Origin of the sequence: Rhizobium halophilum, from assembly GCF_021648825.1 — a bacterium.
GTDB lineage: Bacteria > Pseudomonadota > Alphaproteobacteria > Rhizobiales > Rhizobiaceae > Neorhizobium > Neorhizobium halophilum.
On record NZ_JAKJHS010000010.1, the window covers coordinates 1 to 54,801 of the forward strand.

General features: G+C 61.6%; 59 protein-coding genes and 2 pseudogenes. 36 read left to right on the forward strand and 25 right to left on the reverse strand.

Annotated features, from left to right (window positions below):
- Positions 1 to 163: 163 nt before the first annotated feature.
- A complete protein-coding gene (locus LXM96_RS21880; protein WP_394801985.1) occupies positions 164 to 382 on the reverse strand; it encodes a cupin domain-containing protein in 219 nt (72 codons plus the stop codon).
- A 924-nt stretch (positions 383 to 1,306) separates the two neighbouring features.
- Here LXM96_RS21880 and LXM96_RS16955 point away from each other — a divergent pair.
- Both LXM96_RS16955 and LXM96_RS16960 read left to right on the forward strand, forming a co-directional pair.
- On the forward strand, positions 1,307 to 2,287 hold the full coding sequence (locus LXM96_RS16955; protein WP_239999741.1) for a TerC family protein: 981 nt from the start codon (positions 1,307 to 1,309) through the stop codon (positions 2,285 to 2,287).
- Positions 2,288 to 2,934: 647 nt separating this feature from the next.
- A complete protein-coding gene (locus LXM96_RS16960) occupies positions 2,935 to 3,246 on the forward strand; it encodes a putative quinol monooxygenase (RefSeq protein WP_239999742.1) in 312 nt (103 codons plus the stop codon).
- Positions 3,247 to 3,348: 102 nt separating this feature from the next.
- On the opposite strand, the gene LXM96_RS16965 is transcribed toward LXM96_RS16960, so the two are convergent.
- The 7 genes from LXM96_RS16965 to LXM96_RS16995 all read right to left on the reverse strand — a co-directional run bounded on the left by LXM96_RS16965 (position 3,349) and on the right by LXM96_RS16995 (position 9,572).
- Positions 3,349 to 3,813 carry a group III truncated hemoglobin gene (locus LXM96_RS16965; protein ID WP_239999743.1) on the reverse strand — a complete coding sequence of 155 codons (465 nt, stop codon included), beginning with the start codon at positions 3,811 to 3,813 and terminating at the stop codon, positions 3,349 to 3,351.
- 180 nt (positions 3,814 to 3,993) lie between these two features.
- A complete protein-coding gene (locus LXM96_RS16970; protein WP_239999744.1) occupies positions 3,994 to 4,467 on the reverse strand; it encodes a VOC family protein in 474 nt (157 codons plus the stop codon).
- Positions 4,468 to 4,593: 126 nt separating this feature from the next.
- A complete protein-coding gene (locus LXM96_RS16975; RefSeq protein WP_239999745.1) occupies positions 4,594 to 5,202 on the reverse strand; it encodes a riboflavin synthase in 609 nt (202 codons plus the stop codon).
- Positions 5,202 to 6,293, reverse strand: a complete 1,092-nt coding sequence (gene ribD / locus LXM96_RS16980) for a bifunctional diaminohydroxyphosphoribosylaminopyrimidine deaminase/5-amino-6-(5-phosphoribosylamino)uracil reductase RibD (RefSeq protein ID WP_317208269.1) — start codon at positions 6,291 to 6,293, stop codon at positions 5,202 to 5,204. Before ribD ends, LXM96_RS16975 begins: the two co-directional genes overlap by 1 nt.
- Positions 6,294 to 6,295: 2 nt before the next feature.
- A complete protein-coding gene (gene nrdR / locus LXM96_RS16985) occupies positions 6,296 to 6,775 on the reverse strand; it encodes a transcriptional regulator NrdR (protein ID WP_239999746.1) in 480 nt (159 codons plus the stop codon).
- Between the two features lie 9 nt (positions 6,776 to 6,784).
- Complete coding sequence (gene glyA / locus LXM96_RS16990) at positions 6,785 to 8,074, reverse strand: serine hydroxymethyltransferase (protein WP_239999747.1); 1,290 nt, start codon at positions 8,072 to 8,074, stop codon at positions 6,785 to 6,787.
- A 166-nt stretch (positions 8,075 to 8,240) separates the two neighbouring features.
- Positions 8,241 to 9,572, reverse strand: a complete 1,332-nt coding sequence (locus tag LXM96_RS16995) for a L,D-transpeptidase family protein (RefSeq protein WP_239999748.1) — start codon at positions 9,570 to 9,572, stop codon at positions 8,241 to 8,243.
- 228 nt (positions 9,573 to 9,800) lie between these two features.
- On the opposite strand from LXM96_RS16995, the gene LXM96_RS17000 reads away from it, so the two are divergent.
- Positions 9,801 to 10,550 carry a YrbL family protein gene (locus LXM96_RS17000; RefSeq protein WP_239999749.1) on the forward strand — a complete coding sequence of 250 codons (750 nt, stop codon included), beginning with the start codon at positions 9,801 to 9,803 and terminating at the stop codon, positions 10,548 to 10,550.
- A 60-nt stretch (positions 10,551 to 10,610) separates the two neighbouring features.
- On the opposite strand, the gene ldtR is transcribed toward LXM96_RS17000, so the two are convergent.
- A complete protein-coding gene (gene ldtR, locus LXM96_RS17005; protein WP_239999751.1) occupies positions 10,611 to 11,123 on the reverse strand; it encodes a transcriptional regulator LdtR in 513 nt (170 codons plus the stop codon).
- 231 nt (positions 11,124 to 11,354) lie between these two features.
- Positions 11,355 to 11,792, reverse strand: coding sequence for a DUF6163 family protein (locus tag LXM96_RS17010; RefSeq protein WP_239999752.1), 438 nt, complete (start codon positions 11,790 to 11,792; stop codon positions 11,355 to 11,357).
- 119 nt (positions 11,793 to 11,911) lie between these two features.
- On the opposite strand from LXM96_RS17010, the gene hemB reads away from it, so the two are divergent.
- From hemB to LXM96_RS17040, 6 genes are all read left to right on the forward strand, one after another.
- Positions 11,912 to 12,925 carry a porphobilinogen synthase gene (gene hemB, locus LXM96_RS17015; RefSeq protein ID WP_239999753.1) on the forward strand — a complete coding sequence of 338 codons (1,014 nt, stop codon included), beginning with the start codon at positions 11,912 to 11,914 and terminating at the stop codon, positions 12,923 to 12,925.
- Positions 12,926 to 12,992: 67 nt separating this feature from the next.
- Positions 12,993 to 13,451 (forward strand): RDD family protein, encoded by a 459-nt coding sequence (locus tag LXM96_RS17020; protein ID WP_239999754.1) that lies wholly within the window; start codon positions 12,993 to 12,995, stop codon positions 13,449 to 13,451.
- Between the two features lie 128 nt (positions 13,452 to 13,579).
- The gene (locus LXM96_RS17025) at positions 13,580 to 14,341 is read left to right on the forward strand and encodes an arginyltransferase (protein ID WP_239999755.1); all 762 of its coding nucleotides are present in this window, start codon (positions 13,580 to 13,582) and stop codon (positions 14,339 to 14,341) included.
- 13 nt (positions 14,342 to 14,354) lie between these two features.
- A complete protein-coding gene (locus LXM96_RS17030; protein ID WP_239999756.1) occupies positions 14,355 to 15,224 on the forward strand; it encodes a DMT family transporter in 870 nt (289 codons plus the stop codon).
- Between the two features lie 53 nt (positions 15,225 to 15,277).
- Entirely contained in the window at positions 15,278 to 15,499 is a 222-nt protein-coding gene (locus LXM96_RS17035) for an AbrB/MazE/SpoVT family DNA-binding domain-containing protein (protein WP_239999757.1), read from the forward strand.
- Complete coding sequence (locus LXM96_RS17040; RefSeq protein WP_239999758.1) at positions 15,496 to 15,873, forward strand: type II toxin-antitoxin system death-on-curing family toxin; 378 nt, start codon at positions 15,496 to 15,498, stop codon at positions 15,871 to 15,873. The genes LXM96_RS17035 and LXM96_RS17040 overlap by 4 nt, the downstream gene beginning before the upstream one ends.
- Here LXM96_RS17040 and parC read toward each other — a convergent pair whose 3' ends face one another.
- Both parC and LXM96_RS21885 read right to left on the reverse strand, forming a co-directional pair.
- On the reverse strand, positions 15,874 to 18,132 hold the full coding sequence (gene parC, locus LXM96_RS17045; RefSeq protein ID WP_239999760.1) for a DNA topoisomerase IV subunit A: 2,259 nt from the start codon (positions 18,130 to 18,132) through the stop codon (positions 15,874 to 15,876).
- Positions 18,133 to 18,330: 198 nt separating this feature from the next.
- Positions 18,331 to 18,465, reverse strand: a pseudogene (locus LXM96_RS21885) (hypothetical protein); the annotation flags it as partial.
- On the opposite strand from LXM96_RS21885, the gene LXM96_RS17050 reads away from it, so the two are divergent.
- The 7 genes from LXM96_RS17050 (at position 18,411) to LXM96_RS17080 (ending at position 24,309) form a co-directional block, all read left to right on the forward strand.
- Positions 18,411 to 19,529, forward strand: coding sequence for a hypothetical protein (locus LXM96_RS17050; RefSeq protein WP_449619159.1), 1,119 nt, complete (start codon positions 18,411 to 18,413; stop codon positions 19,527 to 19,529). The pseudogene LXM96_RS21885 and the gene LXM96_RS17050 sit on opposite strands and share 55 nt — an antisense overlap.
- A 94-nt stretch (positions 19,530 to 19,623) precedes the next feature.
- A complete protein-coding gene (locus LXM96_RS17055; RefSeq protein ID WP_239999762.1) occupies positions 19,624 to 19,887 on the forward strand; it encodes a hypothetical protein in 264 nt (87 codons plus the stop codon).
- Between the two features lie 59 nt (positions 19,888 to 19,946).
- Positions 19,947 to 20,321, forward strand: a complete 375-nt coding sequence (locus tag LXM96_RS17060) for a VOC family protein (RefSeq protein ID WP_239999763.1) — start codon at positions 19,947 to 19,949, stop codon at positions 20,319 to 20,321.
- A gap of 100 nt (positions 20,322 to 20,421) precedes the next feature.
- The gene (locus LXM96_RS17065; protein WP_239999764.1) at positions 20,422 to 21,006 is read left to right on the forward strand and encodes a class I SAM-dependent methyltransferase; all 585 of its coding nucleotides are present in this window, start codon (positions 20,422 to 20,424) and stop codon (positions 21,004 to 21,006) included.
- Positions 21,007 to 21,267: 261 nt separating this feature from the next.
- On the forward strand, positions 21,268 to 21,831 hold the full coding sequence (locus tag LXM96_RS17070) for a hypothetical protein (RefSeq protein ID WP_239999765.1): 564 nt from the start codon (positions 21,268 to 21,270) through the stop codon (positions 21,829 to 21,831).
- 222 nt (positions 21,832 to 22,053) lie between these two features.
- Entirely contained in the window at positions 22,054 to 23,037 is a 984-nt protein-coding gene (locus LXM96_RS17075; protein WP_239999766.1) for an AraC family transcriptional regulator, read from the forward strand.
- Positions 23,038 to 23,097: 60 nt separating this feature from the next.
- Positions 23,098 to 24,309, forward strand: coding sequence for an MFS transporter (locus LXM96_RS17080; RefSeq protein ID WP_239999767.1), 1,212 nt, complete (start codon positions 23,098 to 23,100; stop codon positions 24,307 to 24,309).
- Between the two features lie 186 nt (positions 24,310 to 24,495).
- Here the strand turns inward: LXM96_RS17080 and aspS are convergent, their stop codons facing one another.
- The gene (gene aspS / locus LXM96_RS17085) at positions 24,496 to 26,286 is read right to left on the reverse strand and encodes an aspartate--tRNA ligase (RefSeq protein ID WP_239999768.1); all 1,791 of its coding nucleotides are present in this window, start codon (positions 26,284 to 26,286) and stop codon (positions 24,496 to 24,498) included.
- 283 nt (positions 26,287 to 26,569) lie between these two features.
- On the opposite strand from aspS, the gene LXM96_RS17090 reads away from it, so the two are divergent.
- From LXM96_RS17090 to rnd, 5 genes are all read left to right on the forward strand, one after another.
- Positions 26,570 to 26,770, forward strand: a complete 201-nt coding sequence (locus tag LXM96_RS17090) for a hypothetical protein (RefSeq protein WP_239999770.1) — start codon at positions 26,570 to 26,572, stop codon at positions 26,768 to 26,770.
- A gap of 297 nt (positions 26,771 to 27,067) precedes the next feature.
- Positions 27,068 to 27,193, forward strand: coding sequence for a hypothetical protein (locus LXM96_RS21660; RefSeq protein WP_262913740.1), 126 nt, complete (start codon positions 27,068 to 27,070; stop codon positions 27,191 to 27,193).
- Positions 27,194 to 27,302: 109 nt separating this feature from the next.
- Positions 27,303 to 27,698: an SH3 domain-containing protein gene (locus LXM96_RS17095; protein ID WP_239999772.1), complete on the forward strand. Its 396-nt coding sequence runs from the start codon at positions 27,303 to 27,305 to the stop codon at positions 27,696 to 27,698.
- Positions 27,699 to 27,808: 110 nt separating this feature from the next.
- Entirely contained in the window at positions 27,809 to 29,047 is a 1,239-nt protein-coding gene (locus tag LXM96_RS17100) for an MFS transporter (protein ID WP_239999773.1), read from the forward strand.
- Between the two features lie 77 nt (positions 29,048 to 29,124).
- Positions 29,125 to 30,303, forward strand: coding sequence for a ribonuclease D (gene rnd / locus LXM96_RS17105; RefSeq protein WP_239999774.1), 1,179 nt, complete (start codon positions 29,125 to 29,127; stop codon positions 30,301 to 30,303).
- A gap of 82 nt (positions 30,304 to 30,385) precedes the next feature.
- On the opposite strand, the gene LXM96_RS17110 is transcribed toward rnd, so the two are convergent.
- The 5 genes from LXM96_RS17110 to LXM96_RS17130 form a co-directional block, all read right to left on the reverse strand.
- Positions 30,386 to 30,631: a hypothetical protein gene (locus tag LXM96_RS17110; RefSeq protein ID WP_239999775.1), complete on the reverse strand. Its 246-nt coding sequence runs from the start codon at positions 30,629 to 30,631 to the stop codon at positions 30,386 to 30,388.
- 263 nt (positions 30,632 to 30,894) lie between these two features.
- On the reverse strand, positions 30,895 to 32,412 hold the full coding sequence (gene ppx / locus LXM96_RS17115; RefSeq protein WP_239999776.1) for an exopolyphosphatase: 1,518 nt from the start codon (positions 32,410 to 32,412) through the stop codon (positions 30,895 to 30,897).
- 16 nt (positions 32,413 to 32,428) lie between these two features.
- Positions 32,429 to 34,615, reverse strand: a complete 2,187-nt coding sequence (locus LXM96_RS17120; RefSeq protein ID WP_239999777.1) for an RNA degradosome polyphosphate kinase — start codon at positions 34,613 to 34,615, stop codon at positions 32,429 to 32,431.
- Positions 34,616 to 34,674: 59 nt separating this feature from the next.
- Complete coding sequence (gene hdaA / locus LXM96_RS17125) at positions 34,675 to 35,376, reverse strand: DnaA regulatory inactivator HdaA (RefSeq protein WP_239999779.1); 702 nt, start codon at positions 35,374 to 35,376, stop codon at positions 34,675 to 34,677.
- Positions 35,373 to 36,515: an AI-2E family transporter gene (locus tag LXM96_RS17130; protein WP_239999781.1), complete on the reverse strand. Its 1,143-nt coding sequence runs from the start codon at positions 36,513 to 36,515 to the stop codon at positions 35,373 to 35,375. The genes hdaA and LXM96_RS17130 overlap by 4 nt, the downstream gene beginning before the upstream one ends.
- 173 nt (positions 36,516 to 36,688) lie before the next feature.
- Here LXM96_RS17130 and purM point away from each other — a divergent pair, with 173 nt between their 5' ends.
- The 3 genes from purM (at position 36,689) to LXM96_RS17145 (ending at position 38,715) form a co-directional block, all read left to right on the forward strand.
- Positions 36,689 to 37,762 (forward strand): phosphoribosylformylglycinamidine cyclo-ligase, encoded by a 1,074-nt coding sequence (gene purM / locus LXM96_RS17135; RefSeq protein WP_239999783.1) that lies wholly within the window; start codon positions 36,689 to 36,691, stop codon positions 37,760 to 37,762.
- Entirely contained in the window at positions 37,759 to 38,439 is a 681-nt protein-coding gene (gene purN, locus LXM96_RS17140; protein ID WP_239999784.1) for a phosphoribosylglycinamide formyltransferase, read from the forward strand. Before purM ends, purN begins: the two co-directional genes overlap by 4 nt.
- 63 nt (positions 38,440 to 38,502) lie before the next feature.
- A complete protein-coding gene (locus LXM96_RS17145) occupies positions 38,503 to 38,715 on the forward strand; it encodes a PIN domain-containing protein (protein ID WP_239999785.1) in 213 nt (70 codons plus the stop codon).
- 24 nt (positions 38,716 to 38,739) lie between these two features.
- On the opposite strand, the gene LXM96_RS17150 is transcribed toward LXM96_RS17145, so the two are convergent.
- Together LXM96_RS17150 and LXM96_RS17155 are read right to left on the reverse strand one after the other, a co-directional pair.
- On the reverse strand, positions 38,740 to 39,330 hold the full coding sequence (locus LXM96_RS17150) for an NUDIX domain-containing protein (RefSeq protein WP_239999786.1): 591 nt from the start codon (positions 39,328 to 39,330) through the stop codon (positions 38,740 to 38,742).
- Positions 39,327 to 41,465, reverse strand: coding sequence for a molybdopterin-containing oxidoreductase family protein (locus LXM96_RS17155; protein ID WP_239999787.1), 2,139 nt, complete (start codon positions 41,463 to 41,465; stop codon positions 39,327 to 39,329). The genes LXM96_RS17150 and LXM96_RS17155 overlap by 4 nt, the downstream gene beginning before the upstream one ends.
- Before the next feature lie 83 nt (positions 41,466 to 41,548).
- Here LXM96_RS17155 and LXM96_RS17160 point away from each other — a divergent pair, with 83 nt between their 5' ends.
- Entirely contained in the window at positions 41,549 to 42,424 is an 876-nt protein-coding gene (locus LXM96_RS17160; RefSeq protein ID WP_239999788.1) for a 23S rRNA (adenine(2030)-N(6))-methyltransferase RlmJ, read from the forward strand.
- Here the strand turns inward: LXM96_RS17160 and LXM96_RS17165 are convergent.
- Positions 42,403 to 43,347 (reverse strand): lysylphosphatidylglycerol synthase domain-containing protein, encoded by a 945-nt coding sequence (locus LXM96_RS17165; RefSeq protein ID WP_239999789.1) that lies wholly within the window; start codon positions 43,345 to 43,347, stop codon positions 42,403 to 42,405. The two genes, LXM96_RS17160 and LXM96_RS17165, sit on opposite strands and share 22 nt — an antisense overlap.
- A gap of 122 nt (positions 43,348 to 43,469) precedes the next feature.
- On the opposite strand from LXM96_RS17165, the gene LXM96_RS17170 reads away from it, so the two are divergent.
- Both LXM96_RS17170 and LXM96_RS17175 read left to right on the forward strand, forming a co-directional pair.
- Positions 43,470 to 44,078, forward strand: coding sequence for a ribonuclease T2 family protein (locus tag LXM96_RS17170; protein ID WP_239999790.1), 609 nt, complete (start codon positions 43,470 to 43,472; stop codon positions 44,076 to 44,078).
- A 29-nt stretch (positions 44,079 to 44,107) separates the two neighbouring features.
- Positions 44,108 to 44,707, forward strand: a complete 600-nt coding sequence (locus tag LXM96_RS17175; protein ID WP_239999792.1) for a glutathione S-transferase — start codon at positions 44,108 to 44,110, stop codon at positions 44,705 to 44,707.
- A 54-nt stretch (positions 44,708 to 44,761) separates the two neighbouring features.
- On the opposite strand, the gene LXM96_RS17180 is transcribed toward LXM96_RS17175, so the two are convergent.
- Positions 44,762 to 45,397 (reverse strand): outer membrane protein, encoded by a 636-nt coding sequence (locus LXM96_RS17180; RefSeq protein WP_239999793.1) that lies wholly within the window; start codon positions 45,395 to 45,397, stop codon positions 44,762 to 44,764.
- A gap of 444 nt (positions 45,398 to 45,841) precedes the next feature.
- Here LXM96_RS17180 and uvrC point away from each other — a divergent pair, with 444 nt between their 5' ends.
- The 4 genes from uvrC (at position 45,842) to LXM96_RS17200 (ending at position 49,262) form a co-directional block, all read left to right on the forward strand.
- Positions 45,842 to 47,872, forward strand: coding sequence for an excinuclease ABC subunit UvrC (uvrC, locus tag LXM96_RS17185; RefSeq protein WP_239999794.1), 2,031 nt, complete (start codon positions 45,842 to 45,844; stop codon positions 47,870 to 47,872).
- A gap of 90 nt (positions 47,873 to 47,962) precedes the next feature.
- Positions 47,963 to 48,544 carry a CDP-diacylglycerol--glycerol-3-phosphate 3-phosphatidyltransferase gene (pgsA, locus tag LXM96_RS17190; RefSeq protein ID WP_239999795.1) on the forward strand — a complete coding sequence of 194 codons (582 nt, stop codon included), beginning with the start codon at positions 47,963 to 47,965 and terminating at the stop codon, positions 48,542 to 48,544.
- A 1-nt stretch (position 48,545) separates the two neighbouring features.
- Entirely contained in the window at positions 48,546 to 48,800 is a 255-nt protein-coding gene (moaD, locus tag LXM96_RS17195; RefSeq protein ID WP_239999796.1) for a molybdopterin converting factor subunit 1, read from the forward strand.
- A 3-nt stretch (positions 48,801 to 48,803) separates the two neighbouring features.
- Positions 48,804 to 49,262 carry a molybdenum cofactor biosynthesis protein MoaE gene (locus tag LXM96_RS17200; protein ID WP_239999797.1) on the forward strand — a complete coding sequence of 153 codons (459 nt, stop codon included), beginning with the start codon at positions 48,804 to 48,806 and terminating at the stop codon, positions 49,260 to 49,262.
- A gap of 48 nt (positions 49,263 to 49,310) precedes the next feature.
- On the opposite strand, the gene LXM96_RS17205 is transcribed toward LXM96_RS17200, so the two are convergent.
- From LXM96_RS17205 to LXM96_RS17215, 3 genes are all read right to left on the reverse strand, one after another.
- Complete coding sequence (locus tag LXM96_RS17205) at positions 49,311 to 49,799, reverse strand: RICIN domain-containing protein (protein WP_239999798.1); 489 nt, start codon at positions 49,797 to 49,799, stop codon at positions 49,311 to 49,313.
- A gap of 268 nt (positions 49,800 to 50,067) precedes the next feature.
- The gene (gene ndk / locus LXM96_RS17210) at positions 50,068 to 50,490 is read right to left on the reverse strand and encodes a nucleoside-diphosphate kinase (RefSeq protein ID WP_239999799.1); all 423 of its coding nucleotides are present in this window, start codon (positions 50,488 to 50,490) and stop codon (positions 50,068 to 50,070) included.
- Positions 50,491 to 50,568: 78 nt separating this feature from the next.
- Entirely contained in the window at positions 50,569 to 51,258 is a 690-nt protein-coding gene (locus LXM96_RS17215) for a glutathione S-transferase family protein (RefSeq protein WP_239999800.1), read from the reverse strand.
- Between the two features lie 135 nt (positions 51,259 to 51,393).
- Between LXM96_RS17215 and LXM96_RS17220 the strand changes: the two genes are divergently transcribed.
- The 5 genes and pseudogenes from LXM96_RS17220 (at position 51,394) to abc-f (ending at position 54,799) form a co-directional block, all read left to right on the forward strand.
- The gene (locus tag LXM96_RS17220) at positions 51,394 to 51,903 is read left to right on the forward strand and encodes a DinB family protein (RefSeq protein WP_239999801.1); all 510 of its coding nucleotides are present in this window, start codon (positions 51,394 to 51,396) and stop codon (positions 51,901 to 51,903) included.
- A 153-nt stretch (positions 51,904 to 52,056) separates the two neighbouring features.
- On the forward strand, positions 52,057 to 52,416 hold the full coding sequence (locus LXM96_RS17225; RefSeq protein WP_239999802.1) for a ZIP family metal transporter: 360 nt from the start codon (positions 52,057 to 52,059) through the stop codon (positions 52,414 to 52,416).
- 42 nt (positions 52,417 to 52,458) lie between these two features.
- Positions 52,459 to 52,614, forward strand: a pseudogene (locus LXM96_RS21765) (ZIP family metal transporter); the annotation flags it as partial.
- 101 nt (positions 52,615 to 52,715) lie between these two features.
- On the forward strand, positions 52,716 to 52,841 hold the full coding sequence (locus LXM96_RS21665) for a hypothetical protein (protein ID WP_262913743.1): 126 nt from the start codon (positions 52,716 to 52,718) through the stop codon (positions 52,839 to 52,841).
- A gap of 71 nt (positions 52,842 to 52,912) precedes the next feature.
- A complete protein-coding gene (gene abc-f / locus LXM96_RS17235) occupies positions 52,913 to 54,799 on the forward strand; it encodes a ribosomal protection-like ABC-F family protein (RefSeq protein WP_239999803.1) in 1,887 nt (628 codons plus the stop codon).
- Positions 54,800 to 54,801: the final 2 nt, after the last annotated feature.

Genomic DNA, 54,801 nt, shown 5'->3' on the forward strand with positions numbered 1-54,801 from the left:
AAGGGGAATACGTCTCCGCACGTCCAAACGACGGAAACGTCGGAGCAAGATTACAGCGCGCCTTTTTCAACAGTATCCGCCATAAGCGGTCACCGAACGAGGGAACCAGCCCCCGATTGCCGCCTCCCGCGATTGCGCCGAGGAAACCTGCGCAACAGCTCGTCTAATCCATCTGGCTTTCAATAGACTTCGTTAGCGGCGTCATGACATCGCCCGTGTGTTTGGTCGTGACTGTCTCGATCAACACAATCCAGCATTCTTCATCTGCCACGGGATTGTGCAGCGTGCCTCTTGGCACCACACAAAAGTCGCCCTCGCTGAGGCTCGTTTCCGCTGCGCCCTCGAATTGAAGTCTCAATTTGCCTTTTACGACCAGGAACAACTCATCTTCGTCATCGTGTTTATGCCAGGCAATCTCACCCTTGATCTAGGCCACTTTCACGAACTGATCGTTGACGCGACCAACTACCTTAGGAGACCAGAACTCGGTCACATCACTGAATGCATGAATGAAATTTGTGGCACGGATCACGAAGCTTCTCCTTCACGTGGGAAGCCTCCTTATAACCCGCTGCACCGCGATGTGGTAAATGTTGTGCGCGACCTGAGGGACCCGACGACATTCCTGATGACGTCAACACTCAAGCCTCAGCCACGAGGCTCGACATTCTGACATGACCATCAAAGGTCAAGTTGCTCTTCGACCGACCGCCGTGATGGCTCAGCTGCGCCAACTAATCGATCAGGGTCAGACTGGAGATACGCAGAGCGACCCGGGAACTTGCATTGTTCAAGCCAGAAGTTCTGGCGTGCAGCACATCGGGCCAACAAGATATTTTCTTGATTTCGCAACGAGCAAGGACGCACCAGTGGCGAAATTTTGCCGTCGCTAGAGGCTTGGATGCTCAACACTCCGGATCGATCCGACGAGGAGCTTCCGGACGTCGGGCTGAGCGCCAGAAGAAGCATTCGACGTGACCGTGAAGTCTCCTGGCGACCGCAAGGCCTCGCAGCCGCGGTGGCATGCGCTCCTTCGGCGTCCGTGGCAACGCCCGTGGAAATGCCATGAGTTGCTGCCTTCCGTTGCTGGGGTTGCCTTGCGGAACAAAAATGTCACCGGACCTCACTTGAAAGCTGCCCGGAAATCTGCATATTGCGCTCTGCGGACCGGGCCCCTCTGACGTGGATTGTCCTCGTGATGTCGGACCGCATCGAGCAAGCTCGATGTCAAGCCCGGACCGGACCTCTTGCGAGACCACGTGCGCGCGCTTTGCATCGAGTCGGCGATGCAACAGAGGTCAACATCTTGGAAATCCTTCTCTTTCTGTTCCTAGGCCAACCGTTATGGATGTGGCTTATCTTCATGCTTGTGGTCGCGGCACTCCTCGCCTTCGATCTAGGCGTGCTCCACAAGGACGATCACGAAATCGGCGTCGCCGAGAGCCTGAAGCTATCGGCGATGTACATTACGCTGGGCCTCTCTTTTGCCGGCTTCATCTATTGGCAAATGGGAACAACAGCAACCGCCCAGTATCTGACGGCCTTCGTCGTGGAGAAGACGCTGGCGATGGACAACATCTTTGTCATCGCCCTCATCTTTGCCTTCTTCGCGGTGCCGCGTCAGTACCAGCACCGCGTGCTGTTCTGGGGCATCCTCGGCGTCATCCTGCTGCGCGGTATCATGATCGCTCTCGGTGCGACGATCGTCGAACAGTATCACTGGGTCCTGTACATCTTCGCCGGCTTCCTGATCGTGACCGGCATCAAGATGCTGTTCATGGCGGACAAGGAGCACAAGATCGAGGATAACGGTCTGCTCCGTTTCCTCAAGCGCCGAATGAACGTAACGGATGATCTGCATGGTCACGACTTTTTCGTAAAGAAGCAGGATCCGGTCACGGGCAAGCTGAAGCGTTTCGTGACGCCACTCTTCCTTGCCCTGATCATGATCGAAGTCGCAGACCTTGTGTTTGCGGTGGATTCGGTGCCCGCGGTCTTCACCATCACCACCGACCCTTATCTCGTCTACACCTCGAACATCTTCGCCATTCTTGGTTTACGTGCCCTCTACTTTGCGCTCGACGCCATCCTGCACCGCTTCGCCTACCTGAAATACGCGCTTTCGGTGTTGCTGGTGTTCATCGGTTCGAAGATCTTCGTGGCCGATGCCTTGGGTTGGGAGAAGTTCCCGCCAGAGTGGTCGCTGGGCATAACCTTCCTGATCCTCGCCGCTGGCGTCGGCTACTCTCTGTGGAAGACAGGCCAGCTCAAGGTCACCAGCGCCTGACTGCGGACAACCGATTGGGTGCGACAGATCCTGGCTTCGACCGGAGCACCTCTCTGGAACCTGAGCTTCTGTCTGCTCATCCTTATAGCGCTCAACGGCGTCTCGCCCTTGAGCCAAACCAGGCCTCGGCAGGTCCTTTCACCTGCCGAGGCCTTGAGAATCGATTTCCGCGGGTGAAGCCGACGTACACCTTTCGAGCACGTCGCTTGACCTGGCGAGTCGAGTGAAACGGCTTGCAAACGAAAAATGGCTCCGTCTGTCAATCGGCGCGCAATACTCCCCCTTATCGGCGTCCAAAACTGGACGCCGATTCCCCCCCCAGAGGGGTCAGTATTCCACGCCGGAACACAACGAGGCCAAGGCAATTCACTCAGGCTCAGGCGAAGATAGACATGACGCACAACAGAGTGGCGGGCAATTTGTCTTCGCTTCTGCTGTCCGCTTTGGGCCGACTGCGGCCATTGGTGGTGCATTCACTCAGAATCTTAGGAGTGATGTGGCTCAATCGCCCCCTGATCCGAGGTGGGCGAGCGGCGCTCGGCACCGACGTCCGCTGGCTGCGCTGACCACTCCTCACCGACAGCCCCTCCTTGCCAACCCCCGCGCCCTCGCCACCATGCCACCCTCGTCCATGCTCGGAGGGTGCCATGAAAGTCATCGTGGGGTTCTTCATTACCAAGCCCGGAAAGCGGGCGGAGTATCTCGAGGCGGCGCGGGATCATCTGGAGAAGAGCAGGCTCGATCCGGACTGTCTCTACATCGAGCTGGTGCCCATGCCGGAGGATCCGGACAAGATCCTGCTGGCGGAGGCATTCACCAGCGAAGAAGCGCATCGGCGTCACGAGGATACCGACCATATACGCGCCCTCTGGGCGGTGGGGCCGGTGCTGCTGTCGCATGTGGTGATCGACAACGTGATCTCGGAACAGGTCGAGCATATCGACGAGCGGTTCGAGTAGCGGCCCGTGCTCGCCTCGCGGGAGAGGTTACAAGATCACGATCTCAGCAAAGCCAAGCCGCGGATTGTGTTGGTGAGGGGAAGCGGTCGGAGGAATACCCCCTCACCCAGCCCGCGCCGGATCGTCCAGCGCCGGGTTGTAGAACAGCGACAACGTCAAGCTTCTGGCGATGCGGTCGGCGGTGCTCATGAACCAGCTCTTCGCCGCCGGGCTCGGGGCGATGGCATCGAGGGTTTCGGAAAAGAGGGCGAGCCATTGCGGGAAGAGGTCGGGCGTCATGTTGGCAATGCCGAGATGCGCCTGCACGGGCTTGCCGCCATAGGCGCCGGTGCGCAAGGCGACGGAGGACCAAAAGGCGACCATCTTTTCCATGTGCGAATCCCAGCGGCCGGCAAGGCGGGCGTCGAATACGGGGCCGAGCTCTGGGTGTGCGCGCACGCGGCCGTAGAAGGTTTCCACCAGCGTTGCGATGAAGACCTCATCGATGCCGATCGCCTGCATCTCGGCTGCCGCCCTTGCGCGGATTTCGGCGGAATGGGCGGCGCGGGCGGTGAGATCGGGATGCATGGCGGGCGGTCCTCGGTTGGTCGCCTCTCCATAGACCTCGCGGGTGCCTTGCGAAGGGCGGGGAGGAGAGGTGCGGCGACGTGCCGTCCCGTGGGGCGAATTGCGCCCGGCCCGGCTCTCGTGCCGCCCTGCCCTCTGCCCCCCGTGGCGCCGCTCATTGTCCCCTGCTCGAGGGCGGGATCAGCCGCGGATGGCGGCTTCGATCCTGGCGACGTCGAGCTTGCGCATGGTCATCATCTCGTCGAAGGCGCGTTTTGCCACGGGCCCGCCCTGACGCATAGCATCCATCAGGATGCGCGGGGTGATCTGCCAGGACAGGCCCCATCTGTCCTTGCACCAGCCGCATTCGCTCTCTTGCCCGCCGTTGCCGACGATCGCGTCCCAGTAGCGGTCGGTTTCTTCCTGGTCCTCGGTCTCGACCTGGAAGGAAAAGGCTTCGCTCTGCTTGAAATGCGGGCCGCCGTTCAGCCCGACGCAGGCGACGCCGAGCACCGTGAACTCGACCACGAGGACATCGCCCTCGCGGCCATCCGGATAATCGCCCGGTGCGCGGATGACGGCGCCGACGCTGCTGTCGGGAAAGGTCTTCCCATAGAAGCGGGCCGCCTCCTCGGCGTTCTTGTCGTACCACAGGCAGATGGTATTCCTGGCCATGTGCATTCTCCTCCGGTCATGATCTTCGCGTGTCGCGCCTTGCGCGTCGACACTGTGGAAGACGAATGGACTCCCTGCACTCCGACAGCGGGGCGGAAGATATTTTTTACCCGCGGGTTGGCTGGCCTAACCCTGAAATTCGGCGAGACGCGCGGCGTAACGGGCCATGGTGTCGACCTCGAAGTTGACGAAATCGCCGGGCTTGCGGTCGCCCCAGGTGGTGACGGCGAGCGTGTGGCGGATCAGGAGGATGTCGAAATCGGCGCCGTCGACGGCGTTGACGGTGAGCGAGGTGCCGTCGAGCGCCACCGAGCCTTTTGGTGCGACGAAGCGGGCGAGGCCTTCGGGCGCACGCAGGCGGATGCGCACCGCCTCGCCTTCCGGCTCGACGGAGAGGATCTCCGCCTTGCCGTCGACATGGCCGGACACGATGTGGCCGCCGAGCTCGTCGCCGATCTTGAGGGCGCGCTCGAGGTTGATGCGGGTGCCCTCGCGCCAGCCGGCAATGGTGGTCAGCCGCAGCGCCTCTTCCCAGGCCTCGACCTCGAACCAGCGGCTGTTGGAGGTGTCGTCGGAAAGGGCGGTCACCGTCAGGCAGACGCCGGAATGGGCGATCGAGGCGCCGATGTCGATAGTCGCCGGATCGTAGCTGGTGGCGATCCTCAGACGCACGCCCTCGTCCATCGGCGTGACGGCGGATACGGTGCCAATATCGGTGACGATGCCGGTGAACATCAGGAGGACCTTTCGTATTCGGTGAGCCGGTCGGGGCCGAAAGCCGCCTCGCGCAGGAGGCGGAAGCCAGCGGGTATATCGGCACGGGTGAGCGGCGACGCAAGGCCGTCGGCGCCGACCGTGACGGCGCCCTCGAAGAGGACGATGCGGTCGACGAGGCCGGCCTCAAGGAAGCTCTTCGCCACCGCCGCGCCGCCTTCGACGAGGAGCGAAGAGACGCCGCGGGCAGCGAGCGTATTGAGGAGCGTGGCGAGCGATTCTGTTTCCATGACCTCGACGCCGGCGGCCGTCAGGGTGGCGCGACGTGCCGGGCGGTCGCTGTCGTCAGCCACAGGAGCAAGCGACGCCACCAGCACCGGAACCTCGCGCGCGGTGCGGGCGAGCTTCGACGTCGGCGGCAGGTCGAGGCGGCGGTCGAGGACGATGCGCAGCGGCGAGCGGCCTTCGAGGCCGGGCGTTCGGCAGGTGAGTTCGGGATCGTCGGCGAGCGCCGTGCCGATGCCGACGAGGATGGCGTCGGTTTCGGCGCGCAGGACGTGGGACTGCGCGCGGGCGGCGGGGCCGGTGATGGCGACCTGGCCCGCATCGCGCCGGCCGATCATGCCATCGGCGGAAACCGCAAGCTTCAAGGTCACTTGCGGTCGGCCCCTCGTCTGGCGCATGAGGTAGGCGGAAAGTGCCCGGCGGCCCTCCTCCTCCATCACGCCGCTGTCCACGGCGATGCCTGCCTCGCGCAGGATCGCAAGGCCGCGGCCGGAGACGCGGGGGTCAGGATCGGTCAGGGAAACGACCACCCGGGCCACGCCGGCTCTCACGATCGCATCGGCGCAGGGCGGCGTCTTGCCGTGGTGGGAACAGGGTTCGAGCGTGACATAGAGGGTCGCCCCCCTCGCCTGCTCGCCAGCTTCCGCGAGCGCCTGGGTTTCGGCATGCGGGCGCCCCCCGGGAGCCGTGACGGCCCGGCCGACGACCGCGCCATCCTTGACCACAAGGGCTGCGACCGACGGATTGGTGGCGGTAAGCCCGGTATGCCAGCGCGACAGCCGCATGGCAGCCGCCATGTAGCGCCGGTCTTCGTGGCTGGTCGCCACGGCTAAGGCTCGAGCCCGGTGTCGCGGGCGATCTTGGCGTTGATTTCCTCGATGACCTTCTCGAAGTCCTCCGCATGGGAGAAATCCCGGTAGACCGAGGCATAGCGGACGAAGGCGACGTCATCGAGCGTCTTCAGGGATTCCAGCACCTGCAGGCCGATGGCTTCGGACGAAATCTCGGCCTCGCCGGAGCTTTCCAGCCGCCGCACGATACCGGACACGGCGCGCTCGATGCGGTCATTGTCGACAGGGCGCTTGCGCAGCGCGATCTGGAAGGAGCGCACCAGCTTGTTGCGGTCGAAAGGCACCTTGCGGCCGGTTTTCTTCGTCACCATCAGCTCGCGCAGCTGCACCCGCTCGAAGGTCGTGAAGCGGCCGCCGCATTCCGGGCAGATGCGCCGCCGGCGGATGGAGCTGTTGTCCTCCGCCGGGCGCGAATCCTTGACCTGCGTGTCTTCCGAACTGCAATAGGGGCAGCGCATGCCTCGTCCTTACAGATACGGGTACATCGGGAAGCGGTCGGTCAACGTCACGACCTTGTCCCGCACCGCGGCTTCCACGGCGGCATTGCCTTCGTCGGAATTGGCGACCTTCAGGCCGTCGAGAACCTCAACGATGAGATTGCCGATCTCGGTGAACTCCGCTTCCTTGAAGCCGCGGGTGGTGCCAGCCGGGGTGCCGAGACGGATACCGGAGGTGACGAAGGGCTTTTCCGGATCGAAGGGAATGCCGTTCTTGTTGCAGGTGATGTAGGCGCGGCCCAAGGCTGCCTCGGCGCGTTTGCCGGTCGCGTTCTTCTTGCGCAGGTCGACCAGCATCAGGTGGTTGTCCGTGCCGCCGGAGACGATGTCGACGCCGCCCTTAACCAGGGTGTCCGACAGCGTCTTGGCGTTCTTGACGATCTGGGCTGCATAATCCTTGAATTCCGGCTTCAGCGCCTCGCCGAAGGCGACCGCCTTGGCGGCAATCACGTGCATCAGCGGGCCGCCCTGGAGGCCGGGGAAGACGGCGGAGTTGAATTTCTTCGCCAGATCCTCGTCGTTTGTCAGGATCATCCCGCCGCGCGGGCCGCGAAGCGACTTGTGCGTCGTGGTGGTGGCGACATGGCAATGCGGGAACGGCGACGCATGGACCCCACCGGCAACGAGGCCGGCGATGTGGGCCATGTCGACCATCAGGTATGCGCCGACAGAATCGGCGATCTCCCGGAAACGCTTCCAGTCCCAGATGCGCGAGTAGGCGGTACCGCCGGCGATGATCAGCTTCGGCTTGTGCTCCTCGGCCTTGCGGGCAACCTCGTCCATGTCGAGCTGGTGGTCCTCCTCGCGCACACCGTAGGAAACGACGTTGAACCACTTGCCGGACATGTTGACTGGCGAGCCGTGCGTCAGGTGACCGCCCGAATTCAGGTCAAGACCCATGAAGGTGTCGCCCGGCTGCAGGAGCGCGAGAAACACCGCCTGGTTCATTTGCGAACCCGAGTTCGGCTGGACGTTGGCGAAGTGGACGCCAAACAGCTTCTTGGCGCGTTCGATCGCGAGCTCCTCCGCGATGTCGACGAACTGGCAGCCGCCATAGTAGCGCTTGCCCGGATAGCCTTCGGCATACTTGTTCGTCATGATCGAGCCCTGGGCTTCGAGCACGGCGCGTGAGACGATGTTTTCCGACGCGATCAGCTCGATCTCGTGGCGCTGGCGACCCAGCTCTTTCTCGATCGCGCCAAAGATGTCGGGATCAGACTCGGCCAGCGGACGGGAGAAGAAGGCGTCGGTGTTCGACATGGCAAGGCTCCTCAAGGGCTCACGATACGTGTGCCCGCGTCTTAACGGGTGGCCCCGTTTTCGGCAATACGGCGAGCAAGATTTGCAGGTCCTTCGCCGACCATCGGAGACGAAAAAGCCGCGGCAGGACGCCGCGGCTCAAGAAAGCCTGCTAGGCAATTGCCACTTACTGCGGCAGGAAGTCTTCTTCGCTGATCGGGCCGGCTGACTGTTCTATGCCAGTTGTCGTCTGCAGCGCCAACTCGGTTGCGCCGTCCATCTGGTAGATGTCGTCGCGGAACTGGACCACGCCATCGGCGGCGGACCAGGCGCTGATGTAGACGATGTAGATCGGCACTTCTTCGGCGAGCTTGATCGGCGTATTGACGCGGCTGGCGATGACCCGCTCCATGTTCTGGCGTTCCCAACCAGGCGTCTCCTTGAGCAGCCAGTTCGTCAGATCGCGAACGTTCTGGGCGCGAATGCAGCCGGAGGACTCAAATCGCATCAGCTTGTTGAACAGGCCCTGCTGGGGCGTGTCGTGCATGTACTCGTTGTGCGGATTGTGGAAGTTGATCTTGGTCGACGCCATCGCGTTGATCTTGCCCGGGTCCTGGCGGAACATCAGGTTGGGCGCCTTTGGCGCGTTCCAGTCCACCGTCTCCGGCGCCACCTCGTTGCCGTTGCCGTCGAACAGGCGGATGTTGTTGCGTGTCAGGTAGGTCGGGTCCTTGCGCATCAACGGCACGATGTCCTTCTCGATAATGGAGCGCGGCGCCGTCCAGTAAGGGTTCAGGATGACTTCATAGATCTTGGAGTTGATGACGTGCGTAGGACGATCGATCTTGCCAACGACGGCAGTATTTCGCAGCGCAACGCGGCCATTCTCGACAGCTTCGATATAAGCGGCAGGGATATTGACCATCACATATCGGCGACCGAGGTCGCCTGACATCGCCTGCAGGCGCACGAGGTTGGTCTCCAGCTGCTGCAGGCGCGTCGCGGCTGAAACATTCATGGCTTTGACCGTGAATTCGCCCATGACCCCATCGGCCGGGAGACCGTGACGGGCCTGGAAACGCTTCACCGCGCCGTCAACATAGGAGTCGAAGGCCGACGACATGCCGGCAGACTGCGGCAGGTCTCCGGAGATCATCAGGCGCTGGCGCACCTGTTGCACCGTGCCATCCACGACACCGATCCGCAGGGTCTGTGCCGGGTTGACCTGTGGCCACCCGCCATTGGCAACGATCATCTGGTAATCCATGATCGCCTGCTGGATGTTGGCGGGAGCATGGGGACCTAGAACAGGATTGTTGGTGGCAACCGCAGCAACCGTGCGGGAACTGCCCCTCGCATCGAACTGGTCGTCCCAGGTGCCTCGACGCGGTGCCGCAATCAGACTTTCGATTGCCGTTTGCGCAAACGCCGGAGTGGCGAGCGCCGCGGCGCCGAAAGAAGCAGCCGAGCGCAGGAGCATCCGGCGAGACACATGTTCCGATCCGATTTTCTTCGACATCATCCTACCCATCTGTTCCCGCAATGCACCATACAGGCCTAGCGGAACATGGTTAACAAAAGGCGCAAATGCGCAGCCGGCCCCGACACCAAAGGCGATTTCAATCCCGGCAAGATCATCGCGGATGTCATGGCAATATGGCCAATTCGTGTCTGGGGAAGCTTGCTGGTCGAGAGGTTTGGATTTATGACATTTTGGTGACGGTCGTATTTGAAGGGTACACGCCGAATGGAGGAACCACGCAAGGTCGTGACACCACCGACAGACTGGCGGCATGACGCACTCTCCCTGCATTCTGGTAAGGTGAGAGATGAAAAGCCTCTCGATCTATCGACGCTCATCCACCAGGACGCCGGCACCGTTCGTTTGGTTTACGTCCACCCTGACCTGCCGGACGCGGTTATAAAAGTCGTTCGGCCAGAAAGGGTAGACGGGTTTGGCCACTTCAAGGACGACAAGCGCTTGCGCTTCAGGCGCCCGCTTGGAATGTACCGGCTGTTTCGCCGCGAACTCCACCAGTATCTGGAGCTATGCCGGCGCGGGTACGGAGACAGGCGCAGCGTCTTCCCGATGGCGACGCCATTCGGTTTCCTTCCAACCTCGGAAGGCCTCGGCCTCGTAACCGAGAAGATCAAGAACGAATCGGGCGCCATGGGTCCCTCCCTCAAAAGCCTGATCAGAAGCGGGAAGGTTCGAGCAATGCATGTCGCGGCGTTGAACACCTTGTTCGATGAATGCATCGACCTGCATCTCATCATAGGGGATCCGAACCCCGGCAACATGGTCTACACGGAAGAGCGCTCGGGACGGCCAGAGTTTGTTCTTGTTGACGGTGTTGGCGAAAAGAACCTGATTCCTCTCCGGACCCTCAGCTGGCGTTATAATCGTTACAAGCTGAAGAAGGCCCAGCGGACGTTGCTGGCGGCCATCGCACGCGCCAATCCAGGTCTTCCGATTGCACAGCCCGCTCTCGCATAATGCATCAACCGGACGCGCAGGGGACGCATCCGGTTTGACGAAGACTGGAGACTATTCGGCCTAGAGGCGATAGGCGATGCTATCGTTCCAGAAGCGGTCCAGGCGCTGCAGAAGCTTGTTCATCTGAGCAAACTCACCCTCGCCGATGCCGCCGACCTTCTCGATCGAGCCGATGTGGCGCTCATAGAGTTTGGCAACGGTTTCGGCGATCTCCTGGCCGTCTTCGGTGAGGCTAATGCGGACCGAGCGACGGTCGATGCGCGAGCGCTGGTGGTTGATGAAGCCGAGGTCGACCAGCTTCTTGACGTTGTAGGAGACGTTGGAGCCGAGATAGTAACCGCGTGAGCGGAGTTCACCGGCCGACAGTTCCGAGTTCCCGATATTGAAGAGCAGGAGCGCCTGGACGGCATTGATGTCGTCTCTGCCCTGCCGCTCGAACTCGTCCTTGATGACGTCGAGAAGGCGGCGGTGGAGACGCTCGACCAAGTGGAGGGATTCCATGTAGAGCGAGCGGATGGTTTCTTCACGCGGGTCTGCTGCGACCGCTGCCTGCGGCTTCATTTTCGTGTTCATGATCTCTGCCTCACTGTTTGGTTGGCGGTTCTTGTTTTCTTCCCGCCTTGTGAGTGAGATTATCGAAGGCCCATAAAATTCGACTTAAAAGGTATGTTTAACAGCAGCTTACCCCAGGATCTGCAATTGCGGCGACGGCGGGGCAGCTGGGGACCGGCCTAATTTCACCTTAGTGGTATCAATAGCTTAGCACGAAAAATCATTCAAATAACCGGCGCCAAAGCTTGCGATCTAAGGTAAATCAGTGGTTACCCGTTCGGCCTTCCGACGCTCTTCCAGCCAAAGAGCCAGGCGGAAAAGAGAGTAGAGGCACGCGACGAGGACGTGAAAAGCAAGAACCGCACTGTTGGCGCCAAAGATATCGGACCACAGCGCGTACATCAGAAACTGGACCGCGACCGCCAGCACCCAAAGAACCGGGCCCCATGACACGGCGAGCCACAGCCCGAGCGAGGCGACAGGGAAAAGCACGGCAAGGGACGGCGCTGCTACCTGCCATGGGAGGGAAAGGAGATCAAACCGACCCCTGCCTTCAAGCGAGTAGCCGACCAACATTCCCCAATATTGCAGCCCGAGCCACAGGCAAGCGATCGCCACGAGCCGCAAGAAGAGTACGAACAGAAGCTGGGCGAGGGTTTGCTTCGGTACGGTCGGTGAATCAGGCTCCATCCCCACATGATAGTCATGGCGATCCGCGGGGGCTAGTCATCGGGGGTGGCGAAGTGACCATTCGCAATCCTTCCGCAGAATGTTAAGGAGGGCCAACACGCCATAGGAGCGAGGCATTCATGAGCGACAAGACGCATCTCGTCGACAAAATCACCGGCCACCGCCGCATGCGGCGCAACCGCAAGGCCGACTGGACCCGGCGCATGGTGCAGGAAAACCGGCTGACGGTCGACGACCTGATCTGGCCGATCTTCCTCGTGCCGGGCACCGGCATCGTTGATCCTATTGCGGCCATGCCCGGCGTCAACCGCATCAGCGTCGACAAGGCGGTGGAAGCTGTCCGCGAGGCGGCGGATCTCGGCATTCCTGCGATCGCTCCCTTCCCTGACGTGGAGATGGAGAAGCGCGACGCGACGGGTTCAGAAATTCTCCAGCGCGACAATCTGATCAACCAGTTCACACGTGCTGCCAAGAAGGCCGTCCCCAATATCGGGCTCATCACGGATGTGGCCCTCGATCCCTTTACCAGCCACGGCCATGACGGGATCCTGCAGGACGGGGTGATCGTCAATGACGAGACGGTGGATCAGGTGGTTAAGGCTGCCGTAATGCAGGCGGATGCCGGCGCCGATATCATCGCGCCCTCCGAAATGATGGACGGACGGATCGGGGCGATCCGACGGGCGCTCGACGCGGCTGGCCACCAGGACGTCGGCATCATGTCCTACGCCACCAAGTTCGCATCCGGTTTCTATGGTCCCTACCGAGAGGCGATCAACACGGGTGGTCTGCTGAAAGGCGACAAGAACAGCTATTACATCAGTCCGGCCAACAGCACCGAGGCTCTGCGCGATGCCGCGCTCGACGTCGAGGAAGGCGCCGACATGCTGATGGTGAAGCCCGGCCTCGCCTATCTGGATATCTGTTGGCGCACGAAGGACGCGTTTGGCCTGCCGACCTTCGCCTACCAGGTGTCCGGCGAATACACCCAGATCAAGGCAGCTGCGATGAACGGCTGGATCGACGGCGACAGGATCATGATGGAGACGCTGCTGTGCTTCAAGCGGGCGGGCTGCGACGGGATCCTCTCGTATTTTGCGGTGGACGTGGCGCGGAAGCTGGCAAGGGGGTAGGAAGGCGCCGCTTGCGCAGAGCCTCACGCCCTCCCATATCCATATCGAGCAACTGGAGACGGCTGACATGGCGATCGATCCTAACCCGACACTTGCAGCGCCCGACGACTGGCGCGCCTATAGCGGCGTCCTGTCGCGGCGGGCGTTTGCCTTCGTGATCGATTACGCGATCGTGCTGCTGCTGTGCATTCCCGCGGCAGTGGTTGTCTTCTTTCTGGGCATACTGACGCTTGGGCTGGGTTTCTTCCTGTATCCGGCGCTGTTCGTTATCGTTGCCCTTCTTTATTTCGGCATGACACTGGGTGGCCCGAGCCAAGCAACGCCTGGCATGCGCGCAATGGGCATCGCTATGGTGCGACTCGACGGGCGGCGGATGGATTTCCTCACTGCGATGGTTCACACCGTGCTCTTCTGGATCATCAACTCGTTCCTGACGCCGTTGATCCTGCTGATCGGCCTGTTCACCGAACGATCGCGCCTCGTGCACGACATGCTGCTCGGTACGGTGATCGTTCGGACGGAGTGAGCGCCCGTAGGGTTGCTGGCGCACACCCGCCGGTGTTGCGCCTAGAGTGTTGACCTTTTGCCAATCTGCGCCATGGTATGGCTGTTAAGGCATCAGCATGAAGCCAAGACGGGACCCTTCGCGCCGCGATGAACACACAGACCACGCCCTCCCCGCAGTTCTACCTGACGGCTCCGGCAACATGCCCCTATCTGCCCGGTCAGTTGGAGCGGAAGGTGTTCACGCATCTTGTGGGACCCCGCGCGGCGGACATGAACGATCTGCTGACCCAGGGCGGGTTTCGCCGATCCCAGAACATTGCCTACCGACCAGCCTGTGAGACCTGCCGCGCCTGCATCTCGGTGCGCATCCTCGCCGACGAGTTCGAGCCGGTGCGCTCGATGCGCCGCGTTCTTGCCGCCAACCGCGACGTGGTCTCCACCATTCACCCGGCACAACCCTCGACCGAGCAGTTCTCGCTGTTCCGGCGCTACCTCGACGACCGCCACCAGCAGGGCGGCATGTCCGACATGTCGGCGCTCGACTACGCCATCATGGTCGAGGACAGTCACGTCAACACCCGCATCATAGAGTATCGCCGCCGGGAGCCCGGCGACGGCATTGGCGAAAAGCCGAAAGGGGAACTGCTGGCTGTTGCATTGACGGACCTGATGAGCGACGGGCTCTCCATGGTTTATTCCTTCTTCGACACCAACTTGTCCAAGCGCTCGTTTGGGACCTTCATGATCCTCGACCATATCAAGCGGGCACATTCTCTTGGCCTGCCGCATGTGTATCTCGGCTATTGGGTCAAGGGTTCGAGCAAGATGGGCTACAAGACACGCTTTCAGCCGCAAGAACACCTCACTGCCCGCGGCTGGGAACGCTACGATCCGGCGGGCGAGCCCTGAGCCAGTACCTGACATGAACGATCACAAGAAAGGCCTCCTGCTGACCTCGATCGGGGGGCTGGCGCTCTCGTTCGACGTACCACTGGTCAAGCTTGGCCAAGGCGATCTCTGGTCAATCATCGCATTGCGCAGCATCTTTACGCTGATGGCGGCGCTGCTGCTGTGGCTGCTTCTGCGGGCACTCTCCAGATGCCCACCGGTGCTCATTCCCGGTCGCGCCGGGCTTCTTGCCGGTCTCTTCTACGGCCTCTCGACGATGACCTTCCTTGGCGCGGTGTTCAACACAGCAACCGCCAACGTCGTCTTCATTGTCGCCTTCACACCGATGTTTGCGGCGCTGATGGGCTGGCTGGTGCTGAGGGAAGTGCCGTCCGTTTCCACGGTCGCGACGATGGGCGCCATGGTGGCAGGCGTCGCATTGATCGTTTCCGGCGGACTGGAGGCGGGCGGACTTCTTGGAGACCTTCTGGCGGCGCTGACCTCGGCGCTTCTCGCCGGCGCCATCACCATTGCCCGCAAGACGCGGCGCGATATGGGCTTCGTGCCGCTGGTGGCGACGATCCTGCCGGCCGTGATCGGCCTCGCCTTCGTCGCCAACGGCGGCTTCCACGTCGCCTCCCCCGCCTGGATCATCTTCGACGGGGCGGTGATGATCCCGCTCGCCTTCTGGTGCCTCGCCACCGGCCCGCGCTATCTCAGCGGCCCGGAAGTCGGCATGTTCTACCTCCTGGAGACGATCCTCGCGCCGATTTGGGTCTGGATGATCTTCTCTGAGGTGCCGACGACGCAGACGCTGATCGGCGGGGCGATCCTCGTTCTGGCGCTGGTGGCGCATTCGGTATGGCAGATGCGGCGGAGGTCGATGGCGCTCGCCGCGGCTTGATTGCCGTCGGAACACCCCCATGTTATAACTTCGTTCCAACACGGGGTAAAATCATGAATGTGACCATTCGCAAGATCGGCAACTCCGAAGGCATCATCATTCCAAAGGATGTGCTTGACCGCCTTGGCCTGAAGGCGGGAGACACCGTCGAAATCCGAGAGGAGGGCGGCAGCATCTCGCTTGTGCCCGAGCAAGCCGACCTCGCCGAACAACTGAAGGCTGCCCGCATGGGCATGCAGAAATACAAGGTTGCCCTGCGCGAACTGGCCAAGTGACAACGCTCAGATGGATTTCACGGCCAGCAATCGAGATTATCCACCGAGAGCAGTTGGCAGAACACGGTGGCCTGCCGGGCACCCGCGACGAGAACGCCCTAGAGGCCGCATTAGCGCGCCACAGCTATGGCGAAGAGGATATCTTTCGCTTGGCCGCAGCCTACCTCTATGGCTTTGCGCGCAGTCATGCCTTCGCAGACGGCAACAAGCGGACCGCCTACCTTGCCGCCTTCACGTTTCTGCTCATCAACGGCTACCTGATCGAGGCAACGCAGGCGGAGGTCGTTGCTTTCGTCCTCGCCGTAGCTGCGGGCGAGATCGACGAGGAAGGTGCGACGCGCTTCCTGCGCGACCACACCATTCCCTATCCCTGATCACCCGGCAAATTTGCCGCTGCGGGGGAAGCCTTTTGGCACGAGACGGCCGGCGGAGGCGCGGTCGCCCAGCCATTCTACAAGTTCTTCCCTGGTCTTGGTGAACAGGCGGCCGGCAGAATCTTCCCAGGTGAGGCCCTGGTCGATGGCAAAGCATTTGACGTCAGAAATGCCGCCGTCCTTGTAGCGCTGGAGACGCACGCCCTTGCCGCGGGTCATTTCCGGCAGTTGGACGAGCGGGAAGACGAGCAGCTTGCGGTTCTCGCCGACCACGGCAACGTGGTCTCCCGAAACCGGCACGACGAGCTTGGCCTCGTCAGGCATGCCGACATTCATGATCTGCTTGCCCTTGCGGGTATTGGCGACCATCTCGCTCTCAGCCACAACGAAGCCGTTGCCGGCTGTGGAGGCAAGGATCAGCTTGCGCGACGGGTCATGGACGAAAGCCGTCAGGATGTCCTGATCGTTCTCCATGTCGACCATGATGCGGATTGGTTCGCCGTGGCCGCGGCCGCCCGGCAGCTTGTCGGCGCCGAGCGTATAGGCCTTGCCGCCGGTGGTGAGGAGCAGCAGCTTGTCGGTGGTCTGCGCCGGGAAGGCCACCTTCAGCGCATCGCCTTCCTTGAAGGTGAGCGTCGAAGTATCGGCGATGTGCCCCTTCAGCGCGCGGATCCAGCCCTTCTGCGAGATGACGATCGTGACCGGCTCCTTCTCGATCATCGCCTGTTGGATGGCGTCCAAGTCGGCTTCCGGCGCCTCGGCGAACTGGGTGCGGCGGCGGCCGAGCTCTGTTGCCTTGGCGAACTTCTTCTTGACGTCCTGGATTTCCACTTCCACCACACGCCACAGCTTTTCATCCGAGGCGAGGAGCGCCTCGATGTCGGCCTTTTCCTTGGTGAGGTCGTCGAACTCCTTGCGGATCTCGAATTCCTCGAGTTTGCGCAGGTTGCGCAGCCGCATGTTGAGGATGGCTTCGGCCTGGATATCCGTGAGATCCCATTTGGCGATCATCACAGGCTTCGGCTCATCCTCCTCACGGATGATGCGGATCACCTCGTCGAGGTTGAGGTAGGCGATCAGCAGGCCGCCGAGGATCTCCAGACGCCGGTCGATAGCGGCAAGCCGGAACTTCGAGCGCCGGATCAACACCTCCTTGCGGTGGTCGAGCCATTCCAGCAGGACATCGTTGAGCGCCATGACCTTGGGGACCTTGCCCATGGACAGGACGTTCATGTTGAGCGGGAAGCGGTTCTCCAGATCAGTCAGGCGGAAGAGTGATTCCATCAGGAGCGTGGCATCCACCGTGCGGCTCTTCGGCACGAGCACGACGCGGACATCTTCGGCAGATTCGTCGCGTACGTCTTCGAGGAGCGGCAGCTTGCGCGCAATCAGGAGCTCGGCGATCTTCTCGATCAGCCGCGACTTCTGAACCTGGTAAGGGATCTCGGTGACAACGATCTGGTAGCCGCCGCGGCCGAGATCCTCGACCTCCCACTTGGCGCGGACACGAAAACCGCCGCGGCCGGTCTTGTAGCACTCGATGATGGATTCGCGGCTGTCGATGATGATGCCGCCGGTCGGCATGTCCGGACCGGGCACAAATTCGACAAGCTTCTCGACCGTCGCATCCCGATGCTTGATGAGGTGGAGCGCCGCATCGCACAGTTCATGCGCGTTGTGCGGCGGGATAGACGTCGCCATGCCGACCGCGATGCCGGAGGCGCCATTGGCGAGCAGGTTCGGGAAGGCTGCCGGCAGGACCACCGGCTCCTCGTCTTCCTCGTTATAGGTTGGACGGAAGTCCACGGCATCCTCGCCGATGCCTTCCAGCAGGAGCGCCGCGACGTCCGTCATCCTCGCTTCGGTATATCGATAGGCGGCGGCGCTATCGCCATCGATATTGCCGAAATTGCCCTGGCCATCGACGATTGGGTAACGCTGGGAGAAATCCTGCGCCAGACGCACAAGCGCGTCATACACCGACTGATCGCCATGCGGATGGAACTTACCGATGACATCACCGACGATACGGGCGCACTTCTTGAACGCGGAGTTGGGGCGGATGCCCATCTCGCTCATCGCATGGATGATGCGACGGTGAACCGGTTTCAGCCCGTCGCGCACGTCCGGCAGCGCGCGGTGCATGATCGTCGACAAAGCATAGGCGAGATAGCGCTCTTCAAGCGCCGCCTTGAGGTCGATCGGAAGGATGTGATCGCCGCCCTCGCCGTCGGACGGCGGTGTCAGATTTTTTCCCATGGCCCTTGACTAGCGGAAAGCCGGAATTCCGGCAAGATTCGCGGTTCAAGTGCCTGTGGATGACATTCGTCATAGGACAAAGGTGGATTGGCCGCCCCTCGAGCGAAGCAACTGGCAATACAAAAGCCATAGACGTTTGCATGCCTCCCCCTATAACTGACAAACCAACATGAGGCCGGAAGGCCGAGATCGAGGAGTTCACAATGTCTCACGCCAGCATGATGCGCGCCCTGATGGCCGGAACCGGAATGCTGTTGATGGCTCATCCCGCCTTAGCTCTGGACGGCGCCGACCTCCTGGCGAAAATAAATGCTGCCATGGGCATGCCTGGCAGTCCGGTGAACGCGCAGTCTGTAGACATAAACGGCACAAGCGTCACGCTGAGAGGCGCGACCTACAAGCCGGATCCGGAACAGGAAGCCATGACACTGGGCGACGTGACCCTGGAAGGCGTGCAGGAAGAAAGCGACGGCGGCTACTTCATCGAGAAGGTGAGCTTTCCCGATATCAACGTGACCGAGGACAAAACCACGGTCTCGGTCTCCGACATTATGATGAACAACGTTACTGTTCCGGCGGAGGTGACCGGGAACACACTGGATTCAGTGCTTGTTTACGAAGAAGCTTCCGCCGGCCCGACAACCGTCACGGTCGACGGAAAGACAGTGTTTTCCGTCGCCTCGTCGCGCGCAACGACAGACGTGGCCGAAGACAATTCGTCCGTTGGCTTCGAAGTCGAGGTCGAGGGAATCAAGGCGGATCTTTCCGCGATCGAGAATGCCAAGTCGCGGGACGCAGCGCAGGCGCTCGGCCTCACCTCGCTTGACGGCAGCATGACCATGTCCGGCAGCTGGCAGGCGCAACAGGGCGTCGTGGACATTAAGGATTATACGCTCGACTTCGCCAATGTCGGCACGCTCTCCATGGCTTTCAGCTTTTCCGGCTACACGATGGATTTCGTGCGCGCCGTCAACGAGCTCGGCGAGGCGCAGGCGCAGCAGAACAATCAGCAAAACAAGGACGCGGCCGGGCTCGCCATGCTCGGGCTGATGCAGCGGCTCACGTTCAACAGTGCCGAGATCCGCTTCGAGGACGCCGGCATCATCAATCGAGCGCTGGACTATGCCGGCAAGGAACAGGGCGTCTCCGGCGAGACCATGGCGCAGATGCTGAAGGGCATGACGCCGCTGATGCTGGCGCAATACAACGTGCCGAAGCTGCAGACGATGGTGAGCGAAGCGGTCAACACCTTCCTCGACAATCCTGGCAGCTTCAAGATTAGTGCGGAGCCCGCAAACCCCGTGCCCTTCCCGATGATCATGGGTGCGGCCATGGGGGCGCCGAACACGCTGCCCGATGTGCTGGGCGTGACGGTCGAGGCGAACCAGGCCGAGTAACCGGCGGCCAGCGCAGACCCTGTCTCCGGCGTCAGCCGCCGGAGATCTATCCAGAGACATTGGCGGCAGCGTCCGCACCAAGGAGCATACCGCGATGGCAAAAGAGCCGAAACTGGAGCACTCCGACTTTTCCGGCGAGTTCGAGGACGACGGCATCACCGTCCTCGTCGACATCCACAGACCCGCCGGCAGCGAGGCGGGCTGGACGCTCGAGGTGATCTCCCAGGAGGAAGACGTGACCACCTGGGAAGACACCTTCGAAACAGACAAGGATGCCTGGGAAGAGTTTCTCGCGACCACCGAGCGGGACGGGATACGCTCGTTTCTCGGCGAGGAGGATGGGGAGTCGGTGCATTAGGGAAATGCGGCGAGGTTAGGTGTAACGAGAACGGCCAGCTGAGGCCGGCAGGAGATCCCATGTTCACCCACATCATGATCGGCAGCAACGATCTGGAGAAGGCGAGAGCCTTCTATGATGCGACGTTCACGGCGCTCGGCGGCAAGGCCGGCGAGATGGATGCGAGAGGCAGGCTGATCTATGTGCACGAGGGCGGGCGCCTGATGATCACCACGCCGATCGACGGCCATCCGGCAACTGCGGCCAATGGCGGGACCATCGGGATTGCCGCCGCCAGCCCCGACCACGTACGCGCCTGGCATGACGCCGGCACCGCCCATGGCGGTACCTCCATCGAGACTCCGCCCTCGGAACGCCCGAATGGCGCCTTCGTGGCGTATCTTCGCGATCCGGATGGCAACAAGCTGACGGCACGGTCTCAGCCGACGAAGTGACACAGAGGGCGCTCATCGTCCGGGCCAGTGCACCTCGCCTTGTAGCTGACCACTTGCGGCTTTGAACTTCGGACAACCACTTGGCGGGCGCCAGCACCCTATGAGCAACGAGACGCTTAGCTTCTACGATCGGAACGCCGCTGCCTATGCCGCCAGCGAGGGAGCCGGCAATCCTCGGCTGTTCTCCTTCCTTGACCGCTGCAAGCCGGGCGGAAAGGTGCTGGAGTTGGGGACAGGCGCCGGTGTCGATGCCGCCGCGATCCTTCAGGCGGGCTTCCAGCTCCACGCGACTGATGGTTCGCCCGTGCTCGCGGCAATAGCATCTGAAAGGCTGGGCCAACCGGTGAGAAAAATGCTGTTCGATCAGCTCGATGCACGAGAAGCCTATGACGGAGTCTATGCCTGCGCCGCGCTGACCCATGTCGCAAGAGCCGACCTGCCCCACGTCATCCGGAAGGTCCATCGCGCGCTGATCGACGGTGGCGTTGCGTGGGCGAGCTTCAAGGCCGGGGCCCAAGAAGGCACCGATGCGCTTGGGCGGTACTATAACTACCTCTCCGAAGACGAACTGCTCGACCTCTGGAGGAGGGCTGCGAGGTGGAAGAGCGTCGAGACCGAGGCGTGGCTCGGCGGCGCCTATGACGGCAAGGAAACAAGCTGGGTGGCGGTGACTGCGGTTCGTTAGCGCCACATCTCACGCTCAGATGTTAACTAAGTCTAAGGCGCCGCTCGATATTCTGTCGCCAAGCATGACGCCTTCCTGCCGCATGACCTGTTCGCGCAAGCTTCTCCCAACCTGAGGAGACCGTCGATGATCGCAAGCGTCACCCCCCTTTCCAGCAGCTCCGCGTCCCTGCTCTTCCCGACATCGTTCGCGTCCGCCTCAGCGCCGGCATCTGCGGCTCAGCTGATCCTCGGCGACCTTACGGGCAATACTGACGACGCGATGAAGACCGGCAATGCGATTGGCGACATCATCGAGATCGCCGCACGCATGAAGCAGGAGGCCGCTTCCGCGGGAGAGAGGGTGGAAGTCGAGGAACTCGATGTGCCCAGAGACAAAGGGTACATTTTCGACGAATTCGACGGGGACCAGCCAAACTATGCTGTGAAGGGCACAATAACGACGACCTACGATGCCAACGGCAAGCGCCTTGAAAGATTTGTCGGCACGTTTCAGGGGATGACCGATGAAGCGTACAGGCAACTCATGATCGACGGTTTGAAGCATGATCAGTCGACGCCGCGAAACAGGGCCGCGCTTGCCGCTTTCAAGAATGGAACCATGCGGGAAGTCGACCTTGCGGATCTGGGTGTCAAATCGGGAGTGGTTAGAACGAAAGACTTCTTCGAAGATGGAAGCGCCCGCAGTTGCAGAACAGAGTTTGAGGTGTCCGGCATGCTTCAGTTCAGGGAACAGCATACTGAATTGAGAGATGGCGTCCTCTATGAGAAGGAGACGGGAAAATTTGCAGCCATAGGCCAGAATGGCAGCAAGTTCATTTATTAACTTGGTAATGCCGCCTTCTTTTTAGCAGCTCCCATTCCCTTTCCTTTGCAGTACCGGCCACGTCCGCTCAACGCCGAAAACATTTCGATGCGAAGATCCACTCCGGCGGCTTCGGGAATTGGTTGGAGGCCCTGAACCGGGCAAAGTAGCTCCTGTTCAAGTCAAGGTTGGCGCTGTCCGCCCTGCCTTGCAGGTCGGACTTTCCGTCACTATTATCCCCATATGCTTGATCGTTCATCCGCCTCGCCGTCGCCTATGCCACTGGATTCGCTGAGCGAGGTCCTGCAGGATTTTCGCCTGAGCGGAGTCAACTACGATCGGTGCGAGCTTCGGCACCCATGGGGCGTTACTTATCCCGATGAAAAGCTGCTTCGTTTCCACTTCGTCAGTCAGGGATCCTGCTGGCTCCACACCGACGCGCAGGGCTGGCAGGAGCTGCATGAGGGGGATCTCGTGCTGTTGCCTCAGGGGATAGCTCATCGGATGGCGAGCGCACCGGATGTGGTGGACAGCAAGCTCGAAAGCTGCCGGTTCACCGATCTGGGGAGCAATGTCTGCGATGTGGTGCAGGCCGGAGAGGGCAAGACCAGCACGCTGCTCTGCGGCACCATGGTGCTTGGCGCATCTGCCCTGAACCCGCTGATCGACCTGATGCCGCCCATCATCAAGGGCTGCGATGTTGCCAGCAACGACCCACTGATCGCCCCCCTTCTCGCGGCGATGACGGCAGAAGCCGCACAGCCCCAGATGGGCGGCGCGACGGTTCTCTCGCGCATGGCCGATCTTCTGATCGCCCGGCTCATCCGCTGCTGGGCCAATTGCGGTGGCGCGTCCACCACCGGCTGGCTTGCCGCCATTCGCGACCCCCATATCGGCCGCGCACTGGTTGCCATGCATCGCGACCCCGGCCGCAACTGGACGCTGGAAAGTCTTGCAGGCGTTGCCGGGCAGTCGCGGTCGATCTTTGCCGAGCGCTTCAGCACCATCCTGGGCGAAGGTGCGGCGCGCTATCTTGCTCGGCTTCGCATGCAGCTTGCGCGCGACCTGCTGGCGCAGAACGGGCTTTCGGTGGCGGAGGTGGCGTCACGCCTCGGGTACGAGTCCGAGGCCTCTTTCTCGCGTGCCTTCAAGCGCGTCACACAGGTCTCGCCCGGCATACTGCGTCGCACAAAGTCCGGACGAATGGACAAGAATATCGGACTTTAGGATGCTGATAGTCCCAACCTGGTGATCTATAAATGCTTCCAAACCCCTGGAGGCATTCCCATGACCGATACCACCACCTCAGACTTCGAAGAAGCAGCGGTAGACTTCGATCCCGCGCCGCCTGCCACCTGGAGCGCCACCACCTGGCTTGCGGTTCTTTCAATGGCGGCGACCAGTTTCGCGCTGGTCTCCGCGGAGTTCCTGCCAGCCGGCCTGCTGACGCCGCTGGCGCGCGACATGGGCGTCAGCGAAGGGACCGCTGGGCAGGTTGTCACCGCCACCGCATCGGTCGGCGCCGTTACGGCCCTGCTGAGCAACGTGCTGATCGGCCAGTTGAACCGAAAGACGGTGCTGGTTTTCCTGAGCGCGCTGGCGATCGGTTCGAACCTGCTCGCGGCCTTCGCCACGGACTTCTGGCTGCTGCTGATCGGCCGGGCGGGGCTCGGGATTGCGCTGAGCGCCTTCTGGGCGCTGTCGGTGGCCGTGGTGGCACGGCTGGTGGGCGCCGGTGCGACCGGCCGAGGCATGGCGATCGTGACACTCGGCGTTTCACTGGCCACCATCGCCGCGCCTTCCATGGGAGCCTTGATCAGCGACTGGCTGGGCTGGCGCACCGCCATGGCGGCGACCGCGGGCCTTGCGGCCCTTGCCATGCTGCTACAGGCGCTTTTCCTGCCGACCCTGCCCGCCAGTGGAAGCAACAGCATTGGCGGTGTGTGGCAACTGGTGCGCCGGCGCAGGGTGCAACTGGGGATGCTGGCGATCCTCCTGCTGATGACGGGGCATTTCGCCGGGTCTGTCTATGTGCGTCCGTTCCTCGAGCAGGTGACGAACCTTTCAACAGGCCCTATTGCATTGACGCTGCTCGGCTTCGGCATTGCCGCGGTGATCGGCAATGTCGCCGGCGGGCGGATGGCCGATGCCAACATCCGCTTGGCCCTTGCGACTACTGCCGGATTGATGGCACTCGCATCACTCGCGCTGGTTCTCTGGGGCTCCCAGGTCAGCATCGCCTTCGGATTTGCAACACTATGGGGCTTTGCCTTCGGCATGGCGCCCGTGGTGCTGCCCACCAACCTATCGCGCGGCGCTCCCGACGCGCTGGAAACGGCCGGCAGCCTCATGGTCGTGTCCTTCCAGGTGGCAATCACCATCGGCGCCGTGATCGGCGGCTATGTCGTGGATACGCTGGGACCGACGGGGCCGCTCAGCCTGACCGTCCTGCTTGCCGCGTCGACCCTTCTCCTCGCGGTGTTGCAACCGCGCGATTGACGGCAGGCACAACGGGGGCAGTTCGCGCCTTCCACGGCACCCCCTCGACAGCCGCCACAATGGGAGGTGGAGGCTGAATCCACTGGTCAGGCTTGCGGGCTGCTCCATCGAAACGTGTGACAATACAAAACGGCGGCACATTGGCCGCCGTTTTTGCTTCTTGTCGCTCATGAGCAAGACGCCCGATCAATCCTTCTTTTGCGGCGGGATAACCCGCAGCGCCAGTTCGCGCATCTGGGCGGGCGTCGGTTCGGACGGCGCGCCCATCAGCAGGTCTTGGGCCTGCTGATTCATCGGGAAGAGCGTCACTTCGCGCAGGTTCTTGGCGCCGACGAGCAGCATGATGATGCGGTCGATACCGAAGGCGCAGCCGCCATGCGGAGGCGCACCATACTGGAAGGCGCGGTACATGCCGCCGAAGCGCTCCTCAACATCGACGCGCGACAGACCGGCGATTTCGAAGGCTTTGACCATGGTTTCCGGCGACTGGTTACGGATGGAGCCGGAGGCGATCTCGAAGCCGTTGCAGACGGCGTCGTACTGGAAGGCCTTGATGGTCAGCGGATCTTCGCCGTTCAGCGCATCCATTCCACCCTGCGGCATCGAGAAGGGGTTGTGCGAGAAGTCGACCTTCTTCTCTTCCTCGTTCCATTCGTAGAACGGGAAGTCGACGATCCAGCAGAGCTCGAAGCGGTCACGGTCGACGAGGTTCAGTTCTTCGCCAGCCTTGGTGCGGGCTTCGCCTGCGAACTTGTAGAACTTCGCCGGTTCGCCGGCGACAAAGAAGCAGGCGTCACCCTCATCGAGACCGAGCTGGGTTCGGATTGCTTCCGTGCGCTCCTCGCCGATGTTCTTGGCAAGCGGTCCGGCACCTTCCAGCTTCTCGCCTTCCTTGCGCCAGAAGATGTAGCCGAGTCCCGGCTGGCCGGTGGATTGCGCCCAGGCGTTCATGCGGTCGCAGAAGGCGCGCGAGCCACCCGTCTTGGCCGGAATCGCCCAGACTTCAACCTTGGGGTTGGAGGCGATCATGTTTGCAAAGACCTTGAAGCCGGAGCCGGCGAAATGGTCGGTGACGGCTTCCATGACGATGGGGTTGCGCAGGTCCGGCTTGTCAGAACCGTACTTGCGGATCGCAACATCGTAAGGGATGCGCGGCCATTCCCTGGTGACCGGCTTGCCTTCGGCGAACTGCTCGAAGACGCGGGTCATCATCGGCTCCATCGTCTCCCAGACGTCTTCCTGGGTGACGAAGCTCATTTCGACGTCGAGCTGGTAGAACTCGCCCGGCAGGCGGTCGGCGCGCGGGTCTTCATCGCGGAAGCAGGGGGCGATCTGGAAGTAGCGGTCGAAGCCTGCCACCATCAGGAGCTGCTTGTACTGCTGCGGCGCCTGCGGCAGGGCGAAGAACTTGCCCTGATGGATACGGGAGGGGACGAGGAAGTCGCGCGCGCCTTCCGGCGAAGATGCCGTCAGGATCGGGGTCGAGTATTCGGCAAATCCCGCCTCGCCCATGCCAGTGCGCATGGCGGAGATGATCTGGGTACGCTTGACGATATTCCGGTGCAGCGTTTCGCGGCGAAGATCGAGGAAGCGATACTTCAGCCGCACGTCTTCCGGATAGTCCGGCTCGCCGAAGACGGGCAGCGGCAGTTCCTTGGCAGCAGAGAGCACTTCGATCTCCTGCGCATAAAGCTCGATTTCGCCCGTCGGCATGTTCTTGTTGACCGTGTCGTCCGTGCGGGCCTTGACGAGGCCATCGACGCGGATCACCCATTCGCCGCGGACCATTTCAGCCGTCTTGAAGGCCGGGCTGTCGGGATCGGCCACAACTTGCGTGATGCCGTAGTGGTCGCGCAGGTCGATGAACAGGACGCCGCCATGGTCGCGTACACGATGCACCCAACCGGAGAGACGAACGGTGGAGCCGACATCGGACTTCCTGAGGGCGGCACAGGTGTGGCTGCGGTAACGGTGCATTATCGGTATCCCGGACTGGTGCGAAGCTGAGACAAGCGGCATGCGAAGCACTGCCGGTCAGCTAACAAGAAAATCGGCGGGACAAGCGCATGGCGGGCCAGATTTGTCAAGGCGCAACCGGCTTTCGTGCCCAGGTGACGCCGCAAGGCAAGCTGCGTCGAAGGCTCCGGCGCATTCGGTTGCTCCGTCCTTCCTCCATCGCCGCGGCGCCAGGCCGGGACGGCGCGGGGGAACCTGTCCGGCGACGAGTCGTTTGGCTCAATCATCCGCAGCGAGGTAGACAATGTCCCAGAAAAGCAAATCGATGCCCATTATAGGCGCGATCGTCGTGATCATCATCGGCCTGGCTCTCGCCTACTGGATCACGCGCGGGACGGACACGGCTCCCACCATCCCGCCAGACCGCACCAACACGGAAGAAACGCTACCGGCCCAGCCGGCAGATCCGTCACCATCGCCCGTGCAGCAGCAGCAATCGCAGTGAGATGAGGCGCCCGCATGGGCACAGGCAACAAAAAAGGCCGGGGCGACATCGCTCCGACCTTCCTCATCGTCGTATCCTCACCTCTGCCAGTACATCCGTGGTCAAAGCCGAAAATCGACTGTGGCAATTGCGAGCGGCGAAATCATTTCAGCGCTCGTCAGCAATGCCGATGGACGGTGTATTAGCGAACAATTGTGTTCGAAAAGAGTCGATCGTGACCGATTAACCATTCCTGTTCAGGTGCGGTTAAGTTGAGCAGCTTATTTTAGATCCCGTTAACCGATGGAGGATCTGTCGATGCCGCTTCAGGGCCCAGCATTCATACTCGCTCTCGCAATCTTCATTGCCGGCGCCCCCTTGCTGGCCAAGCACGCCGATGCGGATCGGAGCAACCACGCCTATGTTGCTGCAGCGAGCTTCTGAGGCCTCCTCTCTTTTCTTTTGGCTTGCGTGGGGCGCCCTCGTCTTTGCCGCTGCTTCGGCCTCGGGTACGGCCTTTGCCCAAGTGGTTCCGGGCGAGGAACATTGCGTGGTGAACGTCAAGACAGACGACGTTCTGAACGTGCGGCGACAGCCGAATGCCGAAGCGAGCATCGCCAACAGACTACGGTACAACGAGTGTGGGGTGATCGTGACCGGCACGTGCCGGGGCGACTGGTGCCCGGTAGAAGCCAAACACGACACGGGATGGGTCCACCGGCGTTACATCTCCATGGTTTCGCCTTCGCTTTACTGCGTGTCGGGCGTTTCCTCCGCCGACCGGCTGAACCTGCGACGCTGGCCTTCGGCGCAGTCGCAGGTGATCACCACCCTTGCCCCTGACCAGTGCGACATTGCCTTCCTGCCCTATACCACCGACGACTGGCAGAAGGTCCGGGTCGAGGGCTGGGAAGGATGGGTCAATCGGCGGTTCGTCAGCGGCCAGTAACGTGACCCCCTACCCTTCGCCGATTTGGCAAGACAGCGGCGGCGCTGCTCGCTTATGACTGCGTCGTCCTGCGCGAGCGTCTGCGAGTCGCAGCCCGCCGGAAGTTCCATATGAGCCACATCCGCCCGCTCGTTCCCCTGCTTGCTACCGCCGGCATCCTGATCGGCGGCAACGGACTGCAAGGCACCTTCATTGCGCTTCGCGGGTCGCATGAAGGCTTTTCCCCGGCCCTGATCGGCATGATCGGCGCCGGCTACAGCGTTGGCTTTGCGATCGGCTGCATCTACGTCACGAGGCTGCTGCGCGAGATCGGCCATATCCGGACCTTCTCCGCCATGGCGGCGATCGCCGCATCCTGTTCGCTGTCGATGTCGCTGATCATCGACCCGATCTTCTGGCTTCTGATGCGCTTCTTGATCGGGATCGCAGTCGCCAGCCTGTTTGCAACTGTCGAGAGCTGGATCAACGCCAAGGTGACGAACGCCAACCGCGCCCGGACGCTGTCGATCTACCGGCTGGTCGATCTCGGATCAGTGACGGCGGCACAGTACCTCATTCCGGTCGCCGGGATCGAGGGGAGCGTGATCTTCAGCATCATTGCGATCGCCATGACGCTGTCGCTGGTACCGATCTCGCTTGCCGACCGCTCCAGCCCCTCCCCGCCCGATGCGATCCGCTTCGACCTTCTGGCGGTGTGGCGGATTTCGCCGCTGGCCGTCGTCGGCGTCACCTGCGTGGGGCTTGCGATGGCAGCCTTCCGCAACATCGGCCCGATCTACGGCGAAGCCATCGGCATGAGCATCACTTCGATCGCGACCTTCATGAGCGCCGGCATCATCGGCGGCGTGGTGCTGCAATATCCCCTCGGCATCTACTCCGACCGGCTGGACCGTCGAAAGGTGATCCTCTGGACGACGATCGGCTCCATCATCACCGGCGCCTATCTTTCCTTCGGCGCCGGAACGAGCGAGACGGCCAATATCGCCGGCGTCTTCCTGTTCGGCGCCTTCTCGATGCCGCTTTACTCGCTCTGTTCGGCGCACGGCAACGACCATGCGCGGGACGGCGAGCATGCGCTGATGTCTGCCGGCCTGCTGTTCTATTGGTCGATGGGTGCAACCGTGGGGCCGCTGCTCGCGGCCTTGATGCTGCAGTTCATCGGAGCGAACGTCTTTTTCGTCTACACCTCCTTCGTCTTTGCCGGGTTCGCCATCTATACATTGCAGCGGATGGCGACGCGTCCGCCGGTGCCGCCGGACGAGCGGCCGCGCCGCTTCCGGGCCCTGCTTCGGACCTCCGCCTATTTCAACAAGCTTGCCGCACCGCCGACGAAGGAAGATCGGCGCTGATCCGCCCGGTTGTATTGACATATGCGAGCGGAAGGAGAAGGAAGGCCGATCTTTTGACGAATTGACGCGACGGACTGATGATCGAAACCACTGCTGCCCTCGATGACGCCTGCCGGGCGCTTGCCCAATCCGAGTTCATCACCATCGATACGGAATTCCTGCGGGAAACAACCTTCTGGCCGCAGCTCTGCCTGATCCAGATGGCGAGTCCGACGATGGAAGTGCTGGTCGACCCGCTTGCCAAGGGGCTGGACCTTGCGCCCTTCTTCGAGCTGATGGCGGATGCGAACGTGGTCAAGGTCTTCCACGCGGCGCGCCAGGACATCGAGATCATTCATCACCTTGGCAACCTCATGCCGCACCCGATTTTCGACACACAGGTGGCCGCCATGGTCTGCGGCTTCGGCGACAGCGTATCCTACGACCAGCTGGTGCAGCGGGTGACGGGTGCCCAAATCGACAAGTCCTCGCGGTTTACCGACTGGAGCCGGCGACCGCTTTCAGACAAGCAGCTCGATTATGCGCTCGCCGACGTGACGCATCTGCGCGACGTCTACCAGTTTCTCAAGGCGCAGCTGGAACGGGAGGGGCGTGCCAGCTGGCTGACGGAAGAGATGGCGATCCTAGAATCGGCCAACACCTACGATATTCATCCGGACGACGCCTGGCTTCGGCTGAAGGCGCGGCTGCGCAAACCGACCGAACTCGCGATCCTGAAGTACGTCGCCGCCTGGCGCGAACGGGAAGCCCGCAGCCGCAACGTGCCGCGCTCGCGGGTCCTGAAGGACGACGGGATCTATGAAATCGCCCAGCAGCAGCCAAAGGACACCGAAGCGCTGTCACGGCTGCGGACCATCCCCAAGGGCTGGGAGCGCTCGGCCTCCGGCACCGCGGTGATCGAGGCTGTCAATGCAGCGCTTGCACTGCCGAAGTCGGAGATGCCGCATGCGCCGAAGCACGTGCGCTCGCCGGAAGGCACAGGTGCCGCTGTCGAGCTCCTCAAGGTGCTGCTGCGGCTGATCTCCGACAAGGAAGGCGTCGCCGCCAAGGTGATCGCCAACACGGACGACCTGGAGAAGATCGCGGCGGAAGGCGAAACGGCCGAGGTGGCCGCCCTCTCCGGTTGGCGTCGCGAGCTATTCGGGCAAACCGCGCTCCGCCTGATCTCCGGCGAAGTGGCGCTGCGGTTTGTCGACAAGAAGGTTGAGTCGGTGGAACTCCATGAAGCGATCCCGAACGCTCGACAGCATTCATGAAGTTCCGCTATCGCGACCCTCTCACAGCGGAAAGGCACCCGGCGTACCGGATGCCTTTCTAAAGACTTGAGCGTCAACTGCGTTAGCTATCGCTTCGAACGGAACGATCAACCAGCTTCAAGCTCCGGTCCGACTGCACCACGTAGGTCTCGCGATATCGGTTCCCGTCTTCGAAAACTTCGTAGGTGACGGGGCTACCGACGGGGGCGTTTTCCAAACGCGCCGTTACACCTTCGTAGGTGACGCTTCCGTTGGCGGCATCAAGCGCAAACGCAGATGACGAACCGGCAACGGCGGCAATAAGTGCGAGAGCAAAGGTCTTTCTCATAACTTCATTCCTTCTGAAAACGTTCTTGGAAGCCGCGCAATTCACTCGGCTGACCTCCAGATCGCTATCCGAGGGGATAATCGCAAGGACGGAAAAAATTACCGCTCTGTCTAGATTTGCTAAACAATCTTTGCGCCTCAGAGCACCACGTGCCACGTAAGTGGGATCAATAGTTTAACCACCAGGCAGCTTCACTGACGTCGCGCGCGACCGACGTTCAAGATCCCTCACGTGTTGTTGAAGCAGGCGAACTGTATGGAAGCCTACTCGAACCTGAAGGCAAGGCGTTTGCCGGTAAGCTTGGCCAACTGCTGCAGACGTCCCTCCAAGCGCTCGCCGGCAAGGGCGCCGTGCTCACGTGGCACAACGAATTCGAGATCAAGATTAGGAGACGTCGCCTCACGAAAGGCAAGGCTATTCACGATCCCGGGCATCGAGGCGGAGAAGAGGTAGACGACCCGCAGCATGCCCCCCAGGAGCTTGGCCAGGTCTTGAAGCCGGGGGTGCGCAATTGCAGCGAGTGGTCCAGAGGCCCCGTCGTCCTGAAGTCCCTCGAACCGGTAGTAGTTGGCGAGCGCGAGGTAGGCCCGTCCTGGATGAGTGATGCCAACGAGCGATGAGTGTGCGATCAGGTTCAGGGCCTGTGCTCCTCGGTAGTCGGGATGCGCGCGCCAGCTGATATCCGCCAGTAGACAGGCGGCCTGCCGATAACGGCTCTCCTCCTCGCTCTCTTCGATACCGAACATGGGGACCATGCGGCCTGTCCAGGCTGCAAGTTCGCGCGCATGCTCCGGTGAGCGGGCCCTAAGGATTGCCAACTGGTCTGCCGCCACCAACAGTGGATCGGACGCCTTCTCCGCTTCGGGCAGAAGTGAATAAAGATAGCCCTCGCGAACGCCCTGGGCAGAGAAGAGGATGCGGGCCGGTTTCATAACCTTCAGGACCTCCCGCATCGCCACCGCACCAAAGGGCAGCAGGGTCCGCCGGTTTTTGGAGATGGCCTGCCAGGCAGGATGCTTGTTGTCGCCGGCAATCACGGTATCCAGGAAGCTGTCGATCTCCTCGAGCTTGAGCTTGTAGCCCTGCATCATGTGGAGGGGGTAGCCGTTCATCTCCATATGGAGCTTGGCGATATTTCGCCAGGTGCCGCCCACGGCGTAAAAGGTGCGGCCCTCGCCCCGGGTCAGGAATTCAGCCCTCGCCACGTGTTCCGCTGCGATCGTGCGGGCCTTCTCCAGCGATTGACCTGATGTCTCCGACAGCCGCAGACCACCCAGTGGCAACGTGATGCCGCGACCCAGTTGCTCCCCACGGATGTCGATCAGTTCGAGGGATCCACCACCGAGGTCGCCCGCGATCCCATCGGGGCCGTGGAAGCCACTGATAACGCCATAGGCGGAGTAAAGTGCTTCCTCTTCACCCGTCAGAACCTGGACACTGCAACCGAGTATCTCTTCAGCATCTTTGATGAACTGCGCGCCATTGGAGGCTTCCCGCGCAGCCGCTGTGGCCAGAGGATAAATCCGGGTGGCACGGGCCTGTTCCGACAGGGCGCGAAAACGTCGGAGCGCCGCCAAAGCGCGATCAACCGCTGCCGGATCCATGGAGCCTGTCGACGCCAATCCCTTTCCGAGGCCGCACAGCACCTTTTCGTTGAAGAGCATGGCCGGCGCGCGCGACAGCCCTTCGTAAATCACGAGGCGAACGGAGTTGGAGCCAATGTCGACGACGGAGACTGGGGCGATTCCCGGCAACCGCCCTTGGGCTTCAGATCGAACCATGCGTGCCTTTTCTTGGCTAACTCTTGCGCCCGGACATCACGCCCGCGATCAACTTCGGAGCACTCGATTTCAAAGCTTCACCACGACCGGAAAGGCTCGGATTGGTCATGAAATACTGTTGCGCGTTGAAAGGTTCCTCGCCCGGACGCACTTCGATGCGCCTTGACGTGCCGTCGGGCAATATCTCGTAGCTCTGCTGATTGTCAATCAAGTTGCCGAGCATGATCTGCGACAGGACCTGCTCATGCACAGTCGGGTTCAAAAGCGGCACCAGCGTCTCGACCCGGCGATCGAGGTTGCGCGGCATCATGTCGGCTGAACCGATATAAACCAGCGCGTTTTCCGACGGCAGGCCATAGCCGTTGCCGAAGCAGAAGATTCGGCTGTGCTCCAGGAACCTGCCGACGATGGACTTGACCCGGATATTGTCCGACAGACCCTTCACCTGTGGGCGCAGACAGCAGATGCCACGAACAACGAGATCGACATCGACGCCCGCCCGGCTCGCTCTGTAAAGCGCGTCGATGATCTCCGGATCGACCAGCGAGTTCATCTTCATCCAGATCGCTGCCGGCCCACCACGCTGCGCATGCACGATCTCCTCCTCGATATGGCGGAGAATCCGGGTTCGCAACGTATAGGGCGACACGGCGAGCTTCATGCTGTCTTCGGGTTCACCGTATCCGGTGATGAAATTGAAGACGTTTGCCATGTCGTGGGCAATCTTCGGATTGCAGGTGAAGAAGGACAGATCGGTGTAGATCTTGGCCGTGACCGGATGGTAGTTGCCGGTGCCGAGGTGGCAGTAGGTGCGCAACCTGCCCTCTTCGCGGCGGACCACCATCGACATCTTGGCATGCGTCTTCAGTTCGATGAAACCGAAGACCACCTGCACGCCGGCTCGCTCCAGATCGCGTGCCCAGCGGATATTGGCTTCCTCGTCGAAGCGTGCCTTGAGCTCCACCAAGGCTGTAACGGATTTGCCCATCTCGGCGGCGTCGATCAGCGCCCGGACGATCGGACTGTCGTTGGAGGTGCGGTAGAGCGTCTGCTTTATCGCCAGAACATCCGGATCACGCGCTGCCTGCAGGAGGAACTGCACCACCACATCGAAACTTTCGTATGGATGGTGAACCACCATGTCCTTTTCGCGGATGGCTGCGAAACAATCACCGGCGTGTTCGCGGACCCGTTCGGGAAATCGGGCGTTGTAAGGATCGAACCGCAGGTCGTCGCGCGGCGCTTTGGCGATCTCCGAGAGCGTATTGAGCGCCAAGAGACCGGGTAGAACTGCAACGCGGTTATCCGGCACCCCCAATTCCTGGACAACGAAGTGGCGCAATTCCGAAGGCATCTCGGAATCGGTTTCGATGCGGATGACCTTGCCACGGCGCCGGCGTTTCAGTGCCGTCTCAAAGAAGCGTACCAGATCTTCGGCTTCTTCCTCGACCTCGATATCGCTATCGCGGATGATACGGAAGGTACCGGCACCCTTGACCTCATAGCCGGGGAAGAGCCGGTTCGTGAACATGCCGACCACATCCTCCAAGGTGATGTAGCGGATCGTTGCCCCATCATCGGGAAGGCGGATGAAGCGGTCCAGCGTCGGCGGCAAGCGCAGCAGCCCGGTCATGGGCTCACGCCCATGCATGCTGTGAAGCTGCAGGGCGATCGAGAACCCGAGGTTCGGGATGAACGGGAATGGATGGGCCGGATCGATCGACAGCGGCGTCAGGATCGGGAAGAGATCTTCATCGAAGGCCGTGGCAAGCCAGTTGCGATCGTCCGGGGAGAGAGCCGCAGGCCGGACAATCAAGATGTCCTCCTGTGCCAGATACTGCTGGAGCACGGCGAGCGATGCCTGCTGCTCCATCTGCAGGTTGTCGATCTCCTGCAGGATGCCGTCGAGCTGTTCGGCGGGGGTCTTGCCGTCAGGACTACGGATCGCGATCCCCTGACGCACCTGACCCTCCAAACCGGCGACGCGCACCATGAAGAACTCGTCAAGGTTTGCAGCCGAAATCGACAGGAAGCGCACGCGCTCCAGCAGCGGATGCGCCGTGTTGAGTGTTTCTTCAAGGACCCGACGGTTAAACTGAAGCCAGGAGAACTCGCGGTTGATAAACCGCTCAGGGCTGTTCATCAGATCATCGAACGCCGCCGTATCGCTCGTGGCCTGGTCAGTCCCGGTCGTAACGTCCATGAATATGCCCCCAATCGTTCTCCAGCAGATATTAAAGATTGGCGACGGAACTGTGACAGTCAATCACCCTCTTTGCCGATCTGGTTCAGGACCTCTGCGGCGAGATGGCGGGTGACCCGCGTCCCGCGAGCCAGCGCCAACCGGTCAAGCCGCTCGACAATGGTCTGTGCGGCCGCAAGCGAACGCTCCATTCTAGTGACGATGTAGCCAACCAATTTGTCATCTATGTAAAGCTGGCGGTCGGCAAATAGCTTCACAATAACCTGAGCCAGCAGATCCTCGTCCGGCTCGCCAATTTCCGCGACTGTTGCCGCTTTCAGCCGCGAGCGCAAGTCGGGCAGCCTAACCGGCCAGGACATTGGCCAGAGCCGGGAGGTGATGAGCAGGCTGTGGCCATTCTCCCTCACGCTGTTGATGACGTGAAACAATTCCGTGTCGTCGAATCCCCGACGTTCTGCATCCTCGAAGAGAACAGGCCCTGCAGCGGCGACACCCGCTGCTCCGGAGCCGGCCAGAGGGTGGATAGACGTCGCGCCACTCCTCTCCTGCCAGATCGAAGCCAGGTGCGACTTGCCTGAGCCCACCGGGCCAGCAAGGATGACCACCGGCGCCGGCCAGTTCGGCCATTGGTCGATGATCGACACGGCAGCGCTCAGGCGCTCCGACACCATAAGGTCATCACGGCCACTGGCCGCATCATGGGTAAAAGCCAGCGGGAGCTGCTCGTGCCGCCGCCGATTGCGCTCTGCATTGTCGTTCATGGCTTGTCCTGGGAATGCTCCAGCACCTGCGGCGGCCGCTTGTCTTCCCAGGGAAGCGTCGCCGACCGGCCATAGTAGAGGTCGCTCTCAAGGTACCGTGACAGGACAAAACGGACAAGCACACCGACCATTGCCGCGGCAGGCACTGCGATGAGAAGTCCGACGAAGCCGAACATCGCGCCGAAGGCGAAGAGCGCGAACATCAGCCAAACCGGGTGCAGACCTATACGCGAGCCCATCAGTTTCGGCTGGAGGATGTTGCCTTCAATGAATTGGCCTGCAAAGAAAACCACCGCGGTGGCGACAATCCAGGTGTAGTCGGGCCAAAATTGGACCACCGCAACACCAAGTGAGAGCGCAAGCCCGATGAAGGATCCGACATAGGGAATAAAACTGATCATACCCGCAACGAAGCCGATCAGGAGACCGAAATTCAACCCGATTAGCGACAGCCCCACCGCATAGAAGATCCCGAGGATCAAGCAGATAGAGCCCTGCCCCCGGACAAAGCCGGCAATCGCCAGATCCATATCGCGCGCAAGCTGGCGGACCGTTCCAGAATGGTCGCGGGGCACCCAGCCATCTACCTTTGCCACCATCTTGTCCCAGTCGAGCAGAATGTAGAAGGCGACGACGGGTGTAACGACCAGCAGTGAAACCACATCGAGCAGCGTTTTGCCCGAGGCCCAGATCTGACGCAGCAGACCCGCCATGAATCCCGCCCCTTCGGACATCACGTCTGAGAAGTTTTGTTTGGCGGTCTCGATCTGGCCGCTCAGCCAGTCAGGCAGGAAGGCGTCGGGCGTGGCGATAAGTTCCTGCAACTGCGAGACGTAGCCAGGCAAGGCTCTTGCAAAATCGTTGAGCTGGCTGACGATGACGGGAATGAGGATCATCAGCGACAAAGCGAACACAAGCACGAAACAGACAAGGATCACCACCGTCGCCATCATCCGGCTCAAGCCCCGCCGCTCCAACCAGTCAGCGACCGGATCAAGAAAGTAGGCAAGCGCCATGCCGGCGACGAATGGCAGCAGGATCGAGCGGAAGGCCCACAGAAAGACGACGAAAACGGCCAGTGCCGCCACCCAGAACAGGATATGGCGACGCAGGTTTGCTCCGTTGATGTAATAGGGCATCGCTGCATTCCTCACTGACGGACGGGCTGGCAACACGGATAGGATGGCGTCGATACGCCGGTCAAGTATCGTGGTCTCAGCTCGCCGCTTTCCCCTGCTAAGGAGGGTCTAGCGCTTGCATAAGCCGGCGTCCCGTGCAATGGCGCTCAAAGCTTAGCGAGCGGAGACAGGCGATGACCGAGACGGGCAAGAACGGCCTCACCTACAGCGATGCCGGCGTCGATATCGACGCGGGAAATCTCATGGTCGAGAAGATCAAGCCGGCAGTCCGTTCCACCCGCCGACCGGGCGCCGACGGCGAGATTGGCGGCTTTGGTGGGCTTTTCGATCTTCGCGCTGCCGGCTTCACCGACCCGGTGCTCGTTGCCGCCAATGACGGCGTCGGGACGAAACTCAAGATCGCCATCGATGCGGACCGCCACGACACCGTCGGAATCGACCTCGTGGCCATGTGCGTCAACGACCTCGTCGTCCAGGGCGCCGAACCGCTTTTCTTCCTCGACTATTTCGCTACCGGCAAGCTTGATCCCGACCAGGGCGCCGCCATCGTGCAGGGCATTGCTGAAGGGTGCCGCCAAGCTGGATGCGCCCTCATAGGCGGCGAAACGGCCGAAATGCCCGGCATGTATGCCGGCGGCGACTACGACCTGGCCGGCTTTGCCGTCGGTGCGGCCGAACGCGGCCAGTTGCTGCCGGTGGGCGATCTTGCCGAAGGGGATGCCATCCTCGGCCTCACCTCCTCCGGCGTTCATTCGAATGGCTTCTCACTGGTACGAAAGATCGTTTCGGTTTCGAAGCTGGATTGGGACGACGACGCGCCTTTCGCCGAAGGCAAGACGCTTGGGGAAGCGCTGCTGACCCCGACGCGGATTTATGTGAGGCCGCTGCTCAAGGCGATCCGTGAGACGGGAGCCATCAAGGCCCTTGCCCACATCACCGGCGGCGGCTTTCCCGAAAACATCCCGCGGGTCCTGCCTGCAAATCTCGCAGCCGAAATCGATCTCGATTCCATTCCGGTGACACCGGTGTTTTCGTGGCTGGCGCAGACGGGGGGCGTCGAGGCCAAGGAAATGCTGCGCACCTTCAACTGCGGTATCGGCATGACTGCCGTGGTCGCGGCCGAAGATGTCGACGCCGTGACCGCAATCCTGTCGGGCGAAGGCGAGGTGGTGGTGCCGCTTGGACGGATCGTCGCCCGTGCGGACGGGGCTGCTGGCACCATCTACCGGGGCACGCTTGCCCTATGAGCCTGCGCGGCGCCGACGGAAAGCGCAAGCGCGTCGCCGTCTTCATTTCGGGCGGCGGCTCCAACATGCTTTCGCTTGCCAGGGCCTGCCAGGTGCAGGACTGGCCCGCGGAGATCGCCTGCGTGATCTCCGACAAGGCATCTGCCGGCGGGCTGGCGAAGGCTGAGGCGCTTGCCATCCCGACGCAGGTCTTCGAACGCAAAGACTATGCGAGCAAGGAGGAGCACGAAGCTGCGATACTCGCCGCTCTCGATGATATCGCTCCCGATGTTATCTGCCTTGCGGGCTATATGAGACTCCTCTCCGGCGACTTCATCCGCCGGCACGAGGGGCGCATCCTCAATATCCACCCCTCCCTGCTGCCGCTGTTTCCCGGCCTTCACACACACCAGCGCGCCATCGACGCTGGGATGCGAATTGCCGGCTGCACCGTGCATTTCGTCACCGAGGGCATGGACGAAGGACCAATCATCGCCCAGGCGGCGGTGCCGGTGCTGGTCGGGGATACGGCGGAAACGCTGGCGGCACGTCTGCTGACGGTGGAGCACCAACTTTATCCGCTTGCGCTAAAGCTCGTGGCGGAGGGCAAAGTGCAAATGGAGGATGGGCGCGCCGTGACGAAGCCCGGCACAAATGTCGAGCTTGCGGAGCAGAGGCTGATCTCCGGCGGGCTCTAGTGAGCTGTTTGACCCGGCCGTCTCCTGCGATTATCTTCGGAACAGTACTGGAGCGAGACGTCCATGACCACCGATGCGCATCATCCGGAAGTTGGCTTGTCCACGATCGCTCTGTCCGATGACCAAGTGATCCTCACGCTTGCGGAGCGCCACTCGCTGACGGCTTACGATGCCGCTTATCTCGCGCTAGCGTTGGAACGCCAGTTGCCACTTGCAACTCTCGACCGGAAGCTGACGAAGGCCGCGCAGAGCGAAGGCCTCCCTTCGCTGACATAGCGTCGTCGCCTCTACGCAGACGCTCTAAAGCTTGTCCCGGTTCAGCGCCGCCCAGTGCAGGAGCATGATCGTCTTGCCATCGCAGATCTCGCCGGTGCTGATCATTGCGAGCGCCTCGTCGAGCGGTATTTCCAGCACCTCGATGTCCTCGTGCTCATCGTCCAGCCCGCCTCCGTCCTCCACTTTGTGACTGAGGTCGATCGGCGCGTAGAAGAAATGGATGCGCTCGGTGACGGCGCCGGGGGACATGAAGCATTCGAAGAGGAAGCGGACGTCGCTCACTTCGTAACCCGTTTCCTCCACCGCCTCGCGGCGGATTGCCTCCTCCGGGTGATCACCATCCAAGAGGCCAGCCGGCGTCTCGATCATCCAGCCGGAATGGCCGTTGACATGCGCTGGCATGCGGAGCTGTTTGACGAGGACGACGACCTGACGGTTCGGGTCAAACAGCAGGATGGTTGCACCGTTGCCGCGGTCATAGACTTCCCGCGAGAGCCGGTTGGTTTCTCCCTTGGAGCTTGTGTAGTCGAAGGTGACCTTGCGCAGGTGGTACCAGTTGTCCGAGAGCGTCTTGTCCTCGACGATCTCGATCTTCGCATTCTCAAGCTTGCTCATGCAGGGTCCTTGCGCAGCCAGACGCGGTTATCGTGGAAGGCGGCGCCGCCATATGGCGCGACGGCATCGGCACCGGTCAATACGTTGATCCCCTCCCCGTCGAGATGCGCCTTGTTGGGCCAGAGGCCTTCTGCGATCAGTACGCCCGGCTTGGCGCCCGCAACGATCCGCGCATGGAGACGGATCTCGCCGCGCGTGTTGCCGAGGCGGACGATGTCGCCGTCAAGGATGCCGAGGCGAAGTGCGTCGGAAGGCTCGATCATCACCTCGGGCCGGCCCTCCTTCTGCGCCGAGGTCGGTGTCTCGGCGAAGGTGGAGTTGAGGAAGTTGCGGGCGGGCGATGTTGCGAGTCGGAAGGGATGCTCGGCATCGGCCTCCTCGATCACCGGGACGTAGTCGGGAAACTTCGGCAGGGCCGCGACCGGCCCCATAGGCCCCAGGCTCTTCGGCGGACGATTCGGGGACGGGCCGTTTGCCCAGTCGGGGCTGAAGCGGAACTTGCCGTCTGGATAGCCGAAGCCCTTGAGGTAATGCGCCGTGTCGAAGTCGGGCTGGGCGTCGATCCAGCGCTGCAGGGCAAGCGTCTCGAACCCGGGCCAGCCGCTGGCCTCCAACATGCGGTCGATATGCTCTCGCTCCGAAAGGCCGAAGCCGGGGTAATGAGAGACGCCGAGGCGTTTGGCAAGTTCCTCGATGACCAAGAGGTTGGTACGCACCGTTTCCGGCGGCTCGACCAGCTTGGGCCCGAGCAGGATGTGGTTCTGTCCGCCGGCGCGATAAAGGTCGTCATGCTCGAGAAACATCGTCGCGGGCAGGATGACATCGGCCATCTCAGCCGTTTCCGTCAGGAACTGTTCGTGAACGGCGACGAAGAGATCTTCGCGGGCGAAGCCCTGCTTCACCAGCCGCTGCTCCGGCGCGACATTCACCGGATTGGTGTTTTGGATCAGGAGCGCGGTGACAGGGCCGCGATGGCGCAGCGCGTCGGCGTCGCCGGTCAGCACGCGACCGATCTGCGACTGGTCGAGCATGCGGAGGTCGGGATCGGCATAGGCCGTTCCCATCAGTTCTGCCTTGTTCAGGCGGAAGATGTCGCCGTTGTTGTGGAAGGCGCCACCGCCTTCATGTTGCCAGGAGCCGAGGACGGTGGCGACCGACAGGGCCGCATGCATGGAGACCGTGCCGTTGCGTTGGCGCCCGAAGCCGTAGCCGAGGCGGAAGAAGGTCTTCTTCGTCGTGCCGACAAGGCGGGCGAAGGCTTCGATTTCCTCCACCGTCAGGCCCGTGATCGCAGATGCCCACTCCGGCGTCCTGGTCCGCAGATGCTCCTCCAGCCCGGCCGGGTCATCGGCAAACTTCGCCATGTAGTCGCGATCGGCGTATCCGTCTCGGAACGAGACATGCATGACGGCACAGGCAAGTGCGGCGTCGGTGCCGGGCTTCAGGATCAGGCCCATGTCGGCCTGCTTCATCGTCGGGTTGTCGTAGATGTCGATGACGACGATCGGCGCGCCGCGGTCCTTGCGCGCCCGCACCGCATGCGTCATCACGTTGACCTGGGTGGAGACGGCATTGGTCCCCCAGATGACGACGCAGTCGGCTTTCGCCATTTCTCGAGGGTCCGGTCCGCGCAGGGCGCCGGTGCCCATCACATAGCCGGTCCAGGCCATGTTCGTGCAAATCGAGCCAAAGAAACCGGAATATTTCTTGGCGTGACGCAGGCGCTCAATGGAATCACGCTGCACCTGGCCCATTGTGCCGGCGTAGAAATAGGGCCAGACAGCCTCGGAGCCGTGGCGGGCCTCTGCCTGGACAAATGCCTCGGCGACTTCATCAAGGGCCGCTTCCCAAGAGATTTCCTGCCAGGCGCCCTCGCCCTTGGCTCCCAGCCGGCGCTTTGGCGTCAGCAGGCGCTTCGGGTGATAGATGCGCTCGCTGTAGCGCGCCACCTTGGCGCAGATGACGCCGGCGGTATAGGTATTCTCATTCGAGCCGCGCACCCTGCCAATGCGGCCTTCTGGCGTGAGATCGACATCGAGGGCGCAGGCGGACGGGCAGTCATGTGGGCACACGGTGTGTCCGACGCGCGTGACGGTGGGAGCGGCTTTCGCCGTGATCGGGGTCGCAAGGTTCATCGGTTTTCTATATTCGAAGCAGGGAGGCGCAAGAAGCGAGATTTGCAGCCCATCAAATTAATTCATACGGGGCGGAAGCAGCCATGAACTATCGGCACATCTACCATGCGGGCAATTTTGCGGACGTGCTCAAGCATGCGGTGCTTTCGCGACTCATCGCCTACATGCAGAAGAAGGACAAGGCTTTCCGGATGCTCGACACCCATGCCGGCATTGGCCTCTATGACCTGTCGTCCGAGGAGGCGCAGAAGACCGGCGAATGGCGCGACGGCATCGGGCGGCTGATGGAAGCCGATCTGCCGCCCAGGGCGGCTGAACTGCTGGACCCCTATGTCTCGGCGATCCGCGCGCTCAATCCCGGCGCCGACCTGACGCTCTATCCTGGATCGCCGAAACTGGCGCGAATGCTGTTTCGCCCGCAGGACCGCCTGTCGGCGATGGAACTGCATTCGGACGACTACAATCGCCTCTCCCGCCTGTTCGAGGGCGATTATCAGGTGCGGGTGACGGAACTCGATGGATGGCTGGCGCTCGGGGCTCACCTGCCGCCCAAGGAGAAGCGCGGGATCGTGCTCGTGGATCCACCGTTCGAGGAGGAGGGCGAATACGCGCATCTGGCGAGCGGATTGGCAGGCGCGCACCGCCGCTTTCCTGGCGGCACCTATTGCCTGTGGTACCCGCTGAAGAAAGGAGCTCCCATCAAGGACTTTCATCAGGCGCTGCAGGATCTGAATATCCCGAAGATGCTCTGCGTCGAGCTGACGGTCTGCAGCGACCGAGAAACGACAGGGCTCAACGGCTCAGGATTGGTTATCGTCAACCCGCCATTCACGCTGAAGGACGAGATGCATGTCGTGCTGCCTGTCCTCAAGGAGGCCATGGCGCGAGATCGTTTCGCCTCACAGCGGGCGTTCTGGCTGCGAGGGGAAGACGTCGATCAAGATTCGGCAGATGCCTGATTGGCTCTGTACTGCGTCCGCTCGAAGATGAAGATCACCGCCAGCGCGATGGCGAATGGAATCAGCAGATAGAACAGCCGGAAGACAAGCAGTGCCGCGATGACGTCTGCCTGATCCATGTCAGGCAGGCCCATTACGAAGACGAGTTCTAGAACGCCTAACCCTCCTGGCGCGTGGGAAATCAGCGCCGCGGAAAACGAGACTAGGAAGATGCCGAGGACCACGATGAACCCGGGGTTTCCAACTTCCGGCAACGCAAAATAGATGATGCCAGCCGCACCGATCAGCTCGAGCGGACCAATGATGAGCTGGGATAGGACCACGCGCGGAGATGGGTAGGTTAGCTGCGTCTTGCCGATCTTGATCGATCGAGGGCGTAGAAAGCTAATGGCGACGTAGATCGCTATGAGCGCGAGAATGCCGATGCCGGTGCCTGAAGATGCGCTGATCGCGAAGCCGTCGCCGAACCGCTCTGTGATGTGTGGCTTTAACACCAGTACCAGCCCGGCCAACACCAATGTGCCGAGAACAAAGGTGAATGAGCAAAGCGCGATCAAGGCGCCGATCTCACGGCCGCTCAATCCTTTGGAGGAATAGGCCCTGTAGCGGACCACACCGCCGGAGATAACGGAGGCGCCGATATTGTGCGAAAGCGCATAGGTGGTGAAGGATGAGACAGTGATGAACCACAGGTTCACCTTTTTGCCGAGATGCATGAGCGCAATCCGGTCATAGCCCGCAAGCGCTGCATAGGCGACCAACGTCGACAAGGCGGCAAGAAACCAGTGGAGCCCGGAGATAGCTACCAAGCTCTCCCAGACGTCGTCGAGTGAGAGTCCACGAAGTTCCTTGTAGAGAAGCCAGCCGCAAACAGCTATCGTTGCCGCACCAACCACGGGCCAGAAATATTTCTTCAATGTCATTCCGTCTTGCCGATCTTCGCTCCTCCAAGGCATATCAGCGACTGCGGTGCATTAGCTGACTCGGTTACTTTGGAGGCAACGGATTGAGGTATCAACCTTTTAGAACAGCTTTTGCTGCAATCATGCTCCTTGTGACGTTCAACGCCGCGCAGGGGCAGTCTCCTGATTTTGACTTCTATGTCCTTTCGCTCTCGTGGTCGCCCACCTACTGTGCCTCCCAAGAGGGCGGGCGCAGTTCCCAGCAATGCAACGGCAGCGATCGTCATGCATTCGTCGTGCACGGCCTTTGGCCACAGCACGAGCGGGGTTATCCGGAGTTCTGCGCCAGCCGCGAGCCTCAGCGTGTACCGCAGGCGCTCGGAGAGACTATGTTCGACATCATGCCCTCGATGGGACTGATCGGCCACCAGTGGCGCAAGCATGGCAGTTGCACCGGGCTTAGCCAGCGGGATTATCTGGCGCAGACCCGGGAAGCTTTCGGTCGCGTCGCGATCCCTGCTGAACTTGCCGAAGGCAAGCGACGTCTAACCCTATCGTCCGAGGAGATCGAGGCAGCGTTTGTCGCGGCCAATCCCGGTCTGACCGAACGCGGCATCGCCGCCATCTGTGAGGGACGGCAATTGGAGGAGGTGCGTATCTGCCTGACGAGGAACCTGCAGTTCCGCGACTGCCTGGAAGTCGATCGCCGCGGCTGCCGCCTTGATCGCATTGACCTTCCGCCCGTGAACTAGACGAACAGCCATTCAAGGACACGTCCCAAATGAAGCTCTTATACTCGCCCGCCTCCCCCTATGCCGCCAAGGTCAGGATGGCGGCGCGCCATGCCGATATTGATCTTGAGACCGTGAAGGTGGACACCGCAAGCAATCCTCCGGAACTGCTGGACAACAACCCGCTCGGCAAGATCCCCACCCTGTTGCGAAAAGGTGAGGCACCTATCTATGACAGTGTTGCGATCATGCATTATCTGGACCGGCTATCGGGCGGCATGATCTATCCCAAGAAGGATCTTAAACGCACCGACGCCGAAGTGCTGGAAGCACTGTGCGACGGCATGATGGACAGCCTTCTGGCGATCATGAACGAGCGTCGCAGCCGCCCCGAGGACCGGGTTCACCAGCCGTGGATCGACAAGCAATGGGACAAGGTCAGCCGCGGGCTTGACTACCTCAACGCCCATCCGCCGAAAACGGGCAAGAAGCTCCACGGCGGCCATTTCGCGTTGGCGGCACTCTTGAGCTATCTGGACCTTCGATTCGACGACCGGAACTGGCGCGCCGGCCGCGAGGAGCTTGCGGCGTGGCCGGATGCATTCCTGACGCAGTTCCCGGATTATACGGAGTTGAAGGCGAGCGCTTGAACAGAAATGCCGGCAGCTTAGCCACCGGCATTTCTTCTTTCGATTAAGCAGATATCAGAACTTGACGCCGATACCGACCTTGACGCTGTGGTCGTCGTAGCCGCGCGAGAATGAGCCACTGTCGAGGTTATAGGTGTCGCTACCGAAGTCGGTGTAGCGGTACTCGACGCGGGCCGTGATGTTGTCGGTCACGAGCGCTTCCGCGCCGGCACCAACCGTATAACCTACGGCCGTGTTGCTGTCGGAAGACGTCGCGTCGGACAGTTCGTTGTCCTGCAGGGCCACACCGGCCGTACCGTAGATCAGGAACGGGTTGAGGTCGTAACCGACGCGAGCGCGAACGGACCCATTCCAGCCGGCCTTGCCATCGACGCCCGTTGCGACGTCCTGTTCTTCGCCATTGTAGCCGACGTCGCCTTCGAGACCGTAGACGATCTGGCCGCTCTGCATGTTATAGCCGCCGAAGACGCCGCCACCGAAGGCGCCATCACGATCGCTGCTGCCGAAGCGGCCCCAGTCATAGGCGCCGTAGCCGCCGAGGTAAGCCCCGCTCCAATCCTTTGCCGGTGCCGGCTGCTCGTAGGCAACGGGTGCCTCCGGGATCTGGTCGACGGCATCAGCGGCATTGGCGCCCGAGCAGGCGGCGAAAGTAGCAGCCGAAGCCACCAAGGTTGCGATGAGAGTACGCATACAAATTCTCCTGGTTTGCCGGGCCGGAATGTTCGGCGACGAGACTGCCACCAATGCTTGCCCGGCCCGCTGAGACGAACATGTTCGGCAAATGCGGGCAAGAAAGAGCCGAAATGTGAATTGATTGTGTTTCCAGAGCGGCAAAAAGGTGATGTTGCAACGCGGCAACATGATGTTTCTTAACCATTATTTTGATCAGGGACCGTATCCACCCTCGGGCGCCAGATTAGCCCGGCAATCCCCTCTGCACCTTTACCGGATGTTTACACTGTCTCTGCCGCCCTGATGACATGGCCGCACACCGCTCACCCCACGAATGGGGCTGCCGCCTTTCAATGGAGACCGCGACGCACTACCTGTAAGGCATTCACGAAGGAAGCGATTCGAGCCGGCAACAGGCAGTGCAGCACCTGTAGAAGCGGCGCCACCGGCCAAGAGGACGCAATGAACTCAGCCAAGCTGCCCGAAGGCGGCGTTCTTTACGATGAGAACGAGGACGACGACGAGGAACAGGTAGCCTCAGAACCCGTGCTCGAGCGGGCGCTCGGTATTGACTGGAACGAGGCGCTGAAGAACGAGAGCGGGCTCAAGGGCGCCGATCTCATCGCCGAGTTCGTCAAGCATCTGCCGAACGCTCCGGGTGTCTACCGCATGCTGAACGCAGCGGGCGATGTCATGTATGTCGGCAAGGCTCGCAGCCTGAAGAAACGGGTGAGCAACTACGCCCAGGGACGCGTCCACTCCAACCGGCTGTCGCGCATGGTGCGCGAAACGACGCACATGGAATTCGTCACGACGCGCACGGAAACAGAGGCGCTGCTGCTCGAGGCGAACCTCATCAAGCGCCTGCGCCCGCGCTTCAACGTGCTGCTGCGCGACGACAAGTCCTTCCCCTATATCATGATCACCGGCGACCACCGGGCGCCGGCCATCTTCAAGCATCGCGGAGCACGCGCCCGCAAGGGGGACTACTTCGGGCCCTTCGCCTCGGCGAGCGCGGTTGGCCGGACAATCAACTCGCTGCAGCGAGCCTTTTTGCTGCGGACCTGCACGGACAGCGTCTTCGAGACGCGCACGCGGCCCTGCCTGCTTTATCAGATCAAGCGCTGCTCCGGCCCCTGCACCCACGAAATCAGTGACGAGGGGTATGCCGAACTCGTTCGCGAGGCGAAAGATTTCCTGTCGGGCAAAAGCCAGAACGTGAAGGCCACAATCTCGCGGCAGATGGCAGAGGCCTCCGAGGAGCTCGATTTCGAGCGCGCCGCTATCTACCGCGACCGGCTCGCAGCCCTCAGCCACGTGCAGAGCCATCAGGGTATTAATCCGGCCGGCGTCGACGAGGCGGACGTGTTCGCGATCCATCACGAGGGAGGCCTCACCTGCATCCAGGTGTTCTTCTTCCGCACCGGCCAGAACTGGGGCAATCGCGCCTATTTCCCGAAGGCCGATCCGCAGATGACAGGTGCCGAAGTGCTCAACGCCTTCCTGGCGCAGTTCTATGACGACAAGCCGGTGCCGAAGCAGATCCTCCTGTCCCAGACAGTGGAGGAGCAGGAGCTGCTGGCGATGGCGTTTTGCGAAAAGGCCGGCCAGAGGGTGACGATTTCCGTTCCACAACGGGGCGAAAAGCGGGACCTGGTCGAACACGTCCTGGGGAACGCTCGCGAGGCACACGGTCGCAAGCTCGCCGAGACTTCCTCCCAGGCACGACTGTTGAAAGGCTTTGCCGACACCTTCGACCTCTCCTATGTGCCGCGGCGCATCGAGATCTACGACAACTCGCATATCATGGGTACCAATGCCGTGGGCGGCATGGTGGTCGCCGGCCCGGAAGGCTACGTGAAGAACCAGTACCGCAAGTTCAACATCAAATCGACGGAGATCACGCCCGGCGACGACTTCGGCATGATGCGCGAAGTGATGACGCGCCGCTTCAGCCGGCTGCTGAAGGAGGAAGGCAGACCGGATCGTTCCAACAGCGCCGCACCGGAGGATGCGGATGCCCCCTTCCCTGCCTGGCCGGACGTCATTCTGATCGATGGCGGCCAGGGACAGATGTCGGCAGTGCGAGGCATTCTGGAAGAACTCGGCATCCGCGATGTGGTCACTGCCATTGGCGTCGCCAAGGGCGTCGATCGTGACGCGGGACGAGAGCGATTCTTCACTGACGGCCGCAGCGATTTCTCACTGCCGCCACGAGACCCCGTCCTCTACTTCGTCCAGCGCATGCGCGACGAGGCGCATAGGTTTGCTATCGGCTCCCACCGCGCCCGCCGCAAGAAGGAGATGGTCAAGAACCCGCTCGACGAGATTGCCGGGATCGGGCCTGGTCGCAAACGGAAGCTGCTCCAGCATTTCGGCACAGCCAAAGCCGTCTCCCGCGCGGGTCTCAACGACCTGATGGCGGTGGAAGGCATCTCCGAGAGCGTTGCCAAGATCGTCTACCATCATTTCCATGAGAAGCCGTCCGGCTGATGTCGCGAATAGAACTCGAATGGCCGTCCCGGCTGTTGACGCCTGCTGCAGGAAGGGCCAACTAAGGGAAGTTAATCAACAGGTTTTGAAATGAGATCGCGCGCGTACAATATTCCTAATCTTCTGACCTATGCGCGCATCGTTGCCGTGCCGATGATCGTCCTTTGCTTTTTCGTCGAAGGCAAACTCGCCAGTTCGGATTTCGCTCGGTGGACTGCGCTTGTGCTTTTTGCCGTCGCCTCCATAACGGACTACCTGGACGGCTACCTCGCGCGTATCTGGAACCAGACCTCGAATATCGGGCGTATGCTCGATCCCATCGCCGACAAGTTGCTGGTTGCTTCGGTTTTGTTGCTTATGGCCGCGGACGGTACGATTGCCGGATGGTCGATCTGGGCAGCGATCACGATCCTCTGCCGGGAGATCCTGGTCTCAGGCCTGCGCGAGTATCTTGCGGCGCTGAAAGTCGCCGTACCGGTGACGCGGATCGCCAAATGGAAGACGACGATCCAGATGGTCGCGATCGCCTTCCTGCTGGCCGGTCCCGCAGGCGACAAGATCCTCCCTTATACGACCGAACTCGGAATTGGCCTGCTCTGGATCGCAGCTGTTCTGACGATGTACACCGGCTACGACTACTTCAAGGCCGGCCTGAAGCACATGGTGGATTGAGATGCCAAAGCTCGTCTACTTCGCCTGGGTGCGCGAGCGCATCGGTAAGCCGGAAGAGCAAATCGAACTTCCGGAGGACGTCAGGACGGTGCGCCAGTTGCTCAGTCACCTGAAGACCCTTGGAGAGGAGTATGAGGCGGCGCTTCAGTATCCGGAGGTGATCCGCGTCGCGCTTGACCAGGAGCATGTCGAGCACCATGAGCCGATCGGCAATGCATGTGAAATTGGCATCTTTCCACCGATGACGGGTGGCTGAGCCATGACGGCGCCTTCGGTCCGCGTACAAACGCAGGATTTCGAGCTGCAAGTCGAGATCGAAGCGCTGACGCACGACCGGCGAGACATCGGCGCAGTCGTGACATTTACGGGCCTCTGCCGCGACGAGCAGGGTTCACTGTCTGCGCTGGAACTTGAACACTATCCGGGCATGGCAGAAGCAGAAATGCAGCGGACCGCGGAGCTTGCGGTGGAGCGATTTTCCTTGCTCGGCCTCACCGCCATTCATCGCTTCGGCAAGATTGCCCCTGGCGAGAACATCGTGCTGGTGATCGCAACGGCACCGCACCGCCAGGCCGCTTTCGACGGCGCAAGCTTTATGATGGACTTCCTCAAAACTTCCGCACCCTTCTGGAAGAAGGAGCATAAGGCGGACGGTTCAACCGGGGACTGGGTTGCCGCCAAGGACGCGGACGACCGGGCGCGTGACCGGTGGCGGTGACGAGCAATCCTGTCGCTGGAAGCCGGCGACAGGGGAGCCCAGATGTTCCTATTGCTTAACCTGCCACAACTGGCCGGAGTAATTTCCACAGGGAGCCAGATGGGCAATATTGTCAGCGAAGCCGCCGTTGACGATGTCCAGGCACATCCAATCGCCACGAAACTGCGTCGTCAGCCGGATATCGTCGCCTTCGCCACGCATCTGCCAAAGCTGGCCAGAATAATTGCCGCATGGGCGCATTTCCACGAAGTTGTTGCGGTCTCCGCCATTCACAACGTCGAGGCACATATCCTTCCCCGCCCCTCTATTGCCAATCCGCAGCCAGTCTCCTTCGGAGAAGATCAACCATCTTTGGTCCCGCCCACCGTCCCGCGGCCTCAACTGCGCCATGCCGACAAAGGGGCCATCACTCACGGCTTCCAAGCTCATGTCGGGGCCTCTGAACATTGTAGTCAGTTCAACCGATTGGGCCAGCGCACTCATGGGAAACAGCAAGGACAAGCAGGCAACAAGGCCGAAAGGCAGTTTACGCGGCATGATGTTCTCCCGGCGATACAGGTTGAGATCCAAGCGTTGGACAATACCCAATTGCCCAGCCTATGGAATACCCGCCGGGCGCTATCCACCGACCTAAACAGTGCTGCTCTAAACGGTGCTGCCGGCAAACCGCTGTCGGTGGCGTGCGTCTACGGGCCCAATGCGGACGTCTCACGGCTGACGGACGAGGGCTTCTTGCCGGAGCTATGCCCTGCCATGAAAAAAGCCGGCGCAAGGGCCGGCTCTTCTGGATCATATCCGAGGGCGATCAGCCGACGATTTCGGTATCGGAGAACCAGTACTTGATTTCCTGGGCTGCGGTTTCCGGAGCATCCGAGCCGTGAACCGAGTTTTCGCCGATCGAAAGGGCGAAGGTCTTGCGGATGGTGCCTTCGGCAGCCTGTTCCGGGTTGGTGGCGCCCATGATCTCGCGGTTCTTGAGGATGGCGTTCTCGCCTTCCAGGACCTGAACGACGGTCGGGCCGGAGGTCATGCCTTCGACGAGTTCACCGAAGAAGGGACGCTCCTTGTGAACGGCATAGAAGCCTTCCGCTTCGCGCTTGCTCATCCAGACGCGCTTGGAGGCAACGACGCGCAGGCCGTTGTCTTCGAACACCTTGGTGATGGCGCCCGTCAGGTTGCGCTTGGTGGCGTCCGGCTTGATCATCGAAAACGTGCGTTCAATCGCCATCGTTCAGTTCCTTGTTCCTGAGAAAGTGGGCGGTCTTTACCCGCCCGCCGCTCTGGAAACAAGGGGGATCCGGCAATTTCACGCGGCTGTCACACGTCGCCCGAGCCCGTCATAGAGGTCGAGGCAGCGCTCGAACCACTGCATCACCGAATCGTCTTCGGCCAAGGGCGGCGTCCCTGCCGTGACCCGCATCCATTGGAGCGCACCGAACAGGATGTAATCGGCAAAGAGCGGCCGCTCGCCACCGAGATAGGGCTGGAAGTGGAGCGTGCGGCGCACCGGCTCCAGCCGGGCTGCGAAGGCGGCGCGCTCCGCCTCACCTTCGGCCGCGACCTCCTCGATCGATTTCCCGAGACGCTCCAATCTACTCTGGCGGAAATAGGCCTGATCGCCTTCGTCCAGCATGTCATGGATGTGCATGATCGCCATCTTGGTGACCGGCATGTGGAGGATCATCTGCGAGAAGCTTTCCACGAACCGCGATAGCGCCTTGCCGCCCTCCCCACCGAAGAGCGTCGGGTGATCGGGATAAGTCTCTTCGAGGTAGAGCGCGATGTCGAAGCTGTCGCGGACGAGGCGATCGCCGTCACGGAGGATCGGCACCGTCTTGGAGAACCCGTCCTCGATGGTGGGGATCGCGGTGAAGGGATACGGGCGCTCAACATAATCCAGCCCCTTGTGGGCAAGCGCCAGCGACACCTTCCAGCAATGCGGGGAAAATGGCCGCGTCTCGTCCTTGCCGCAGAGGGAATAGAGTACTCTTGTCATTCAAAGCTCCCGATCATGATCGCGCCATTGTGGCGGCGCGCACGGCTCAGATCCAATCAGCAAAATTCATGGATCGCATCACACACGCCGGTGATCTTCGCCAATATGATGGCGCTGATCCACAGGAGATTTTCGATGCACCGCCATTTCCAGATGTTCGCCGACTACAACCGCTGGGCCAACGAGCTTGTCTACGAAGCCTGCGCCTCTCTGTCCGACGAGGAGTACCGGGCAGACAAGGGGGCCTTCTTCGGCTCAGCCCACCGGACGCTCAACCATCTTCTGACTGCCGACCGTATTTGGCTCAAGCGGATGACAGGATCGGGAACTGCTCCCGAGGCTCTGGACGCGATCCTTTGCGACGACTTTGCCGAACTGCGCGCGGCGCGTGAGGCCGAAGACCAGAGGATCATCGACTGGGTCAGCACGCTGAGGGAAGAACAATTGGAACAGCCCTTCACCTACAGCCCGATCAGCAACCCGGTGGTGATCACGCAGCCGCTCGGCCCGGTGCTTTCTCATGTGTTCAACCATCAGACCCATCATCGCGGGCAGGTGCACATGATCCTGACCTCGCTTGGCAAGCCCTCGCTCATCCTCGATCTCATCTACTTCCTGCGCGCCGAGGGGCGGCAGTGGACGTAGGGAATGCGCGATGCCCGTGGAGGTTGCCTGAGCGGGAACAATATGCCTTGCGACTGGCTTTCCAGCCTGCGCGGACGATAAGGCGCTGGCGCTCGCCTGGGTGCAGCCATGCGAACGCCGTCGAGGATCTGACGGGAGAGCTGATACACCACGATGTTCGAAGAGATGTCTCCGCTCCTGCTGGGCACGCTCGGCAGTCTCGCCGCAGGATCGTGTACGGCGCTGGGTGCGGTCCCCGTCCTGTTCGGCAGACGTCCGGGCGGCGCCTTCCGCGACCTGTCGCTGGGCTTTGCCGCCGGCGTGATGCTGTCGGCCTCATTCTTTTCCCTGATCATGCCTGCGCTCGATGCTGCCGAAGAACAGTTCGGCGCGGGCGCCGTACCGGCAGCGATCACCTGTATCGCGATCCTGCTCGGCATGGCCGGGGTTGCCTTGATGAACCAGTTTCTGCCGCACGAGCATTTCGACAGCGGTCACGAAGGCCCAAAGGGCGCGTCGCTGCGGCGGATCTGACTCTTCATTATCGCGATCACGATCCACAACATTCCCGAAGGATTGGCGGTCGGCGTCGGCTTCGGCGCGCATGGCTTCGAGGGCGGGCTTCCACTCGCGATCGGGATCGGCTTGCAGAATGCGCCCGAGGGACTGGCCGTGGCAGTCTCCCTGCTGGGAGAAGGGTACAGCAAGTGGCGCGCCTTCGTCATCGCCGGGTTGACCGGCCTCGTCGAGCCGCTGGGAGGATTGCTGGGTGCGGGTCTTGTCGGCATATCGCAGCCACTGCTCCCCTGGGTCTCGCCTTTGCCGCAGGCGCCATGCTCTATGTCATCAGCCACGAGATCATTCCCGAAACCCATCGCAGCGGCCATCAGAAGCAGGTAACCTTCGGTCTGGCGATCGGGTTGGTGATCATGCTCTTCCTCGACGTATGGCTCGGCTAGCCGATCTGCAGGCGACTGCTGGCTTTCGGCGCATATTGCCTTGATGCCGAAGATCGGCCAAAACCCGCGCCATGATCACGATCACTGACCTTTCCGCCCGCGTCGCCGGCCGACTCCTCCTCGACCATGCCAGCGTCACGCTGCCGGCCGGCACGAAAGCCGGGCTTGTGGGACGCAACGGGGCCGGCAAGTCCACCCTCTTCCGCGTCATCACCGGTGACCTCGCAGCCGAGAGCGGGTCCGTCTCCATTCCCAAGAACGCTCGCATTGGCCAAGTGGCTCAGGAAGCGCCGGGTACAGAAGACTCGCTGATTTCCATCGTACTGGCTGCCGACAAGGAGCGAACGGCACTCCTGACGGAAGCCGAGGTCGCGACGGATCCCAACCGGATTGCCGAGATCCAGATGCGGCTGGTGGATATCGACGCCCATTCGGCGGAGGCGCGCGCGGCCAGCATTCTTGCCGGTCTCGGCTTCGATGCAGAGGCGCAGCTGCGGCCGGCCTCCTCCTTCTCCGGCGGCTGGCGCATGCGCGTGGCACTCGCTTCCGTGCTATTCGCGGAGCCGGATCTGCTGCTTCTCGACGAGCCGACGAACTATCTCGACCTTGAAGGAACGCTGTGGCTGGAGGACTATGTCCGGCGCTACCCGTACACGGTGATCATCATCAGCCACGACCGGGACCTTCTGAACAACGCGGTCAACTCTATCGTCCATCTGGACCAAAAGAAGCTGACCTTCTACCGCGGCGGTTACGACAGCTTCGAGCGGCAGAAGGCGGAAGCCGACGAATTGCAGATGAAGGCGAAGGCCAAGAACGAGGCCGCCCGCAAGCACCTGCAGAGCTTCATCGACCGGTTCAAGGCGAAGGCCTCGAAGGCGAAGCAGGCGCAGAGCCGCGTGAAGGCGCTGGAGCGCATGGGCACGGTGGCAGCCGTCATCGAGGACCATGTCCAGCCGATCCAGTTCCCCAGGCCGGAAAAGCAGCCGGCATCGCCAATCATTGCGCTCAGCAAGGGTGCTGTCGGCTATGAGCCTGGCAAGCCGATCCTGAAGAACATCAGCCTGCGGATCGACAATGACGACCGCATTGCGCTGCTCGGCTCCAACGGCAACGGCAAGTCGACCTTCGCCAAGCTGATCTCCGGTCGGTTGCAACCGGAAGCCGGCGAGATGAAGCTCGCGCCCTCGCTCTCTATCGGCTTCTTCGCCCAGCACCAGCTGGACGACCTGATCGCGAACGAAACGCCGGTGGACCACGTGCGCCGGCTCATGCCCCAGGCGGGCGAGGCGCAGGTACGGGCGCGGGTGGCGCAGATGGGACTTGCGACGGAGAAGATGGCGACGGCTGCGAAGGATCTTTCCGGCGGTGAAAAGGCGCGCCTGCTCATGGGGCTCGCCACCTTTCATGCGCCCAACCTCCTCATCCTCGACGAGCCGACCAACCACCTCGACATCGATAGTCGCCGGGCACTGATCGAGGCGCTCAACGACTACGACGGCGCCGTGATCCTGATCTCCCACGACCGGCATCTCATCGAGGCCACCGTCGACCGGCTGTGGCTCGTCAACGAAGGAACCGTGAAACCCTTCGAGGGCGATCTGGACGAATACCGCGACGTGATCATTGCGACTGGTCGAAAGAAAGACGACAAGACGCAGGGTTATGCGGAAGAGCCTGCCAACAAGGCGGAGCAGCGGAAAGCGAATGCGGAAAAGCGGGCCTCGCTTGCGCCGCTGAAGAAAAAGATCAACGAGATCGAATCCTTAACCGCCAAGCTTGAGAAGCTGATTCAGGCTCTTGATGCAGAGCTTGCGGATCCGATGCTCTACGAAAAGGCACCGGCCAAGGCCGCAGCCAAGGCGAAGGAACGCGGAGAGGCAGCAGCAAAGCTTTCCGCGGCCGAGGAAGAATGGCTTATGCTGTCTTCGGAGTATGAAGAGGCGATGGCAGGCTGAGG

Excerpts from the sequence above, each read along its gene's own strand:
- LXM96_RS17130 (WP_239999781.1), bottom strand. The coding sequence starts at position 36,515 with ATGCCCTATTACATCAACGGAGCAAACCTGCGTCGCCATATCCTGTTC.
- parC (WP_239999760.1), bottom strand. The coding sequence starts at position 18,132 with ATGGGAAAAAATCTGACACCGCCGTCCGACGGCGAGGGCGGCGATCAC.
- LXM96_RS16960 (WP_239999742.1), top strand. The coding sequence starts at position 2,935 with ATGAAAGTCATCGTGGGGTTCTTCATTACCAAGCCCGGAAAGCGGGCG.
- abc-f (WP_239999803.1), top strand. The coding sequence starts at position 52,913 with ATGATCACGATCACTGACCTTTCCGCCCGCGTCGCCGGCCGACTCCTC.
- LXM96_RS17070 (WP_239999765.1), top strand. The coding sequence starts at position 21,268 with ATGAAGACCGGCAATGCGATTGGCGACATCATCGAGATCGCCGCACGC.
- LXM96_RS17225 (WP_239999802.1), top strand. The coding sequence starts at position 52,057 with ATGTTCGAAGAGATGTCTCCGCTCCTGCTGGGCACGCTCGGCAGTCTC.
- purN (WP_239999784.1), top strand. The coding sequence starts at position 37,759 with ATGAGCCTGCGCGGCGCCGACGGAAAGCGCAAGCGCGTCGCCGTCTTC.
- LXM96_RS21660 (WP_262913740.1), top strand. The coding sequence starts at position 27,068 with ATGCCGCTTCAGGGCCCAGCATTCATACTCGCTCTCGCAATCTTCATT.
- LXM96_RS17035 (WP_239999757.1), top strand. The coding sequence starts at position 15,278 with ATGAATGTGACCATTCGCAAGATCGGCAACTCCGAAGGCATCATCATT.
- LXM96_RS17175 (WP_239999792.1), top strand. The coding sequence starts at position 44,108 with ATGAAGCTCTTATACTCGCCCGCCTCCCCCTATGCCGCCAAGGTCAGG.
- LXM96_RS17120 (WP_239999777.1), bottom strand. The coding sequence starts at position 34,615 with ATGGACGTTACGACCGGGACTGACCAGGCCACGAGCGATACGGCGGCG.
- LXM96_RS17030 (WP_239999756.1), top strand. The coding sequence starts at position 14,355 with ATGAACGATCACAAGAAAGGCCTCCTGCTGACCTCGATCGGGGGGCTG.
- LXM96_RS17160 (WP_239999788.1), top strand. The coding sequence starts at position 41,549 with ATGAACTATCGGCACATCTACCATGCGGGCAATTTTGCGGACGTGCTC.
- LXM96_RS17150 (WP_239999786.1), bottom strand. The coding sequence starts at position 39,330 with ATGAGCAAGCTTGAGAATGCGAAGATCGAGATCGTCGAGGACAAGACG.
- glyA (WP_239999747.1), bottom strand. The coding sequence starts at position 8,074 with ATGTCGAACACCGACGCCTTCTTCTCCCGTCCGCTGGCCGAGTCTGAT.
- aspS (WP_239999768.1), bottom strand. The coding sequence starts at position 26,286 with ATGCACCGTTACCGCAGCCACACCTGTGCCGCCCTCAGGAAGTCCGAT.
- LXM96_RS17075 (WP_239999766.1), top strand. The coding sequence starts at position 22,054 with ATGCTTGATCGTTCATCCGCCTCGCCGTCGCCTATGCCACTGGATTCG.
- LXM96_RS17065 (WP_239999764.1), top strand. The coding sequence starts at position 20,422 with ATGAGCAACGAGACGCTTAGCTTCTACGATCGGAACGCCGCTGCCTAT.
- purM (WP_239999783.1), top strand. The coding sequence starts at position 36,689 with ATGACCGAGACGGGCAAGAACGGCCTCACCTACAGCGATGCCGGCGTC.
- LXM96_RS17025 (WP_239999755.1), top strand. The coding sequence starts at position 13,580 with ATGAACACACAGACCACGCCCTCCCCGCAGTTCTACCTGACGGCTCCG.
- LXM96_RS17200 (WP_239999797.1), top strand. The coding sequence starts at position 48,804 with ATGACGGCGCCTTCGGTCCGCGTACAAACGCAGGATTTCGAGCTGCAA.
- LXM96_RS17110 (WP_239999775.1), bottom strand. The coding sequence starts at position 30,631 with ATGAGAAAGACCTTTGCTCTCGCACTTATTGCCGCCGTTGCCGGTTCG.
- rnd (WP_239999774.1), top strand. The coding sequence starts at position 29,125 with ATGATCGAAACCACTGCTGCCCTCGATGACGCCTGCCGGGCGCTTGCC.
- LXM96_RS16965 (WP_239999743.1), bottom strand. The coding sequence starts at position 3,813 with ATGCATCCCGATCTCACCGCCCGCGCCGCCCATTCCGCCGAAATCCGC.
- LXM96_RS17060 (WP_239999763.1), top strand. The coding sequence starts at position 19,947 with ATGTTCACCCACATCATGATCGGCAGCAACGATCTGGAGAAGGCGAGA.
- LXM96_RS17000 (WP_239999749.1), top strand. The coding sequence starts at position 9,801 with ATGGAGGAACCACGCAAGGTCGTGACACCACCGACAGACTGGCGGCAT.
- LXM96_RS17145 (WP_239999785.1), top strand. The coding sequence starts at position 38,503 with ATGACCACCGATGCGCATCATCCGGAAGTTGGCTTGTCCACGATCGCT.
- LXM96_RS21665 (WP_262913743.1), top strand. The coding sequence starts at position 52,716 with ATGCTCTATGTCATCAGCCACGAGATCATTCCCGAAACCCATCGCAGC.
- LXM96_RS17100 (WP_239999773.1), top strand. The coding sequence starts at position 27,809 with ATGAGCCACATCCGCCCGCTCGTTCCCCTGCTTGCTACCGCCGGCATC.
- hdaA (WP_239999779.1), bottom strand. The coding sequence starts at position 35,376 with ATGAACGACAATGCAGAGCGCAATCGGCGGCGGCACGAGCAGCTCCCG.
- LXM96_RS16995 (WP_239999748.1), bottom strand. The coding sequence starts at position 9,572 with ATGTCGAAGAAAATCGGATCGGAACATGTGTCTCGCCGGATGCTCCTG.
- LXM96_RS16970 (WP_239999744.1), bottom strand. The coding sequence starts at position 4,467 with ATGGCCAGGAATACCATCTGCCTGTGGTACGACAAGAACGCCGAGGAG.
- LXM96_RS17220 (WP_239999801.1), top strand. The coding sequence starts at position 51,394 with ATGCACCGCCATTTCCAGATGTTCGCCGACTACAACCGCTGGGCCAAC.
- LXM96_RS17020 (WP_239999754.1), top strand. The coding sequence starts at position 12,993 with ATGGCGATCGATCCTAACCCGACACTTGCAGCGCCCGACGACTGGCGC.
- LXM96_RS17010 (WP_239999752.1), bottom strand. The coding sequence starts at position 11,792 with ATGGAGCCTGATTCACCGACCGTACCGAAGCAAACCCTCGCCCAGCTT.
- nrdR (WP_239999746.1), bottom strand. The coding sequence starts at position 6,775 with ATGCGCTGCCCCTATTGCAGTTCGGAAGACACGCAGGTCAAGGATTCG.
- ndk (WP_239999799.1), bottom strand. The coding sequence starts at position 50,490 with ATGGCGATTGAACGCACGTTTTCGATGATCAAGCCGGACGCCACCAAG.
- LXM96_RS17180 (WP_239999793.1), bottom strand. The coding sequence starts at position 45,397 with ATGCGTACTCTCATCGCAACCTTGGTGGCTTCGGCTGCTACTTTCGCC.
- pgsA (WP_239999795.1), top strand. The coding sequence starts at position 47,963 with ATGAGATCGCGCGCGTACAATATTCCTAATCTTCTGACCTATGCGCGC.
- moaD (WP_239999796.1), top strand. The coding sequence starts at position 48,546 with ATGCCAAAGCTCGTCTACTTCGCCTGGGTGCGCGAGCGCATCGGTAAG.
- LXM96_RS17170 (WP_239999790.1), top strand. The coding sequence starts at position 43,470 with ATGCTCCTTGTGACGTTCAACGCCGCGCAGGGGCAGTCTCCTGATTTT.
- uvrC (WP_239999794.1), top strand. The coding sequence starts at position 45,842 with ATGAACTCAGCCAAGCTGCCCGAAGGCGGCGTTCTTTACGATGAGAAC.
- hemB (WP_239999753.1), top strand. The coding sequence starts at position 11,912 with ATGAGCGACAAGACGCATCTCGTCGACAAAATCACCGGCCACCGCCGC.
- LXM96_RS17215 (WP_239999800.1), bottom strand. The coding sequence starts at position 51,258 with ATGACAAGAGTACTCTATTCCCTCTGCGGCAAGGACGAGACGCGGCCA.
- LXM96_RS17205 (WP_239999798.1), bottom strand. The coding sequence starts at position 49,799 with ATGCCGCGTAAACTGCCTTTCGGCCTTGTTGCCTGCTTGTCCTTGCTG.
- LXM96_RS17165 (WP_239999789.1), bottom strand. The coding sequence starts at position 43,347 with ATGACATTGAAGAAATATTTCTGGCCCGTGGTTGGTGCGGCAACGATA.
- ldtR (WP_239999751.1), bottom strand. The coding sequence starts at position 11,123 with ATGAACACGAAAATGAAGCCGCAGGCAGCGGTCGCAGCAGACCCGCGT.
- LXM96_RS17080 (WP_239999767.1), top strand. The coding sequence starts at position 23,098 with ATGACCGATACCACCACCTCAGACTTCGAAGAAGCAGCGGTAGACTTC.
- LXM96_RS17155 (WP_239999787.1), bottom strand. The coding sequence starts at position 41,465 with ATGAACCTTGCGACCCCGATCACGGCGAAAGCCGCTCCCACCGTCACG.
- LXM96_RS16975 (WP_239999745.1), bottom strand. The coding sequence starts at position 5,202 with ATGTTCACCGGCATCGTCACCGATATTGGCACCGTATCCGCCGTCACG.
- LXM96_RS17090 (WP_239999770.1), top strand. The coding sequence starts at position 26,570 with ATGTCCCAGAAAAGCAAATCGATGCCCATTATAGGCGCGATCGTCGTG.
- LXM96_RS17055 (WP_239999762.1), top strand. The coding sequence starts at position 19,624 with ATGGCAAAAGAGCCGAAACTGGAGCACTCCGACTTTTCCGGCGAGTTC.
- ppx (WP_239999776.1), bottom strand. The coding sequence starts at position 32,412 with ATGGTTCGATCTGAAGCCCAAGGGCGGTTGCCGGGAATCGCCCCAGTC.